This is a genomic window from Ruminococcus sp. D54t1_190329_F1 (assembly GCF_015551645.1).
Taxonomy (GTDB): domain Bacteria; phylum Bacillota; class Clostridia; order Lachnospirales; family Lachnospiraceae; genus Blautia_A; species Blautia_A faecis.
The window spans coordinates 1-57,671 of sequence record NZ_JADNDC010000003.1 but is presented as its reverse complement, the minus strand read 5'-3'; the positions used below and the strand labels follow the sequence as shown (position 1 = coordinate 57,671).

The window sequence follows — 57,671 nt, the reverse complement described above, 5'->3', positions numbered from 1 at the left end:
ACCGCTTGACATATTTGAGACGCAATGCTATCATACAACCATAAAGAAAACGTCCGAACAAGAACGTAAAAAACAGGAGGAAGCAAAAATGAAAAAACGTATTTCAATGGCAATTGCAGTTGCAACTGCAGCAGCAACAATGGCAAGTGTATCTGTACCGGTTATGGCAGACGATGTGAACATCACAATTTTTAACTCCAAGATGGAGGTTCAGAGCCAGTTCGAAGAATTAGCTGCTCAGTATGCAGAAGAGACCGGCGTTGGCGTAGAGGTTTATTACAATAGTGATACAGTATCTGCTCATCTGGCTACCAGATATTCTGCGAATGATCCATATACAATCGCTATGGTAGACCCGAAAGATATCTATTCACTTGCAGCAGACCATGCAATTGATTTAAGCGATCAGAGCTGGGTTAATGAGACTGATTACGCAATCGGAGTTGACGGACAGATCAATGGTTTCCCGACCTGCCTTGAAGCACGCGGTGTTATTTACAATGCAGATGCAATCGAAGCAATCACAGGCGAGACCTTCAATCCGGATGATTACAAGACACTTGATTCTTTTAAAGAGCTTCTTGAGAAACTGAAAGAAGGTGGAATGGAAACACCTACCGGTATCATGAAAGAGGACTGGTCCCTTGCAGCTCACTTCCTTGCTGAGGTTTACGAGCAGCAGCCAGATGTAGAAGCATTTGTTTCCTCTCTTTATGAAGGAACAGCAGACCTTGCAAACAATGAGAAATTCAATTCTCTTATGGACTTCTTCGATGTAATGATGGAGAATAACTACGCAAAAGATTCTGCAATCGCTGCAGAGCGTGAGACAACCGAGATGATGCTTGCTGAAGGACAGATCGCATTCATGTTCGGAGGAAACTGGGACTGGTCTGTAATCAATGCATATGATTATACAGAGAATATGGGAATGATGCCGGTACCGCAGAACACAGATGACGGATCCAATGAGAAGCTTGTTGGTGGAGGTTCCAAATTCATGATGATCGATTCCTCTGATGCAACAAGTGATGAGCAGCGTCAGGCAGCTAAGGACTTCCTTACATGGCTTGCTGATTCCGATGAAGGACAGAGCTTCATTGCTGAGACATGTGCACTTGTACCTGCATTCTCTAACAATGAAAAAGAAGTATCCGATCCACTTGGAAAATCTGTTAAGAAATATGCAGATGAAGGCTCTCTGATTGATAACTACAATTACCTTCCGGATGATCATCTTTCCATTTGTGGTGCAACCTTCCAGAAATATCTCGCAGGACAGATTGACAGAGCTGAGTTTGCAGCAGAGATTGAAGACTACTGGAAGAACACAACTCCTGTAGAGCACTAAGAATTATCCTTTGGTAACAACTTATTAATTTAACAAACATACTGTAGTTTTATAGAAATTTGCCACCCCTCAAGAGGCTGCACGCCTGTGCCATGCGGCGTGCGGCCTCTTTCCCTCACAAAAAGAAAAGTACTGGATTATAGATTTTCGGAGGCAGCGGGAAAAGGGTGGAGACAAAAAAGAAAAGGGAAAGGGGATCGTGATTATGGAACAAAACACCATGAAATATAAAGTAAAACAGTACTTGATGTTCGCTGGCGTTTCCACTGTCCTGTTTAGTGCAGTTGTAATCCTTCCATTTATCTACGGATTATATCTTACATTTACAAGCTGGGACGGTGTTTCAAAAGACAAACCATTTGTTGGACTGGCAAACTACATTGCTACATTCCAGGATGCAGCTTACTGGCAGGCACTTGGACGTACCTTGATTTATTCTGTTATCGCTGTAATTTTGGTAAACGTGGTAGCATTTTTCCTTGCATACCTTCTTACCAGCGGAATTAAAGGTCAGAACTTCTTCCGTGCAGGCTTCTTTGTTCCGAACCTGATCGGTGGTATCGTACTTGGTTATGTATGGAAATTCGTATTTAACCGTGCATTTGTATCACTTGGAAAATCTCTTTCTGTAGGTGCTCTTTCCACCTCCTGGCTGGCAACCACCAACGGTGCAATGGCATGTCTGATCATCGTATCTGTGTGGCAGTACGCAGGATATATGATGCTGATCTATGTAGCCGGATTTATGAGCGTATCCAAGAGCCTTATGGAAGCAGCCCAGATCGACGGCTGCACCAAGACACAGGCAACCATTAACGTAACGATCCCACTTATGAGATCTTCTTTTGTACAGTGTCTTTTCTTAACGATCACAAGATGCTTTATGGTATATGATGTAAACCTTTCCCTGACAAAAGGTGAGCCATTTAACTCTTCTGTAATGGCAGCTATGCACGTATACAATCAGGCATTTACTTACAAAAATTACGGTACCGGCCAGGCAGAGGCATTAATTCTGTTTGTTGTCTGCGCAATCGTAGGAGTTACTCAGGTTTACATTGGTAAGAAAGGGGAGGTGGCAGCATGATGGATGAAAACAAAAAAGCAGCTCAGAAGAAAAAAGTCAGCCATTTTATTACAATAGCAGTGCTGGTTATCCTGTTTCTGGCATTTATCTTCCCGTTTATCATGGTAATTTTCAATGCGTTTAAGACAAAAGGTGATATCACGGCAGATCCGCTGGCACTGGTTGGCTCTCACGGCTTTATTCTGACTAACTTTACAGATGCCATGAAAAAGATGAACTTTGCAACATCTTTTACAAACTCTCTTTTGATTACTACAGTTTCTACGATCCTTACAATTATGCTTTCTGCAATGACAGCGTTTGTAATTGTTCGTAATAAATGGAAAGCATGCGGTATTCTGTTTTCCCTGATGATTGCATCTATGGTTATTCCGTTCCAGGTACTTATGATCCCGCTGGTTTCTCTTTACGGTGGTATCTTTGGAGTACTGAACAGCCGTATTACTCTGATCCTTATGCATGTGGGATTTTCCCTTTCCATGGCAACATTCATGTTCCACGGTGCAATTCACACCAGCGTTCCGATGGAACTGGAAGAAGCAGCATTTATTGATGGATGTACCAGATGGCAGACATACTGGAAAATTGTATTTCCGCTTCTGAAACCAACCATCGCAACAGTTGCGATTATTGATGCAATGGCATTCTGGAATGATTACCTTCTTCCAAGCCTTGTTCTCGGACGTAAAGAACTGTATACTCTTCCGATTGCAACACAGGCATTCTATGGTACTTATTCAACAGACCTCGGACTGGTAATGGCCGCCCTCCTTCTGGCTATGCTCCCGATCCTGGTTCTGTATCTGTTCCTGCAGCGTTACATCGTTGAAGGTGTTACCTCCGGAGCAGTAAAAGGCTAAAACCAAAATGGGGTCCAAAGATAGTGATATTTTTGGGCTCCATAAGTGCTATCTTGAAATGTGTTTTGAATAATAAATAACAACAGGAGATATGATTATGATAAGTCAGACTTTAAGAGATGCCAGAAGATACGAAGATGCAATGGCTCAGAATATTACACCTTTGGAGAGACCGGAATTTCATTTATCTCCAAAAGTTGGATGGATGAATGACCCCAATGGTTTTTCTTATTACAAAGACAAATTTCATTTATTTTACCAGTATTATCCATATGATTCCCAGTGGGGACCAATGCACTGGGGACATGCGGTAAGTGATGACCTTCTTCACTGGGAATACCTTCCGGCAGCCATTGCCCCGGACATGCCATATGATTATGTGGGATGTTTTTCAGGAAGTGCCATTACGCTTCCAGATGGAAAACAGCTTTTCATGTACACCAGTGTGCGAAAAGAAGCACAGCCGGATGGAGGTGTCCGCGACATACAGACACAAAGCCTTGCAGTTGGTGATGGAATGGACTATGAAAAGGATGTACGCAATCCGATTCTTACGGCAGAAGACATGCCGGAAAACAGCAGTCCCTTTGATTTCCGTGATCCGAAAATGTGGAAATGCGAGGATGGCACTTACCGCTGCGTGATCGTAAATGACAGAGCGGACGGAACAGGCGGCCGTATTCTTCTGTATAGAAGTGAGGATGGGTTTAACTGGGAGTTTGAATCCGTAATGCTTTCTAATGATGGCAGATTCGGAAAAATGTGGGAGTGCCCGGATTTCTTTACCCTGGATGGAAAAGACGTAGTACTCGTAAGCCCTCAGGATATGCTTCCAAAAGACTTTGAGTACCACAATGGTGACGGAACTCTTTGCCTGATTGGTAAATTTGATGAGGAGACCAAAACCTTTATCCCGGAAAAAGACCAGGCAGTGGACTATGGTATTGACTATTATGCAATGCAGACAGTGGAAGCACCAGACGGAAGAAGAATTATGATCGGCTGGATGCAGAACTGGGACACATGCGCGAATAACAGAATTCCGAAGGGGAAATGGTTTGGACAGATGAGCCTTCCGAGAGAGCTTTCCATTAAAGACGGCCGCCTGATCCAGAAACCGATTTGGGAAATTGAGAATCTTCGCACAAATAAGACAGAATATAAGAATGTTGCTTTTGAGGATGTAATTCGTCTGGATGGCGTAGATGGAAGATGTGTGGATATGGAAATCACCCTTCGCCCGGCAGATGCGCAGAATATCTATAAGAAGTTTGCAGTGCGTTTTGCCCAGAATGATACGTACCATACAGCAGTAAGCTTCCGCCCTTATGAATCCGTATTGAAAATTGACCGTAAGTTCTCCGGTTCCAGACGCGCAATTATCCATCAGAGAAGAAGCCTTGTGAATAGTGAAAATGGAGAAATTAAGCTTCGGCTGATCCTGGATCGCTTTAGTGCTGAGATTTTTGTAAATGATGGAGAACATGTGATGACTGCAACGATTTATACAGATCTGGAGGCAGATGGAATTTCCTTCTTTGCAGATGGCAAAGTGGAGATGGATGTTACAAAGTACGAGCTGAAGTTTTGAGAATTGCCAGTAGATACGAGGAGGATATAAAGTGAAGCAAAGAGAGAAAACAGATAAGATCTTTCAGGATCGTATGGCAAAGAAAACAGATGAATTACGCTGGCTGTACATGGAGCTTTATGGAAATGATTCCATGTTTTTCGAGTTATGCGATCAGCTGCACCGCTTCTATGAAGAACGAAGCAGCACATTGAAGGCACTGGATCAAAAGCGTGAAGCAGATCCGGGCTGGTATAAGAAAAATGACATGCTTGGCATGATGTTTTACATAGACAATTTTGCAGGAAACATGAAAGGTGTGGAAAGCAAGCTTGACTATCTGGAAAAAAACAACGTAAATTACATTCATCTGATGCCGTTTCTGGATACGCCGAAAGGCCGTTCTGATGGCGGTTATGCAGTGGCTGATTTCCGTAAAGTACAGGAAAATCTGGGAACGATGGATGATCTGGAGGCACTTGCCGGTGCCTGCCACAAAAAAGGCATCAGCCTGTGTATGGATTTTGTTATGAACCATACTTCGGAAGACCATGAATGGGCAAAAAAAGCCCGCCAGGGCGACGGGGAATATATGAGCCGTTATTTCTTCTACGACAATTCGTATATTCCATCCCTCTATGAGAAAACAGTGCCTCAGGTATTTCCGACCACAGCTCCGGGTAACTTTACCTGGCTGCCGGAAATCGGGCATTATGTAATGACCACCTTTTACCCCTATCAGTGGGATCTGAACTATGGAAATCCTCGGGTTTTCAATGAGATGATGTATAATTTCCTTTTCCTTGCAAACAAGGGAATTGATGTAATCCGAATTGATGCAGTTCCCTATATCTGGAAAGAGCTGAACACACCATGCCGGAATCTTCCGCAGGTACACACCATTGTGCGTATGATGCGCCTGATCAGCGAGATTGTATGCCCGGGAGTGATTCTTCTTGGAGAAGTAGTTATGGAGCCTGAAAAGGTTGTGCCATACTTTGGAACTGTAGAAAAACCGGAATGCCATATGCTTTACAATGTAACTACAATGGCAACTACATGGCATACCGTTGCCACCAGGGACGTGCGTCTTCTGAAAAAACAGCTTGATATTGTAAATGGTCTGCCGAAGGATTACGTATTCCTGAATTATCTGCGCTGCCACGATGATATTGGCTGGGGACTGGACTATGCCACACTTCAGCAGGAAGGCATTGAAGAACGTTCTCATAAGAAATATCTCAATGACTATTTCCAGGGCTTTGCAGGGGAGAGCAACAGCCGCGGAGTGCTTTACAATGAGGATCCGGTAACTGGAGATGCAAGATTCTGCGGAACCACCGCTTCCATGTGCGGTATTGAGAAGGCGGGATTTGAGAAAAACAAAGCGGCAATGGAAAAAGCAATCCAGCTGGATGTTATGCTTCATGCCTATATGTTCATGCAGTCAGGAATTCCTGTGATCTACAGTGGAGATGAAATCGGACAGGTAAATGATTATTCATACAAAAATGATCCGGACAAAGCACCGGATTCCCGATACATTCACAGAGGGGCTATGAATTGGGATCGCGCAGCCATGAGCGGCAACGCCAGAACTGTGGAGGGTAAATTGAACAAACGTCTGCTCCAGCTGGAAAAAATCCGCAAAACAGAGAAGGCATTTATGACAAATGCGGATACCTGGACTGTGGATACATGGGATAACAGTATTCTCTGCATTGGCCGTTATTATGAAGGAGAGAAAATTTACGGCCTGTTTAACTTCAGTGAATATGATAAGACCGCATGGATTAATGAACGTGATGGAATTTATAAGGATCTGATCACTGGACAGGAGATGGAGGCTGCAGGTGTAAATGTGCCTGCATATGGCTTCTTCTGGCTGAAAAAAATTAACTGATGAAGAAACACCCGGGAACAGAGGATTGTCTCTGTACTCCCGGGTGTTTTTTGTGAACAAAGTTCACAGAAAACATGAGGATTAAGTTTGCGCAGCAAATGCTACTTCTTGTGCTTGTCACAAGAAGGTTCGTCTTTCTGTGCATCGCGAAGCGTGTTACTGGTCGGTGTGAACAGTAAATCATAAACAGTAACAATCTCCACTGGTATATGGTTGACATTGCTTCATAGGACTGTTAAATTATATTTACATATCTTAATATTTTTGAACGGCTTGCTGACAAGAAAGGATAACCATATGATAAAGCGAGACTTAAAAGACAATTTTCAGATATCCATCAGCGGCCAGGACACCTGGTATGACATGAATGTGCCCGGCTCCGCCATGGAGACTTTTTGCAAAGAAGGAATTCTTCCGGATCCATATTATGGAATGAATGAGTACAAATGGACAGAATTCTGGAAAAATGATTTTGACATCAGAAGCGCTTTTTCTGTAAGCGCAGAAGAGATTGCCAGTGAGGAGATTCTTCTTACCTTTTACGGAATTGATACTGTGGCAGATGTCTTTTTAAATGGAAAGAAGCTTGGACATACTGAGAATATGCACCGCACCTGGGTCTACCAGGTGAAAGAGCTGGTAAAAGAAGGCGAGAACCTTCTGGAACTTCATATCGCCTCCCCGGTAAAATTCATTGAGACTTACAAGCCGGAGAAAGGAAGAGAGATTCATTTTACCAACACCGGAACTACCTCTGGAAGCCAGTACATTCGTAAAGCACACTCCATGTTCGGCTGGGATTGGGGCCCAAAGCTTCCAGATGCGGGACTTTTCCGCGGTGTGGAGCTCTGCTGCTTTGATACTGCAAGACTGGGCGAATCCCTGATCCGCCAGGAGCATATGGATGGAGCCGTGACACTTCATATTGGAAGTGAAATTGAGAAAGCAGATGGACAGGTTGTAAAAGCTGGAAATACTGCTATGCAGTCAAATGGAAATTCTGCAGCACAGCCAGAATCTGGCGGCAGCGCACAGCCCGGAGTCAGCGGCTTACAGCTTTTCTACGAACTCCGTGATCCATCCAGTGCTCTCATCTACACTGGCACCGACTCTGATATAAACGTAACAAACCCTGCTTTGTGGTGGCCAAACGGCTACGGCAAACAGCCTTTATACACCCTGACGATCCAGCTGAAAGCCGGCGAGACCGTTCTTGATACCAGGGAGTACCGCATCGGTCTCCGCACCGTCACGGTATCCCGTGAGGATGACCAGTGGGGCCAGGAATTTGCTATCATGGTAAACGGCGTAAAGATTTTTGCCCGAGGTGCAGATTATATTCCGGATGACTGCTTCTACCCAAGAATTACCAGAGAAATCCTGGAGCGCGATGTAAATGCCTGCGTATTTGCAAACTTTAACTGTCTTCGCGTATGGGGCGGCGGATATTACCCGTCCGACGAATTCTACGATCTCTGCGATGAATACGGAATTCTCCTTTGGGAAGATCTGATGTACGCCTGCAACATTTACGACGTAACACCGGAGTTTGCAGAGAATATTGCAATTGAAGCAAAAGACAATATCCTCCGTTTCCGCAATCATGCCTGCCTTGGCCTGATCTGTGGAAACAATGAGCTGGAATGTGCATGGACAGACTGGAAGGATGTCCAGGGACATGCACCGTCTCTTAAGAGAGACTACCTGTATCAGTTCGAATTCCTCCTTGCAGATGTGGTAAAAGAAAATGCACCAGATGCATTCTACTGGCCGTCTTCCCCGTCATCAGGAGGAAGCTTTGATAATCCATGTGATGAGAACCGCGGCGATTGCCATTACTGGGATGTATGGCATGGTCAGAAACCATTCAGTGAGTACATGAAGCACTATTTCCGTTTCTGCTCCGAGTTCGGCTTCCAGTCTCTTCCATCTATCAAGACAGTAGAGACCTTTACCGGGGAGAAAGACCGCAACCTTTTCTCCAGAGTTATGGAGAGCCATCAGAAAAATCCGGCGGCAAACGGTAAGATTCTATATTATTTATCTGAGACCTTCCGTTATCCGAAAGACCTGGAAAGCCTGATCTTTCTAAGCCAGATTCTTCAGGGATACGCCATGAAGGAAGCAACGGAGCATTGGAGAAGAAACCGCGGCAGATGTATGGGAAGTATTTACTGGCAGTTCAATGATAACTGGCCGGTTGCGTCCTGGTCCAGTATGGACTATTACGGAAGATACAAGGCCCTCCATTATATGGCAAAAGGCTTCTGCGACAATGTGGCAGGAAGCATTGAGAAAAAAGAGACTCACATAGGCTTCTGGATTTCAAACGAGACACTTGACCCGGTAACGGTAAAAGCGAAAATCGCGGTGAAAACACTGGACTTCCAGGTGATCGAGGAGCAGGAAGTATCCAAAGAAGTACCTGCACTCAGTGCGGAATGCCTGTTTGAGAAAGAATACAAGGAATTGATCGCAGGTCGTGATGACAGCGTATTCTTTGTTGTCGAATATGAGTATGAACAGAACGGACAGAAGGTTTCCAAGAAAGAATTCGAGACATTTGTTCCAGTCAAATATCTGGAACTGAAAGATCCTGCATTTAAGGTAACTGAGAATGCAGACGGAAGCGTTTCCATTCAGACAGATACTTTTGTTCCGTATTGCATGCTGGAGGGAATCAGCGCGGATACCATCTGGAACGAGAATGTGGTTGCATTTACAGACAAGGAAGCAGTCACACTTGTGCCGGTAGAAAACCAGAAGATTTCCAGAGACGGCGTTCGGATTTACGATATTTATCATACATATCATTAATAAAATGATATGAGTGTCAAAAGGTCTTTTGACACTCATTTGATACCCGGATTGCTACGCAGCTACGCTGCTCCCGCAATCCTCCAAATATTCGAAATCCGCAACAAAACGTCAGATACGTAATTTTTGCTGGTAGACAGAGGTTTGTAGAATTAAGCAAAAGTAAAAATAGAGCGATCACATAAAATGTTACGATACATAGATCAACCAATCAGGAGAATCGAAACACGCATTTAAAAAATTCTCCCCTACATAATAGAGAAAGGAATTACACCATGGGATTTAAGAAAGATTTTATCTGGGGCGGTGCAACCGCTTCCTATCAGGTAGAAGGCGCAGCTTATGAGGACGGAAAAGGTCTGAACATCTGGGATATTTTCTGCAAAGACGGCGGACACATTTATGAGAACCAGACGGGTGATGCAGCCTGCGACCAGTATCACCGCTACAAAGAAGACGTTCAGATCATGAAAGAAATGGGCATGAAAGCATACCGCTTTTCTCTTTCCTGGGCGCGCATCATGCCGGAAGGCACAGGCACAGTCAATGAAAAAGGTCTGAAATACTACGACAACCTGATCAATGAACTTCTGGACAACGGAATTGAGCCATTTGTTACCTTATATCACTGGGATCTTCCATACGCACTTCATTTACAGGGCGGCTGGATGAATCCAAATTCTCCATCCTGGTTTTACGAGTATGCAAAAGTAGTGGCAGAGCATTTCTCAGACAGAGTAAAGAATTTCTTCACCATCAATGAGCCGCAGTGCATAGTTGGCCTTGGATATCAGACCGGTGAGCATGCACCAGGCCTGAAGGTTGGCCCATCCGATTATTTCCGTATCTGGCACAACGTACTGAAAGCCCATGGACGTGCAGTAGAAGCGCTTCGTGAGTTCAGCAAACAGCCTGTAAAGATCAGTATGGCACCATGTGGAGCCCTTTATGTTCCGGAAACAAACAAGCCGGAAGATATTGAAGCCGCAAGAAAAGCAAACTTCAGTCTCCCGGAGAACTCCATCGGAGCCTGCAGCTGGGACGTTGCTCTTTGCTGTGATCCGGTTTATCTGGGACAGTATCCAGAGGATATTCTGAAAGAATTTGGACAGTTTTTCCCGAAAGTAACAGATGCCGATATGAAGCTGATTTCACAGCCACTTGATTTTTTTGGACAGAACATTTACAATGCCGTAACTGTTCGTGCCGGTGAGGATGGAAAAGCAGTCCGCGCAGCACGTTACGATGGTTTTCCACAGACTGCAATTGGCTGGCCGGTAACTCCGGAGGTTCTGTACTGGGCGCCAAAATTTATGCAGGAGCGTTATAAGAAGCCGTTTATGATCACAGAGAATGGCATGGCTTCCCATGATTGGGTAGGTGTGGACGGAAAGGTTCACGACCAGGCCCGTGTAGATTTTATGGCTCGTTATCTTGGCGCTTACAAGCGCGCAGCTGAGGACGGTGTGGATCTGGCAGGATATTTCGCATGGTCCGTAATGGACAATTTCGAGTGGGTATACGGATATTCCCAGAGATTCGGACTTGTTTATACAGACTACAATACACAGAAGCGGACCTGGAAGGATTCCGCATATTTCTACAAAAATATTATCGAAACAAACGGAGAAAATCTGTAATTCAGGAGGTTGACCATGGCAAATCAGAGGGGCAGAAAGAAAAGTATAGCAGCAGTTTTTACTGGTTGAAAAAGCAGTAGAAAACGTATATAGAAACAACTAAAAACCTTAAGTGTTTGAGAGGATACACATATGTTTGAGAATAATCTGTGGAATATAGAACCAGTTGGCAGACCGGAGAACACCATCCAGGGTGATAAATACCGCTTTACCCTGCTGACTCCCTGTCTGATCCGAATGGAATACAGGGAAGACGGCAAATTCGAAGACCGTCCTACCCAGGTTGTGTGGAACCGTAAATTTGATCCGGTAGACTTCCGTGTGGAAAAGAAAGGGGAAGGCTTCGAGCTTTTTACCAGTAGAATGCATGTTACTTACGCTGGCGGACCTTTTACCAAAAACAGTCTGAACTTAAACGCAGTAGGCGGTCAGAACGCCTTTGGTGCAGTATGGTATTATGGGGAAAAAGGCGACAATCTTGGCGGAACCGCAAGAACCTTGGATGGGGTAGATGGGGAATGCCAGCTTCAGGAGGGAATTATGTCCAGAAGCGGCTGTTCTCAGATTGATGACAGCCATTCTCTGGTTCTGGATGAAAACGGCTGGACTCAGGTGCGCACAGGAGATGGGGTGGACATTTATGTTTTCGCTTATGGAAATGATTACAAAGAAGCTTTGAATGATTTTTACCGTCTCACCGGCAAAACTCCTATGCTCCCAAGATATGCCCTTGGAAACTGGTGGAGCCGTTATTACGCTTACACAGAAGACAGCTACAAGGCACTTGTAACCCGCTTTGAGAAAGAGAAGATCCCATTTTCTGTTGGTGTTCTGGACATGGACTGGCATCTGGTAGAGGAAGTGGATCCAAAATATGGCAGCGGCTGGACCGGATATACCTGGAACAAAAAGTACTATCCGGATCCGGAGCGTTTTATGAACTGGCTTCATGACCATGGAATGAAAATCTCTGTAAACCTTCATCCGGCTGGTGGAATCCGCGCCTTCGAGGAAGCATATCCGGCTATGGCGAAGGAGCTGGGAGATGTAGATACCGAACACGAAGCTCCCATCGATTTTGACATCACAAGCCGCAAATTCCTGGAAGCATATTTTAAATGTGTACTTCATCCAGAGGAAAACAAAGGCGTTGATTTCTGGTGGATTGACTGGCAGCAGGGCAATATCACGAAGGTCCCCGGTCTGGATCCTCTGTGGATGCTGAACCACTATCATTACCTGGACAATGCCCGCGATGGAAAACGTCCTCTTACTTTTTCCAGATATGCAGGACCTGGTTCACACAGATATCCAGTAGGCTTCTCCGGTGATAGTATCGTAACCTGGGAGTCCCTGAATTTCCAGCCTTATTTTACCAGCACAGCTTCCAATATTGGATATGGCTGGTGGAGTCACGATATCGGCGGACATATGTTTGGCTATCGTGACAATGAGTTGGCACTTCGCTGGGTACAGCTTGGCGTATTTTCCCCAATTAACCGTCTGCACAGCAGCAAGAATGAGTTTATGGGAAAAGAACCGTGGCAGTTCCCTATGGAGATCGGTGAGGTCATGAAGGAGTTCTTAAGACTCCGTCACCAGATGCTTCCGTATCTGTATACCATGAACCACAGAGCATATAAAGAGAACACGCCTCTGATCCTGCCAATGTACTACACATATCCGGCAGAGCAGGTGGCTTACACAGTGAAGAATGAATATGAGTATGGAACCGCATTTATTGTAGCACCTGTTACGGAGAAATCTGTCCAGGGCGTTGGAAGAGCCAGGACTCATGTATGGCTGCCAGAGGGTACTTACATTGATTTCTTCACAGGTCTGGTATATTCCGGCGACAGAGAGATGGATATGTACCGTGACCTTCATTCCATACCGGTTCTGGCAAAAGCAGGTGCCATTGTGCCGATGACTGAGGAAATATTTGGACAGGAAGCAGACAGAAATCCGGAAACTATGACCATCCGTGTATACGGCGGTGCAGACGGCAGCTTCCAGCTTTACGAAGACGACAACGAGTCCAACGCTTACCTGAAAGACGAGTGCGTTCTCACAGACATGGATCTGAAGTGGAGTACTGGCCGCTTCGTCATCCAAAAGGCAGCAGGCAGGCTGGAACTGATCCCGCAGAAGAGAACCTGGACTGTAGAGTTCTGGGGTGTGAAGGACACTGAGGTTACCGTCGAAGTGGAAGGTACAGTGGTAGAAGCTTCTAAAGAGTATGATGAAGCACTTGGCTGCCTGAAGGTAAGTGTTCCGGAAGCTTCTGTAACATCTGAAATCATCATTACTCTGGGAATTCCGGCGCTGCGTGAGAATGATGTGAAAGCTCAGGTATTTAACCTTCTCAACCAGGCTGAAATCCCATACATGGAGAAAGTAGCTATCATGGAAATCCTGGACAAGAAGATTTCCAATGCCGCCAAACTCACCCAGCTTACCGCAATGCATCCGGAAGAAGGAATTGTGGGAGCAGTGGGAGAGATTTTGACTGCGATAGAGTAATATATAGAACATTAAAGACAGTAAAAAGCCCGGGAGTATTTGCTCCCGGGTGTTTTAATAAGCTGTTATTTAAGGGGAAAACAGTCAGTATACAGCATTGAAGTATTTTTCAATCTGTTGAGCATTTAAAATCAGCAGTAAATTTCAGGCGGAATCTGTGCAAAGGGAATCACATCGGGCTGCCTGTCAGGGTGATCTGCGATGATCTTCTCCATCCAGACCATATTGTACCAACGCCCGAACTTGTAAGCACATTTGTGAAATTCCCCTACCATGGAATACCCCAGATGCTGATGAAACTGAATGCTGTTATGGTTCAGATATTCGTCATCCACTACAGGACTGGCGATGCAGGCATTCAGATTGGTCATATTCTGGGCGGCAAGCGCTTTTTCCAGAGAAGCGTAAAGCGCCTTGCCGATTCCGGATTTCCTTTCGGATTCTCTTACATAGATGGAAGTTTCCACAGACCAGGCATAGGCAGCCCGGGCGTGGAGCGGTCCTGCGTAGGCGTAGCCTGCGATTTCGGTACATGCACTGCAGTCCGCTTCATCCTTGATGCCTGGTGCGGAGCTGTTTATTCCCCGTTCGGCTACAAGATAAGGATAATGCTGTAGTGTGTGTGCAATTCGCTTCCGGAATTCTTCTACAGAGGGAACTTTATATTCGAAGGTAATTGCAGTGTGCTTTACATAAGGTGCATAAATGGAAAGGAGCGCCTCTGCATCCTCTGGGGCTGCCGGGCGGATAGTAACTGGTAATGACATGGCAGGATTCCTCCTTTGTAGTTGCAAACGAAAATTTTAGCTGTATTATAGCACATATGATGAAGTGCAGTCTTATTTTCGTAAATTTCGTTTTAGAGCATGTTTGAAAAAGGCTTTCTGCAAGATGTGCGTCACAATTTGTGGGAGATTGCGGGAATGATTTTTCAAACACGCTCTAGCAGATTTTCAGCATGTTTTCCAGAGCAAACAGTTTATCAGCAGCAAGTAAATCTTCAAACGCATTCAGGTTCAGATCCGAATGCTCCAGCTCTCTGGAGAAACGGTAACAAATATCTATCTGGTCTTCCAGACAGAACACCCGTCCGTTTTTCAGGTAAGCTCCCATATCCAGCTCATGGATCAGCAGGGTGCAGACCACAGCCATTTTTACCTTGGCGAAAACTTCGCCGTCGTAAACAGCACCGCAGAAATATGTGTAAATCCAATACACAAGCAGCTGCTCTTCCTGAATATTCCAGTCCGGGTAAGCCTTTTCAAAGTCGGCACGGTTCTGAGAGTAAACGGAGGTGGGGGAAACGCCGGAAGCTTCTGCGCTGCCATAAAGCGCCTGCAAATTTTTTTTCAGAAATTCCTGCCAGCCCGGTCTGAGAACCTCCATTCTGGGAACAACCGCCTTCCACATGGTCTTCAGAAGTTCATCTGGCGCAGCCTTTTTATTCATATGCTTCTGCACCTTGGAGGTAAAGGCTTCGCCATATCCGGAGGCTTTATGGCGCTCCCGGATCTCTTCCCATTTGAAAAGCTGGTTCCGGTCTACACAGCGCTGGAAATCACTGGCTGCAGCCAGTATCTTCCACATACGAAGCCGCATGGGAATCTGCCGGTTCTGCAGCACATCAAGAAAGTATTCCCTGGTATCTTCAAGGGCAGTGAAAAGCATATAGTCAAAATCATCATAAAATTCTTCTGGGGAGGGAACCACCGCTGTCTGGAAGGTTACCTTTTCCCTTTTGCCAAGCAAAATCCTGGCTGCCTCCGGACAGGAAAGAGACAGGGAATATTCCCGCAGACCTTCAAATTCTTCGATGTGCCGCGGATATTTCCGACAGGTATCGCAAAGCATTCGTTTTCCAACCTCGCTGTAGATGTCGCAAAGGCTGTCCTCATTTAAAAATGCACACCGCTTCTCATACTGACGGAAAACCTTCTCCTTCCAGTCAATATCATTATGAAGGCGATTCCGGAAAGTACCCTTCACACGCTTATATTTTTTCAGGCTTTTGTCGTCAATGACGATCTGCCAGCCGGCACAGCAGGTGTCGGGACAGGCACCTGCAATACAGGAAAACTCTTTATAATAATCAGGTCTTGTAATCTCCATAAAAAACCTCCTGGTAACAGTGATCAGTATATTTCAAATACAACTATTGTAACGGTATTTCAAAGCTGTGTAAATCCTCTGGACAAAAAAGTTATAGATGGTTGACATTAATGCGGCGGACTGTTAAACTCATATAGGTAAAGGTAGGATCAGAAAGAACTTAGGTAGCTATTGACCAGTCCGCGAACGATAGCTTTCTGATACCTGTACTGCGATAATTAAATCTTGACAGTTCTGTTGAAAATTCCAAAACAAATCAAGAATTTCAGACCGAAGAAAAATTCACATGAAACGACAGAAATATCAGGACATGATAGCACCCATATTATAAAAGCTGTCAGCTTAACAGTAAAACGGAAACTGGCGTGGGGGGGGGTACCTGCACCAGCAAGGGAAATTATAAAATGAGTGAAGTTATAATTAAACAAAAGATTCTTATAGCGGATGATTCAGAAATGAACCGCGAACTTTTAGCTGCAATTCTGGAAGAGGAATATGAGATCATACAGGTGAACGACGGTGTGCAGGCAGTTGACTGCCTTCAGAGGCATGCCGAGGAGATTTCCCTGCTTCTTCTGGATATTGTTATGCCCCACATGGATGGTTTCGAGGTTCTTTCTTATATGAATAAAGAACACTGGATTGATTCTATTCCGGTTGTGATTATTTCGTCAGAAAATTCACCTATTTACATAAAACGTGGGTATGATCTGGGCGCCACTGATTTTATCGGAAAGCCCTTTGATGCAAATATGGTATTACGCCGTTCGGCCAATGCCATACTTCTGGGAGCCAAGCAGCGCCGGATGACCAGTATTGTTTCCAATCAGATTTACGAGAGAGAAAAAAGCAGCAAGCTGATGATCAATATCCTCTCTCATATAGTGGAGTTCCGCAATGGGGAGAGCGGACTTCATGTGCTGCACATTCAGACAATCACAGAAATGCTGCTTCGCCAGTTGGTTCAGAAGGAAAATAACAGATATGCCCTGAGCAAGGAACAGATCCGGATGATTACCACAGCCTCAGCGCTTCATGACATTGGCAAGATCAGTATTCCGGATGAAATCCTGAATAAGCCAGGCAGACTTACAGCCGAAGAATTTGCAGTAATAAAGGGACATTCCATGGCAGGTGCCAATATGCTGTCAGAACTGCCTCTTGACCAGAAGGAGGAGCCTCTTGTCAAGACTGCATACGAGATCTGCCGCTGGCATCATGAACGCTACGATGGAGGCGGATATCCGGATGGATTAAAAGGGGAAGAAATCCCTGTTTCAGCACAGGTTGTGGCGTTAGCTGACGTGTATGACGCATTGACCAGTGAGAGATGCTATAAAGATGCTTATTCTCATGAAAAAGCCATCGAGATGATACTGGCGGGACAGTGTGGTGCATTTAATCCACTGATGCTGGAGTGCCTTCTGGATATTTCTTCTTCCCTGAAGAAAAAAATGGGCTATAAATCCAAGGAAAGGTATGAACAGACAGACCTTTCTGATATTGCCAGCAGATTTCACGATTTTGAGATGGATTCCTCGGAGAAAATTGTGCAGCAGCTGGAATTTGAGAGAATGCGCCATAATTTCCTGGCAGAGGGCAGCAGAAATATTATTTTTACTTATACCATTTCACCGCCGCTACTCACCTTTAACCAGGCTGGCTGCAAACGAAGCGGGATTACAGAACCTTCATTTTCCCCATTGCAGAGCGGTGTGCTGACGGATCTTGTGGAGGAGCAATCCCTGAAACGGCTTATCCGGAAGATTACCCAGGCTACCAGGGAAATGCCGGATGTGACAAGTAATATTTTTCTCAAAGATGGAAAAGGTCCCTGCCATTACAGATGTGAATGCAGGGTGATCTGGGCAGATGGTGACCAAAAAGGCTATACAGGCGTTGTTGGAAAGCTGACAGATATTACAGATGACTATATGGTTATGGAAACTGTCCGGGAGGAAGGCTTGAAAGTCCTGAAAAAAGACCGTAGTGCAGAATTTTCCAGTTTTTATGACCGGTTTAAGAAATGCGGCTTTTCTACAGATGGAACGGAAGCGTGGCTTCTGCTTCAGTATCTGCAGATTTCCTATGATCTGGTCCGGTATGTAGATCCTACAACGAATAAGGTTATCCATATAGAAAAAGATGGAAAAATGTGGGAGAGTGAAACTACCTGCTCAGACATATGGAATTGTCTGGAAAAATGCAGCAACTGTATTTCCAGGCTCAGCATGCAGACCAGGAAGCGTATGACAAAGCTTGAGGTTGCAGGGGATGATCCATATCAGGTGGTATCCATGTATGTGGAGATTGACGGGAAACCCTGCTGTCTGGAAATGGCTTCCAGGATAGATGGTGATTTTATGCCTGATGGGTATTCCAGGGAGGAGATCTTGTCATCTGTAAGGATTCATAAGGAGAAGATTTATATAGATCCGGTAACCGGAGTTTATAATAAACGCTATTATGTGGAGAAGCTGAGCAAGATGGACAATGTAGCAGCTCTTATGTTTGCAGATATTAAGAACTTTAAAAAAATTAACGAGAATTTCGGACATCAGGCTGGAGATGATGTGCTTCGCCAGGTGGCTGGTGTGCTTCGGGATGCTGCGGCTGGCAAAGGCGATGTGCTCAGATATTCCGGAGATGATTTTGTGACAGTATTTTTTAAGGTTACGGAAGAGGAGCTTTCCGAAATCCAGAAGGAAATGTGCAGAAGAGTAGAGGCTCTGAGGTTTCCGGAGCTGCCTGGAGTGCAGCTGAAGCTTGTTACTGCCGGTACCAGTATACCGGGCAGGGTAGAGGAAATGCTGGAGCAGGTAAGAATATAAAAAGAAAGTCCCGGCGGGCAAAACCGCTCGGGACTTTTGTTATTTCCTAAGTGCGTTTGATTTTCCAAACAGGCTCTGGAATGCAATATTTACAGAATATCTCTTCTCTTAATGTATCCAGGAAGTGCCGGATCTGAGACAACCTCCTTCACATGAAGGATTTTGACCATCTTGTCTACTACCTGGTTCTCTACATGTACGCCCTCACCAATTTCAGCACCGGAAAGAACTACACTGTTTTTGATCACGGCATTCTTGTGAATAATGCAGCCACGGCCGAGAATGGAATTCTCAATGGTTCCCTCCACCTGACAGCCGTTGGAAACGACAGAGTTGCGGATCTGGGCGGTTTCATAATAGTGAGTCGGACAGGAATCATTGGTACGGGTATAAATTGGCCATTCCGGATCGAAAAGTGTCTGTGCAGCCTTGATATCGATCAGATCCATATTGGCGTTGTAATAGCTCTGGAAATCTGTGATGGAAGCGAAGAAGCCGCGGTGGGAAACTCCTCTTACATCCAGCTCATTATGCAGCTCATTGATAATGTCTGCAAGAGTAAAGGCTGAAGAAATTGCCTTTGCCTTGCGGATCAGCTCGATAAACAGATCCTTCTTCATAATGTAAGTGTCCATGAAAATATTGCGGTTCTTGGCATTTCCGTGGTTTGGCTCAATGGAGAGCACACCCTTCTGCTTGTTCAGATTCAGGATATTACAGTTCAGATAAGCATCCTTCGCATTGTCTACTGCGTGATAAAGCAAGGTAATGTCAGCCTCAGACTGGATATGCTGCTCGATCAGCTTGGAAAAATCAGCAGTATAAACCATGTAATCTGGTGTGATTACCACATATGGATGATGCATTTCTTCGATGCATTCCATATTTTCGTAATAGGAAGCAATATCGGTGTTATAGATATTGTTTCTCTGGTCGCTGTCAGTGAAAAGAACCTGCAGCCGTCCGCTCTTTGAGTTAATGTTATAATGACGTCCGGTGCCGATATGAGAAACCAGAGTTCTTGGTTTCTCTTTCACGTAGACCTGAATGCGGTCAATGCCGCTGTTGCTCAGGTTGGAAATCGGGAAGTCGACCATACGGTATCTGCCCAGGAATGAGAAAGCTCCGATTGGACGGTAGTCCTCAAGTCCCTCTACACGGATGTTTCTGGATGATGAGTTTACAATTCCAAATGCTTTATACATATTATTCGGCCCCCTTTACTCGTTTCGCGATCAGCTCGATGTGCTCACTGTCAGCACTTCCTGCAAGAGCACCCTTGCCGATGTTTACGCCATTGGCAACAAGGGCACGTATTACGACAGCACCATCCTCTACAATAGCACCTGGCATAAGTACACTGTCAATTACCTTTGCACCTGGTCTCACCCTGGCTCCGGTAAAGACTACGGAATTGGTAACCTCGCCTTCAATTACACAGCCCTGGGTTATGTAAGCGTTCTGGATCCTGGCCTCTGTGCCAATATACTGCGGAAGTGCGGTTACATCTTCGGTGTAAATTTTCCAGGTAAGGTCGCTTAAATCCAGCTCATTATCCGGGCTGAGAAGATCCATATTTGCTTCCCAGAGAGAATCTATGGTTCCAACATCCTTCCAGTAGCCCTTGAAGCGGTAAGCGAAAAGACGTTTCTCATCGCCAAGAAGAGTAGGGATGATGTCCTTGCCAAAGTCATGGTTGGAATCCGGGTTCTTCATATCTGCAAGAAGCAGCTTGCGAAGAAGCTTCCAGTTAAAAATATAGATACCCATAGAGGCAAGATTGCTCTCAGGTACCGGCGGCTTCTCAACAAACTCGGTGATACGGTCTGTCTCGCCGTCCGTGTTCATAATACCGAAACGGCTGGCTTCCTTAAGAGGAACCTCGATAACGGCGATGGTAGCATCGGCCTGTCTCTCTTTATGGAAGGCAAGCATCTTGTCATAATTCATTTTATAAATGTGGTCACCGGAAAGTACCAGAAGGTATTCCGGATCATACTGATCTATAAAATCAATGTTCTGGGAAATCGCGTCGGCTGTTCCGCGATATACGTCGAGTCCGGTGTCTGCTTTCTCACGAGGCGGAAGTACATATACACCGCTGTCCTTGGAATCCAGTCCCCAACGTCCGCCGGCTGCAACATAACTGTTCAGCTCAACTGACTCATACTGTGTCAGTACGCCTACTACATCGATGCCACTGTTGGCACAGTTACTGAGGGGGAAATCAATGATACGGTATTTACCGCCGTAGGAAACTGCCGGTTTAGCCACTTTGTTGGTAAGATCGTGAAGACGGCTGCCACGGCCGCCAGCCAGAATCATTGCTAACATACTGTTCTGTTTCATGGTGAACCCTCACTTTCATTTCTTTAAGGCTGCTGTTCGCGGAACTGTATCTGCAAACAGGAATGCTTTAAGCCATATTATACAATATTTTCAATAAAAATACAATTTTTTTGTGCAAAAATATTGTAAAATCCAGATGAAATTTAGCTAAATATTTACTGGTAATTCTGTAGACTTTTCACAGCTTCGATGTCTTCCGGCTGTACTTTCAGGTTGGAAGTGAAAGTTCTGCCATCTGGTGTGGTGATCTGAACCTCGATCACGGTTCCTTCGGAAATGCCGGCCTGCTGTACGGCGGAAATAAATTGTGGGAATTTCGGGTGACGCCTTGTAAAAGCGCTCCACAGGTTCTTAAGTTCAAGTAATTTCATGGGGTTAATAGCCATTTTTTTATCCTTCCTATCAGGCGCCAGAGTGTGTTTGGAAAATTGTTCCTGCAAGCTGCATGCCGCACTTTGCAGAAAGTCTTCTTTAATACGCTCCGGGACGATTGAAACGGTTCCCTCTATAACCGATAAAGTCCAATTCTTTACTGCTTTAATTTGCAGATGTGCGCTTGATGTCTAAAGTATACCAGAAAAAAATCTGCACTGCAATGAAGGGCTCAAATATTCACATATTTAGCGAAAGTTCACAAAAGCGACTTTACATGCTATAGGGAACATTGTTATAATAGACGAAAGCCAAAAGCTGATTTTGGATAAAAAAGAACATAAGAACAGATGACGTGCGATATGAAGGAGAAAAAAATATCAAATTTTTGCAGCAAGAGGTGTGAAGATGGAAGAAAAAAAGAGGTATAATCTTGGAGTCCTCATCGGAGGAGTGCATACCTATTTTCCAAAAGAGCATATCAAGGGGATTTCTGAGGCGGCGGCAGAGCTGGATGTAAATGTCTGTTTTTTTCTGGGAACCCGGACTAAGGACTTTTTCGAAGATGTCCTGGGCAGCAAACAGAAAAATTCCTATGACTATCAATTTAATACCATACATGACTACAGCCTGATCGGCGGACTGGATGGTCTGATCATTAATTATGGAACACTGGGAATCCAGCTACGGGAGGATGATCCCAACAAATTTGCCCAGAAATATAATGGAATCACCACGGTTTTTCTTACAGAAGTCGTGGATGTGTCCAATTGTCACTCCCTGATCTGCGATAACAAAGATGGTATCGCGATGGTCATTTCCCATCTGGTGGAAGAGCATCATCTGTCCAGAATCCTGTTCGTGGCAGGACCGGAGCATAACACAGATGCCATTGAGCGTAAGGAAGCTTATCTGGAAACCATGAAGAAATATGGGCTTCCTGTAACCCCTGGAATGATTGCCCAGGGGGATTATTCCGAGTTTGTGGACAAACAGGTGGAACGTCTTCTGGATAGCAACCCGGATGCCCAGGCCATTGTGTTTGCCAATGATGAGATGGCTTTTGCCGGATATCGTGTCTGCGAGAAGCGTGGACTTGTGGTTGGCAAGGATATTATGATTACCGGATTTGATGACTGTGAGCGTGCATCCGGGATGGAACCGCCTCTTACCACAGTTCAGCAGGACGGAGAGCTTATGGGTAAAATGGCAGTCTACGATCTGGTGAACCGCCTGGATGGAAAAGATCCCGGAAAAGAAGCGGTATCCAGACGCGTGCCAGTTTCTTTTGTAAAAAGAGAATCCTGCGGCTGCGTGTCAGAGGATGCTTCGAGGAAAGAGACACCAGTGGGGCTTGGTGCCCAGGTGCACAGGCTGAATAAGACCATTGCCGGAATGAAGCTGGAACTGATCAGTTTTCAGAGGAAATCCTGGTTTATTCCGGTTCTTGCCCGGGATTTAAACGACTGCATGGATGACGAGCAGGCTTTTCTGAAAGAAATTATGGAGAAAATGCGGGAGCTTCATACAAGATGTACTCATCTTTTTCTCCTGGATGAACCGATTGTTTACGATGGCAAACGGAAGTGGACCTGCCCTTATAACCTTCATCTTGCTGCCAGCTATGAGAATGGCAGGATCGTTACCAAGGCGGCTTACGAGAGACCTCTGGTCATGAAGGAAAACGGAATCTGTGATCTGATGGAGGATGAAGAGCGCCACCAGTTTATGGTCTTTCTTCTCTTTTCCGGGGAGAAGCAGTATGGACTTCTGGCCTGTGACATTGACCAGGAGGATTTCCCGTTCTTCTATGTGATTAGCCTGCAGATTGGTCTGTCCCTGCATTATCTGGAGATAAGCAAGGCAGAGGCGGCCAGACGGCTGGAGATGTCCAGGGATATAGAAGAGATTAAGGAGAAAAACCGCGTTCTTGGTATTATTTCCGAGTATGATGAGCTGACCGGACTTCTGAATCTGCGCGGGTTTATGGAGCACACCAGGCGGGTTTGCCAGGCTGGGAATGGCCAGCGGGCATATATGATCTACGGTGATCTGGATCACTTAAAAGAGATTAACGACACCTGGGGGCATCCGGCAGGGAACTTTGCCCTTAGGAGTGTTGCCGAAATATTAAAGGGATGTCTGCGCAGCAATGATATTCTGGGCCGTGTGGGCGGTGATGAATATATTATCATGCTGGAATGCGAGGAAGCCGACTTCGGGGAGAAGTTCCGGGAGCGTGTGAAGATGGCATGTAAGCTGTTTAATGAAAAATCCGGCAAGCCGTTCCTGGTGGAGATTTCCCTTGGAATTGCCGAGTTCCGTCCAAATATTTCAACAGACATCCAGCAGGTGATCTCCTTGGCTGACCAGCAGCTTTATGAGGCGAAGAAACACAGGAAGAAGTCGGTGAGCAGGGCGAATAATCAAGGTTAGTGAGATACGAAATTTGTTTTAAAGTCCCGCGCGAAATATGAATTTCGCCGGGACTTTTCTCTAAAGGTATATTATTTTTATGAATGTTACTGTTCATCTTTTGAGGAAAGAATACTATTCACATCCTCCAGTGTTTTATCAGTTGCAGCAGCTATCTGCTCAGGGGTGAAACCATTTTTGTACATTTTAATAATAATCTGAGCCTGTCCCGCCCGAAAGCCACTTTCTTCCATTTCTTCCACTTCATCTCTAAACAGTTCTCTAAACACACTACTCACAGCAGATTCCCTCCTTAAATTCTCATATAATTCGAAGTTAGCTCGTGCACTTGCCTGCAGTACGGAGTCCACATTATTTCTGCCCCAGGGAGTTTTTATCCTCACTGACATTTCCAGAAAGCGTTCAACATCTTCTCTTTCTGCGTTGTTCGATAATATCCGTAAGCTGCTATGTGTCTCTTTCTTCAGTTCTTTTGTTACAATGACCTGCACTGGAAAAGGCAGATTGTTGGTTATGTAATAAATCCCTGGATATACCATCTCGATTTCATGGCCATGTCTTTTCAGGGCGAGAAACATTTCTCTGGGATATGCCTCCCGGAATAAAGAAACCGTCAGTTCATTTACTGGAATCTTATCCACATTCTCTCCATAGCCTTTATACAGACATGCATAACCAATTGTTTTATAAAAGTCATCGATGGTGAGTCCATCTTCTGGGCTTTTATACTCTATCACATTGTAGGTTCTCATAATGTGCCCAATTTCATTCTTAATTTTACCTAATTTCTTGCGATCCTTAACGATCAGCAGGTCAATCCGAATGGGCTCTTTGCTTAAGTTGTACTCCGGAGTTAATTCCAAAGCGTCTATATTTTCTTGTAATTCTAGTCCAGCAGCTGCACAAAATGCAGGATGCCACTGGATTTTATCTGGAGAATCGGTCATAAAATCACCTCCTCCGAGATTACAAATTTATTATATCGCAACTTTTTATATAATACAATTTCGAAATTGTGCGCCCAGACAAGGGCGAGTAGTCTAGCTGGTGGAATGCCTGTTTGGTAAGGCCTAACCAACCGCTAAAGAAACTAATGGGAATGCTTAATCTGAAATTGACAAGACATTATAGATACTATGGGATTAGTTTTAATGGCAGAATGACTTCAAACTACAAGCAACAAGTGAGAGAGCTTTTGTTTAAGGTGTTGAATAGACGTAGTGACAGAAAGAGTTATACAAGAGAAAGATGATGAAAATAATGGAGGGAACTGTTACGGAGGAGGCCTTTATCAGCATCCTTATGCTGGACGGAGCGGGAACCATCACCGCAGACAGTGAGAACATTTCCTACAAAAAAGGAAACAGCCTGCTTTGTTATTTAGTGTGTTGAAAGTTGTTCAAGGCGGACGCATTCGGACAATGGGTATTACTCACTCACCGGCGCAACGCTACGATGAACTAATCGCTAACTGCGACTAAGGAGTTCCGGAGAGCCGTCACTCCTAAGTCTTCGTAAGCGCTGGATTTCATCTACGCTAAGGGCGCGCCTGAAATGGTTCGCTGGAGTAATACCCATTGCCCGAACGCTGTGTACTGGCTGGGACTGTTTAACTTCCAGTTGTCAGTAACCAGCGATTTTGCAATGTATATTCGCAAGCCGCGCATTTTAGGAGCGGTTTTAGTGGAGGCGAGATCCATGACTTACGGAGACTTAGGCGCGAAGGCTCTCCTGAGCGTCTTAGTCGCAGTTAGTCATTAGCTTGCCGGAACGTTGCGACGCGCGGCGGTGAATATACATTGTGAAATCGCGTACGGGATAACGACCAACCAATTAAATAGCAATTCAAGGTTTAAAATGAGAGAGTATTTTTTTTAATAGACCTGGCCGGTTGGAGTGTGGGGAGGTCTCGGCGGGGACTTCCTGAATGCGGTGGCGGAAGTCGGCCAGGGTGGCGCACTGGGGCATGATTAGTTTGGCTTGTTTTTTGAATTGGGTAATATTGTTATAATTTTTTGTAAGGGTCTCAAATTCCGGAAGAAAAGTGAGATAATCGTAGTACCACTTGAAAGAAGGCGGGAATGCTTCAAGAGGCGCAATGTCAAGCTTCTGGGCAAACGCCTGGGTCTGCGAAGTAATCTCTTCCGAAATCTCCGGGATTTTTTTGTATTTGCGATACCAGATAAAAATGTCAATCAGCTCACGCTCCATTACGATGGCCAGCTCGCGGCCCTGAATATTGTATTTGGTACATTGGTTCATGATCAATTGCCAGGAATCAAATTCACAATGGAAGTTTCTGGCACGGTTTCCTACAAGGGATGCGCTGTTATTCACACGGTAACGGACAATCTGCTCGTGAGTGAGCCAGATCCTGTTGGCAGTGAATACGGCTTCGCTGTAGAAGGAGCGGTCGTTGACACAGATCAGATTGTTAAAGCGAAGCCCCTTTTCCAAAATGAATTTCCGTTTGTAAATGGCATTCCATGGAACTACACTGATGTGGCTGAAAATTTCGGGAGCCTGGTGGAAATTCAGAACCTTATCGAAGCACTCAGCGGGCACATCAGACAGTGCAAAAAGCGGGGTATCGGAAAGCTCGCCGGTCTCATTGTCAAAGCAGACGGCGCAGCCCTTTACCATGTCGGCACCCGCCTGTTCAGCAATGGACAGGTATTTCTGGTAGGCACCTTTTTCTACAAGGTCATCTGCATCAAGAAAGTGAAGATAATCACCATGGGCTTCTTCGATTCCCTTATTTCGACAGGCTCCTGCAAACCGGGTCTTTTCGTTGAGGAAAAGGCGGATGCGGGAGTCTTTTTGCTGGTAATCTTTTATGAGGGCAACAGAAGCGTCGGTGGATGCGTCATCCACACAGATCACCTCCAGCTCCTCTGGATTTCCCAGATCCTGCTGCAATACACTGTCCAAAGTGGCTGTGATGTATTTCTCAGCATTGTGAACCGGGATGATAGTGGTTAATTTCATAGGTAAATCCTTTCGTAAGGAATGGGTTATAAAAAAGCATTCCCACAAATTGTGACGTACATCTTGCAGAAAGCCTTTTTCAAACACGCTCTAGAGCATTCCCTTATCTTTATTTTTGCCAGAGCTTTGCGTCAGCTTCAATCCGGTAAGCTCGGCAGGCAATTCCAGACTTCCTGTATCCTTTAACATTCTGCAAAGAAATGCAATCTGGTGCCTGTAAGGTCTTGAGGTACTGTAGCGCTCTGGGTTAAAGGTGTCAAAAGTATAGGACGCTTTTGGCGCAGCAGCCAGAAGCGTAGCAACCGTTTTTATACTATCTGTGGAAGTGATTACGACTTCATCGAATCTTGTCTCTCCCATGCACTTCTTATATTCTTCCTTCCCCAAGTCCAAAATATGGGATAAGGGATAAAATGAGAAAAGTCCCATCCGGCTGGTGAGCACACTTGCCAGCTTCCAGCGGTTACCTTTCTCGGGATCCGGCTTCAATGGCAGGCTGGAACAGTCAGGTGATAACTGTGCCAGATATTTGGCAGAGTCTGTATTGCGGAAATCATTGTATGCAAGCCAGAATTCTTTTTCCGGTGCCTGTGCTGCCAGGGCATTAAAATCCCGAACCAGATTCTGGGAAAGCTTCCGCCCTGTAAAGAACAGGACGCGTGTGCGCAGTGCCGGTGCATCATCAGAAGAAGCTGGAGCATAATAGGGCAGCGGTCGTCCGTTTAAGAGAGAATCTGCAATATCTGTGAGAAGATATTGTGGGGATTCTTCGAAAGTAGTGGCTTCTCCGGAGGAATTCTTTGTGGCCTGTAAATCATGATTATTTTCCATTTGCAGAGAGCTTTTTTCCGAAGAATTCCAATTGTGCTCCTGGGAATCGAACACACGGTCTGTATCAGAAGTAAACTGGTCAAAAGGTGCTGAATGTAAAGCTTCATTTGTGGCCATCTTCTCAGACATCAGTTCTAACTGTCCGATATATCGTACTAACTCCGGTACATTATCAAATGCAGGATATTCCGGGTGAAATATATCGCAAAGTGTGGAGTGCAGATTGCAGGAATGATTTTTCAAACAGGCTCCAGAGCTCTCGGGCAGACAGGAAGTGGTTTCCAGCAGGACAGGAGCAGCTGGTACAGTCTGATGGTCACTGGTTGCATTTTCGTGTCGAAGAAATGTACCGCACAGAAATCGCAGAATCTGTGTGCCTGTGGTGAATCTGGCAGAAAGTGCATTGTGATAATCCGATATAAAAATATCACACGCCGCAGCGAAATCCGGTACATCGAAATCTTTTGGCATTTCTTTTATATGTCTAAATTCAGAAAAATCAATTTCCCTTTCATGATCCAGATGCAGATACAAAACCTGATAATCGGAAAGTTCACAGTCAAATATGTAGAGGGCTGCCATGAAATTCCGGAATGTCTGCTCGGTGTCCGCAATATAGGACCCTGGAAGCAGCGGCGCATACAAAATAGTCTGCATGGAATCCATCTGCAAGCTGCGGCGGAGCTTTTCCCTGTGTGATTCATTGGGAATCACCGGAATGTGGGTGGAAGAACCGATAATGTAAGGCGTTTTGCAGATATTAGCTGTCATACATTCCTGCAGGTAAATATCCCGGTTCTGTACATTGTTAAAATACAGGCAGTCTGCCATAAACATAGTATGCTGCCAAAGCCCTGTATCAGCGGTGGAATCCGGTGTGTTCAGAACGGTTTCCGGATACAGATTGTGTCCGCAGTAAAGCAACACAAACTGCCCCTCTTCCTTCCGGAAATAGTAGGGTAAAGGTCCGTCTGTGATCACGTAGCCGGAGAGTGCAAGTGCCTTGCCGTATTCTTCGCTGTCCGGGCACACCAGAGTAATATTCTCAGACAGTGCAGTGCTGTCAGAAAGATAGCGGTTCAGAAGAGCCTGAAACAAGGCATGCTTTTCCTGAGTCAGGGAGACAATGATCTGGTGCTCTCCAAAATTCCTCAGAAGATGCACAAGTAATTTCAATATCCAGGTAGGAATTTCTTTTCCACGGCTGGCTTCCAGAAGAATCTGCTCCGGATCAGGAGCAAGGCTTCCGGTATAGGCAAAGCCATAAAACTGGGAGGAAGTTTTTTCCCGGTGGATCATCTCAGCAGGCTGATAGCTGGGAGATGTTTTGTGAGAAAGCTTGTAATCCTTTATCCAGGCTTTCTGCTGCTGTACGGTCATTCCGTTGCAGGCCTCTATGAAAGAAATCATTTCCTGTCTGGAACCATAAAGACAGAGCAACCGCCCAATATGTGGCGGAAGTGAATATCGGACATAATGATTGTTCTCCCAGTCCGGAATATTGGACTCCATATAATCGAAAAGCTCATTGATCAATTGCAGCTTCAGTTCTTTCTGGTCAGTCTCATAGTTGGTGAGAAGCTTCCAGAAACGGTAGAAAAAATGACGCACAGCAATGAAATCCAGCTCTGTCTGATATTGTTCAAACAGCCCCAGCTTCTCCATTTCTTCCTTCATAAAAATAATGGCATTCCGGATGTGAAGGGTGGAAGGCGTGAGACGGCTGAGGAATCCTACATTTTTTCTGTAATTATAGAAGCACTGATCCACGTATCCGATGGAACGGGCTTTCACAGCCAGAAGATAGGCCACCGGAAGATCTTCAAACCGGATTCCTTCCGGGAAACAAAGTCCGTTAAACAGATCTCTGTGAATGAACTTGATCCATGGGTATGGAGAAATCGCAGGTAATTCATAAGGCTTGTCTGCAACGCGGAAGTTCTGATTATGGCAGGATGCAATGTATTCCTTACGGACTCCGGTCTCAGAGTCTACATTATAGTAACGGAAAAGAACCAGGTCGTTTCCGTCAGCGGTAGCTTTTTCATAAAGAAGTCTGCAGGCGTCAGGCTCTACGAAGTCATCGCTGTCTACAAACCAGACATATTCTCCATGGGAATGGGCAAAACCATAATTTCGTGCCCTGCTGACGCCGTGGTTCTCTGTGGAAAATATAAAAAGCTTCTCCGGATTTAACGACTGATAAGCCTGCAGAATCTGCAGGCTTCCATCTGTACTGCCATCATTGACAGCTACGATCTCTATTTCCTCAAGTGTCTGTGCCAATAAGCTGTCCAGGCACGTACTCAGGTATTTTTCCACGTTATACACCGGTAAAATGATGCTGACTTTAAAAGACTTCATCAAAAACTCTCTACCCCATTCCTAATTCCGATATTTCAAGTCAAAATTGCAGTTGTTTCGTCAATCTTTTACCTATAATAGTACCAGTTCGACAGGGGGATTTCAAGGGGAAAAGGAAGGGAGAAACTTGTTTATTTTCTGTTTATCTCTTTCTCACCAAATGAACACATTTATATAGTACCATGGAAAACGAGAAGGAGGGTTTTTACTTATGACTGACAAGGAGTATTATGAGCTTATTCAGCCGTATGAGGATGCGATGAAGCTATTGCTGACACGTCTGGAAGTGCTGAACCACTCTATTTATAAAACAAAGACGGGGAAACCCGTTCATAACATACAGTACCGGATCAAAAAGAAGGACAGCATTGAGGAAAAACTGGTGCGTCATGGTTTCGAGCCAACCTTGGAAAATGCCAAGGATCAGTTGCAGGATATTGCGGGGGTGCGTATTATCTGCTATTTTGTTGGGGATGTAAATAATCTGATAAACATGTTAAAGAAGCAGCCCGACCTTATTTTCATCCGTGAGAGAAACTATATTGAGAGCCCCAAGCCCAACGGTTATCGCAGCCATCATGTCATTCTCGGTGTAAATGTCTGCTGTCTGGATGCAAACGAATACTATCCGGTAGAAATCCAGCTGCGCACCATCTTCATGGACTTCTGGGCCGCCATGGAACACCGCGTCTCCTACAAGAAACAATACGACAACAAAGAACAACGTGTAGCCGAACTCCTCCAATACTCCAATATTCTGGAAAAGATGGAAAAGGAGTTTGAGAAATATAATGATCATCCGGTTGAAATGTGAGCAGCAATCTGATAAAATAAAGAAAACATTTGTTCGAAGGAGGCTATAAACATGGTGTTTGTAAATGAAGCATGGAACGGAACTGGTGAAATTGTAGTTTACAGTAACTATCATAAATATTGGCTGGACAGAGAACGAAAGATAAAGAATCCATTGTTTGATGTGTTTAGCGGGAAAATATTGGATTTGAAGGATAAGAAACCATCGGCGATTAAATATTTTTACAATTTACTGGATTGTGAGATATGCCCCGGAGTAACTATTTGTGTGGTACCTTCCAGTAATGCGGAAAAAAGAGAATCCGGAATTGGAAAACTAGGAGAAATGCTTGCTGCCAATGGAAGGGATAATAAAGTATATTTTTTAAGAAGAAGCCATTCAATCAACAAGCTTGCAACAGGAGGAAGCAGGAATCTGTCAGTTCATATGCAGTCTATTGATACGGTAGAGGATATAGACATAAGCGGAGACATTGTATTATTGATGGATGACGTAACTACAACTGGAAACTCTCTGTATGTCTGCAAAGAAATTTTATTAAATCGTGGAGCCGCTAATGTAGAAATGTTTGCATTGGGTAAGGCAATATAAAATGGAAAAGCTTATGGAAGAAAAGAAAACAACACTATGGCAGGAAATAAAAATCTGTCGAGTTGATGAAACAAATTATCCACATGATTTGAAAAAAATAAAAGACCGGCCAGAGGTTTTGTACTATAGAGGAAATATTGATATTTTGAATGAGCATAAAAGTATTGCGGTTGTAGGATCACGTAAGATATCGGCTGTAGGTGCTAAGTTGGCTTATAATGCGGGCAGTATTATAGGCAAAAATGGTTTTAATCTTGTAAATGGTCTTGCACTTGGCTGTGATGCAGAAGCTCTAAAGGGGGCTCTGGCAGCAGGGGGGAAATGCGCAGTGGTTCTTCCTTGCGGAATAAATGAAATATATCCGAAATCTAATCAATGGATTGCAGAAGAAGTTTTAAAGCAGGGCGGATGTCTTATTAGCGAATATCCCGAAGGAACAAGACCTGAGAAATATCGTTTCGTGCAGCGCGACCGACTTCAAAGTGGCATGTCTCAGGGGGTTCTGGTAGTAGAAGCTATGGAAAAAAGTGGTACTATGCATACTGCAGAGTATGCAAAAAAACAGAATCGCCGCCTGGCTTGTTATTATCACGGTTTGTTGAAATATTCTACAGGAAATAATGTTTTGGAGAATTTATATCAGGCAGCAGTGATTAAAACCAATGAGGATTTAGAGAACTATTTATGTGAAATTGCAGATATAGAAGAATATACGCAATTGAGTTTTGATTTTGTATAACTATTTCCCCACGAGAAACAGAAAAGCAGCATTGTTTCTCGTGGGGATTTTTATGTTCTGTTTTAGTACAAATTTTATTGAAAAATATTCTACATCATTTCTACTTTTTTATCTTATTTTTCGTACGGAATAAATGGCAAAAATGCCGTAGTTCGCATACTCTTTTCATATTCTAACAGTTGCGAAAGACCCTGACTTTTGCAGCTAAATGGATATAAAACACCCGTCAAACCCAGTAAATACAGGGCTTGGCGGGCTTTCTGCTTTGTCAGATTTTCATGGTGTTTTTTCTATTTTTGGGTCTTTGCTAAAACTTTTTTTATTTCCCCTAGCGTACGGATACGTTTTCCAAAATCAATATCTGTAACTCTTTCGATATCTTTTAAAACTTCATCGTAATAATCAAACAGATAATAGTTTTGCTGGATTAGGCTGCATTTGGCTTTTGACAGAGATTCCAAAATAGTTCCGATGCTGTATTTTCGCTCCAGTTTATTTTCCAGTATTCTAGCGATTGTCAAAGCTACAAAACAGGTAAGGAAATGTGCTTTGATATGTTCTTTTGTTCAGACATACACGGGTCTGGCTTCCAGTTCACTTTTGGTTACTTTAAAAGATTCCTCAATTCTCCATAAACCTCGGTACATATCGATAATCTCGTCGTCAGATGTCTCCATTTCGCTGGTTAAGAGCATGTAGTAACCATCCAGTGATTCTTCCTCCCGGATTTTGTCCTCATCAATGTCCAGCCCAGAAGAGGCGGTAAGGATTTCTCCGGTTTCTTTGTCATAGTCTATTTTTTGACATATTTTGCAGCACCATAAGACGTGGCTCTTGTATAATTCTCTGGATTTTTTGCCAGGTCTCTTGCTTTTGTCAGTGCAGCTTCACGCTCTGCTTTTGCTCGTTTGGCATATTTTTCACTCCAGAAGACAACCTGTTTCTCATTTACCTGCTTTTTTATTTTTTTGCCCGAAACAGAGGATACTTGGATTGTTCTTGGAGATTTGCGGGATTTCCGCTTATATTCTGTACCAAGCCATTCATAACCTTCCTGTTCCAGAACATAGTCCTTGATGCTTTTTTCTGCGCCCCGGATGGACATACTGAAAACATATCCGTCATGAGTGGGCGTGTTGATCGTGTACCAGATGTTATCACCTGTTGTCATTCCTTTGTCAGCAACGGAAATGACTCTGCCAAGATCAAACTGCTTTTTGATGCGTCCAAAGTTAGGTCTGTAGGTCAGACAGTTATTGGTATTTCCGGGAAAAAGCTCATAAGTAATAGGAATTCCCTGATTATCCATGAAAAGTCCCATCTGCACAATTGGATTTGGACGATGTTCTTTTGAAACTCCTTTACGGAGAAAATCGGTTTGCTCATCTGTCTCAAAATAGTAGTTTGTAACATCATAATAGATGAGGCTGGTATCCCTGCCATAATTCTCTTTGATATGGTCATTTAGCCAGATCTGCAAGTTTTCTTTATGTTTGTCAAGGAAAGACAGACAGCGGTAAACATCGTCTAAAGAGTAGTCTGTTTTCTCAAAGAAATGTTCCCGATCATCATAGGAAGATTTCTTTGAAGCAGGGAAAAGAAGTCTGGAATAGACCAGCATCTTCATGATGGTATTGGCATCATACTGTTCTTTTGAGCGGCGCTGCCGGTTCGTTAGAAAAGTATGGAGACCGAGCTCATGGTAGATCTGGCTCAGTGCAGCATAGCCAAAGTTTTTTCTCAGCTTGTCACCTAAACAAAGGCGATCAGAATCGTAAAAAGTAAAGTGGATGGGAGCCTGTCTGGCTGCTTTTTCAGCTTTTAGCTGCTCGACTCTTTTTTGAAAGTGAGCAATAGGGTCATCATATTTTTTTTCTAATTCGTCTAGCCAGCCAATAGATTCTACTGTTTTCTGGCGGGAGCATTTCTTAGCTTTATCGTAATAGGTGTCAACAATGGAAAGGCGAATCCGACCATTCAGGTTTGGTGTTTTTTGAGGTACATAGCAAGCACTCCGTTTCGTATAATATTTATTGCACCACAAAACGATACAAAACGCTAGTAAAATATGACGAAATTTAAAAATAAAAAAAGCCTGAAAGCAAGGAAACAAAAGGCTTTCAAGCGATAAGTGAGCATATGTTACTGCAAAACTGTGGTGCATGGCGAATCTCGTTGGGCTGCGGTTTCGGTCGTTCGCATCCTTCAAAATGAAAAGTACAAGGGAGATCTGCTTATGCAGAAGTATTATATCCGGGATTTTCTTACGAAAGAGCTGGAAAAGAACGATGGAAAACTGACACAGTATTATGTGGAAAATGATCATGAAGCAATCATAGAGCGGGAAATATGGGACGCGGCACAGCTGGAAATCAACAGAATCAAAGAGTTTAAACGGAATCATCAGATCCGGGAATTGGGAAGCAGCAGTCTGGAACCTTTTTATGGAAAAATTTTTTGTGGGTGCTGTGGCGGAAGGATGGTGAAGAAGAGCAGAAAAAGTGTGTGGCGTTGCATAAATTCCGGCAAAGAAAAGGGTGGATTTTGTAAAGCCAAGCCTGTTGAGGGGCATAAGATGGAAGAATATGTAAGCGCTGCCTGGGCACAGCTGGTATCCCAGAGAGAAAATCTTCTGTCAGGTTGGGAGAAAGATATTGCCCAGGGAAATGCCCTGGAGCGCTTACGCGCAGCACAGATGAAAGAGCTGACCGAAAAGTATCCTGACTGGTTCCAGGTGGCGAAGAATACGAGAATGGTGATTGGGGAAATTATAATTGGGGGTGATAAGGGGTGTGAGATTTTGTTTATGGATGGCGTAAGGCTGGTGACGGATTAGAGCGTGTTTGAAAAATCATTCCCGTTACCAGGGGAATAGGCTGTGAAGAAAGAAAGCAAAAGAATTTAGCAGACTTTCGAAAAATACTTGTAAATCAAGAACTTCAATGTTATTATGATAAAAAGCATATTTCTCATATAGTTCAAGGCATATCCGCCATCTGATTTATCTAATCACACATCAGAAATCCATGCTTTTTACCCATTAACGAAGAAGAGCAGGAGTTCTGAATGAAAGGTATGTATGCTTAGCTTGTCTTTTCTGACTCCTGCAAAGAAAAGGAGGACCAGCCTATGGTAAACAGAAACTACAAGGTCACGATATTCCGGATGCTATGAAGGCAGTAACAGGGAATTGATGGAACAGTGCCAGATACTAAGGGAATATGCAATATATGTAGCGCGGGTTCGTAAATATGCAAAATATATGCAACTGGAAACAGCTGTTCAAAAAGCTGTAGATGAATGTATTCAGGAGGAAATTCTGGAAGAATTTCTTCGGAAAAATAGAGCGGAGGTTATCGCAGTGAGTATATTTGAATATGACAAAGAAGAGGAAGAACGTAAATTGAGAAAAGCTGAGTTTGAGGCTGGGGAGCAAAGTGGAATACAAAAAGGAATACAAGAGGGAATACAGGAAGGAAAGGAATTGAAAACAAAAGAAATTGTCAATTCGTTACTTCAGGATGGAATGGGCATTGAAAAGATTGCGGCTTTACTGAAAATTAGCAAAGAACATGTTTTGGAATTAGCAGGAAGGAGCAAAAATTTATGAAAAAGAATCACCACCTTCATCGGCTGGTTCGTCTTTGCCTCATCATTTCCCTGCTTCTGCTGTGCAGTACAAGCCAGGTATTTGCCGCTGCAAAGGTAAATCTGAAAAACACCAAGATTAAACTATCAGCCACCAAACTCACCTACAATCAAAAAGTCCAGCGCCCGAAGGTAAGCGTCACCTATAAGGGCAAAGTCCTGAAAGAGAAGAAAAACTATGTTCTGAAATATTCCAAGGGCTGCAAAAAGGTAGGCACCTATACGGTTCAGATTATTGGAAAAGGTGCTTATGCCGGAAACGTGAAAAAGCAGTTTACCATTTTGCCTCCAAAGACCCAGGTAATGGGTGGTTATGTTGGAAAAAAGACTGTCAGTGTGATAATAAAAAGGCAAACCGCTCAGACCAGCGGTTACCAGCTGCGCTATGCCACAAATTCCAAATTAAAAAATGCGAAAACCATAACAGTCAAAGGAAACAAAAACAACACCGTTTCCCTCAATGGACTGAAAGCCGGAACTACATATTATATGCAGGCCCGTACCTACATGGCCATTAAAGGAAAGAAATATTATTCCAAATGGTCTTCCACGGAACATTGTAAAACAAGCGGAAAGTCAAAAGGAAATACTTCAAATACAACGCCTACCCCTAAGCCGGTTCCGAAATTAACGCTCGAAGAGGGAAAAGCAAATATAACCCTGGAAAGCGGAAGATATTATGAGATTGAAACGTCAAATGGAATCAAAGACATTAATATTTCTGATCCGGCTGTTGTATATTCTACAGATGAAGCTGAAGGCGGAAATAGCCGCTTATTTGCGACACTTGAGCCTGGGAAATGCGTGATTACCATCACGGATATTTATGGACAAAAAATTACTTCCACGGTTTCAGTTACCCAGAAGCTATACAGTCCGCATACTGAGACTTCTTATGTAGTGACATCTGAAACCGTTGACAGCACACTTCCTGTTCCCACCATCAAGTCAATAGATTATGGTGACGGATGGGTGGATGTGAACTGCCCGGGAACTTTTTCCCAGTCAGATCCCTATGTTGGTTACGAAGGTTATCTTTCTTACAATGATAAGTTTGCATATAGTGTTCAGGATACGCGAACAATCGGTGATGATAATGGGATAGGAAGTGTGAGTTTCTATTATTTAGACTCAGGCCGCAGTTACTATACAAAAGTACGTTCTTACACCATCCGCAATAATGTAAAAGTCGTTGGACTGTGGAGTGAAATCCGTAAAGTGGATTTGCCAATATATGATACGAAAGGCACAACACCTGCTAAATATACCTATGAAATTTATGGTCTGGACAAGCAGAAAGCAGATATTTACACACAGTGTATCAAACCTCTTTTTATAAAAACAGACAATCAGGATCTAAATTCTTTTAGACTGATCTGTGATGGAGAAAGCCCTTTGATAAATGTGTATTCAGGTGGATCAACGCACATATATGATGATATTCCTTATGAAAACGGCGATTCCGAGACCACTTCCCTGAAAAAAGTAAAAGGCGGTTATATCGGATATGTATATTTTGAAAAAGCAGGAACTTACGATATCGAATTCCGGGAATACTCCATGTCTGGTTATACGGTTGCAAAAACAGTGGCATTAAATGTTATGGATTATGACCAGGCTGAGAAAGCATGGATGACTGACATTATCAATAAAGTTACAACTTCCGGTATGACTCCATTTGAAAAAATGGATGCTGTAAGTGATTACCTCACAGAGCCAGGTCGCTTCAAATATGTAACGGTACATGGAAATTATCTGGTATCTCTGGCAGCAGAACCTAATACTCCATTTTTTGTATCTTATCGTTGGGATTCCTGCACATCACCGGCAGCCCTTTGTGAATTTGCAAAGTTAATCGGTGGTTTTGATGATATTCATAATTGTTATGGTGATTATCAGAGAGGCACTGAGGAATGGTCTCGCTGGCATTATGTGGCTAAACTTACGATAGGAAGCGAAACACGAAATTACGCCGTATGCCCGATGAGCCCAACCGGTGAAGTCGGCGAAACACAGATGATCGACCTGACAGACCTTAGTAATATGAGGAAATTTGGGTGATTTCAATTTAAATAATTCTTTTTACCGGGCAGGCCAGAAGTTATTTCTGGTCTGCTTTTCTGCACAATTCTTATGAAAATCATATACATAATCCTCAATTTTTTTGATTGACATTGCCCTTCGTTAAGTCGTATACTTAATTTACTTTTACAAAAGAAAAATCTAAATCTGACCATTCGGTCAGGTAATTCCATTTCGTTATGAATATTTTGCGTGGGGATGAAATAGTTGTTGTAAAGTTGTACTTTTGTATACTAATACTTGAAAAATACAAAATATATGTATATACTAATGATAGTACAAAATGTTCGTTCTTGTATTGTACACATGACTTTATATAACTTTTTCATACCAAGAAAGGAGTGTGCATGCGGGAAAAGAACGCCACATCAATTGAGTACTTTAAGGATCCACGACGGATAGTGGATCTTCTGAATGGAATGGTTTTTCATGGCAGGCAGGTTATTACAGAAGATAATCTGTTGGAGAAAAATCCAGTGCTGCATAATGTCTATCGGGAAAAGAATAAAGTTGTCGCTATAGAAAATACACCAGATCTGTCTGTTGCAGTGACGTGGAAGAGTCTGAAATTTCAGTTTATGATTCAGATACAAACACTGGAGCATTATGCAATGCCGGTCAGACTTTTGCACGAGAAAGGAATTGACTATTATAATCAGTGGAAAAAACTGCAAAAGGATCATAAGAACTGTAATGATTTAAAAGATAATGCCGAGCGGCTTTCGGGAATGAAAAAGACCGATCATTTTTACCCTGTGCTTCAAATTGTAATCTATTTTGGACAAGAGCACTGGCGTGCAGCCTTCAAAATGGATGATCTGACCGGAGCAAATGATTTTCCAGAAGAACTGCAGAAATTATTTTTCGAGACACCAATGCTGCTTTTTGAAGTGTATTATTTCAAAAATATACACTGGTTCCAGACCGATTTACAACAGGTTTGTGGATTTTTGCAAAGAACGAATGACAAAACGGCTTTACGGGAGTATGTAAAGGCAAATGAAGAGGTTTTCTCCAAACTAGAAGAAGACACATTTGACCTACTTACTGTAATGTCGGGAATTAGGGCCATGAAACTTATAAAGAGAGATGTTGAAACGGTGGGAGGTGAATTTGATATGTGCAAGGCGTTTGATGATATGATGAGAGACAGCAAACAGGAAGGTATTCGTGAGGGCAGACGTGAGGGCGAACGTAAGACAGAAGAACGAATGAATGAATTAATTCAAAAGTTAGTCTCTGCTGGGCGTATTAATGATTTATTGCAGGCAAGTAATAATAAAAAGTATCGAAAAAAACTGATGGCGGAGTTGGGAATTGCATAAGGGTAAAATTGGGTGGCAGCCTTTGATAGCAGCCACCCAATTTAATTCCAGAAGAATTACAATTCTTTGGGTAAATATAGTTCAACCTCAGTATTTTCATTTATTACATTGTACTTCACGAGCTTATATGTTACTCTATTCTAAGAATCGCAATTGTATTTGACTAATTCAGGCATATACAGTACTGTCGCCGATAGGAGACATGTTCGTTTATGGAGCAAAGGAACTATGAAGAAAAAAAGAAAAGGTTTTACACTGGCAGAGCTTCTCATTGTTGTTGCCATAATAGCAGTATTGGTGGCAATAGGTATTCCCATATTTACCAGCCTGCTTGAAAAAAGCCGAGAAGCAGCCGATGCTGCAAATATAAGGGCACAGTATGCACAGGTTATGGATGAAGCAATTACAGTCGATGGAAATGTGAATATTGATGGAAAAGATTTTGAAAAAATCAATCTTAGGCAAAAACAGCCAGACTGGCAAACGGAGACAATCCCCAATAGTCTGGGAAATTTTTCTGTTATTGAAGGAATTCCCGGGACACAGGCGTGGGTAGAATATCATGCTGATACAGAAACGGTTTACATTAAGTTTGAGGGAGAAAGCCAAAATGGTGATAGCGGTTCAAATGGGGAAAATAATATCCTGATAGATAGCAGTTTCTGGGATAGCACAGCCGGATGGGAGGTAATAAATGCGAAATTTGAGAATGGAAAGGCAATTCTAACTCCTTCTCATAAGGATAGCGTGCTAAAACGGGGTGGCGATGAAACGATTATGTTACAGGCGAATAAAAAATACAAACTTGTTGTCAATATAGAAGAGTGCGGCGCGAATCTAAAGGTCAGACTGTCTAATAGAAATGGCAATAATATGTACCTTGAACAAAATGTTCAAACATTGGGGAAATATGAATTTGATTATACGCATGAAGAAGGGCACGATGATGATGTGAGAATTTCTTTTGAAGTTCCGAGAAGTCAAGTGGGAAAAGGTCCGGTATGCATTACGTCAGTCTCTTTTATACAGGTAAATAACTGAAAATACAGTTTGTGCAGATGTTTAAAATTGTGAACATAATCGGAAAGAGGCGCTCCGGTATAGGGAGGAATGTGATGTTGGAAAAATTGCTGGAGCTGAAATGGAGCGCAAAAATACGGAAAAGGAAGTAACAGAGCTGATCCTGTCAAGTTCATTGCATTTTAATATTGCAATGGACTTGAACAGGGCATAACTTTCTCTCTAAGAGAATTTTAAAACCTTAAATTATAATTAGTATTTTCATCTTAATCACAGTTTTTATCTTGGTTTATTAGTTATAATTTGTAGAACCATTTAGATTAATTTTTATCCAATTACCACTACCATTTGCAACGGTATCAATATTGTCACTTCTGGGGGGAAAATAATAACTGCAATCTGTTCTGCAAATATAATAATCCTCTCCTTCTTTATATATATCTCCAGCTTTTAACTTTTCCAATCGTAATTCTTTATTATTCCAAATATCTTTTAAATTATCTTTAGTTAGTATTGTTCCTGTTGGTTTGACAAAATAAGCTTGTCCTATGTTGTTATCAGGAGCCGCATAATCATGATAGTTAGTATAACTTGCATTAGTTATAGCAATGTAAAGGAGTCCATTTTTCTTATATGCCAATCCCATATTTATGCTAAATGGTTCCGTAACGCCCTCTTTATTAGGCGGCTGATTAGGATACTGAATTGCACCTATATTTAAATCTTTAATAATGGTATTGGCTGAGCTATCTTCTGTGTCTGAATTATTGGAATCTCCTTTATCTGTATTATTTTCATTCTTATTACTAGCATTATTTCCACTTTCCCAGTAAAATGAAACATACTCCATAGCATCACTAGTAGGTGCATGATATGTGATTTCGCAATACCCATTTGGTCCAGGAATTCCCTTCCAATACGTTTCGCCTGCATTCGATGATACTCCTCCAATAGTAATTGGCAATGGAGTTTGCCAATCGTTTTTCTGCTGTTTTAACGGCGTTACTTTAATGTAATAATCGCCATTATCTTGATATATTTTCTGATCTGTTTTTGTATACGTAGCACTGGTATCCCCAGTAATCGCCGCCATCATCACTTCCGCATACGCTGACCTGACATCCGAAAGATCCACCGCTTCACGGCTTCTCTCAAGCTGACTTGTAAAGATGGGAATGGCGATGGCAACCAATACACCAATTATTGCCACAACGATTAAAAGTTCTGCCAGCGTAAAACCTCTGTCAGACTTCAATTTTCTTTTCATAAACATCCCTTTTTCTTATGTATTTGTTGATAAAATGTATATTTTTCTTTTTAATGATAGCATATAGCTTTTTAGAAATCCATTTGCATTTTCGACAAAATAAGCTGTAATTTTCGTAACATTTGCGAATCAAACAAAAAGACAATAATTATCCAAAACAAGATATCAACTAATGTAAAATTATTAGTACAAGCTGTGCCTGAAAGCCAGTAATTCATATTTTCTGATGCTTTTGAGTGAAACAAAATAGAACACTTGCAAACTCTAGATTGCAATGCTATTATAATGAAAAACATATTTTTAATATATACAATGGTATATCTCCCATCTGATTTATCTAATAATATTTCAGAAATTTATGCTTTTAAATCCGTTAAAAAGGAAAAAAGCAGGAGTTCTGAATGTAATTGTTGGTTGTTGAATGTTAAATGAGGTTTGTACTCTCTGACGTTTTCCAAAAGAAGGAGCACCCGTCAACTCATATGCCGAATATACCGCTGCGAGCTCTCTTTTTTATATCGGCTGAGGCTGATCAAACAGGAAGTACAATCCAAAGGAGGTGGATTTGACATGTGTAAAGCGATTAAAGAGATGCTATGAGTTAGCAGACAAGAAGGAGAACAGGAAGGACGCTTGGAAGGACGGCAGGAAGGTCAAGATGAAATGGCGACCTTGAGCGAGAAACTTATTTTGGCAGACCGTATCAGCGAACTGTTAAAAGCAAGCACCAATCGGGAGTATCGAAATAAGCTACTGGTGGAGTTTGGGTTGGCGTGAGAATGGCGCTAAATCATGTGATTACATGATTTCTGTGCGTCGCGAAGCAGCTGCTGGTCTCGGAGTGAACAGATAAACTGAACTAAAATAATTTAAAATGTGGGACAGTGATTCATCTTGTGTTCTGTGATTTGTCATGCTACTATAAATCTGTAAGTATCTTTTGATACAAGTTATAGTGGAAGCATATCAAACATAAAAACACATGGAGAGAAGAAAAATGCAAAAGAAAAAGAAGAGAATATTCGCAGTCCTTTTGTCTGCAATTCTGGTAGTTGCGCTCACCGGCTGCAGTAAGCTGGGTTCCATTATTAATGAAATTCATGGCTCATTGATCGGAAACAATTATACCGTATATACCTATGATAATTATGGGAATCAGACCTTGAAAACTTCTGGAAAGAAAATCAGCATTACCGGAAATAAAATCGAAACTGTCAGCTATGACAGCGATGGAAGAGCAGTAACCGGCTATGATCTGTCTTCAGTAATCACGATTACCATTGATGGAAAAGAAATCGAAAGCTGCGGAGACACCTGTGTATTTGTTCAGAAGGGGCTGGAACCGGAGGTGGATTTCTCATTGGACGAGGTCAACAGTAACGGTGGGAACGGAATCACGGATAATGCAGCTCTGGCAAGGGTTTTGAACCGGTACAAAAATGATTTCGGCAAATCCAGGGTTGTGGTCATCAAATCCCAGCTTGGACAGCCTATCGCCGCATTTTCCGGGGATAATGTCTATTGGGAAATTCCGGACGATCTGCCGAAAATGACAAAGCTTATGGTCGATGGGAAGGCACTGTACATACACCGGGCGAACTACCAGATTATTGATAAAGACCTTCTTTAAAGATAAGTGCGTATTTAAGAAATCGGATGTTTTATAATGATAGAAAGTGAAAGATAAGAGGAGTTACAAATGGAACTTACAGAACCAGGGCTACGAGTGAAAAATGCAGAAAAAATGCAGCAATCCAAGAGGGCATCAGGGGAAGAAATACGACCAGCGGTATCTGTGATCATGCCCGTATATAATGGTGAGAAATACATCGCCCAGGCAGTGCAGTCTGTTTATGCGCAGAATATTCCACTGGAACTGATTGTCATTGATGACGGCTCTGTTGATGGAACCCGGGAAGTTCTCATTCCATGGGAAAACAGACCGGATTTTGTTTATATAAAAAATGAGCGAAATCTCGGTGCTGCCGGCTCCCGTAACCGTGGTGTGTCTGTTGCGAAAGGCAGATATGTGGCATTTCTGGATGCAGATGACTGGTGGGAAGAAGGAAAGCTGGCGGTACAGCTGGCCGCTCTTGAAATGACCGGTGATGTAATCTGCTCCACAGGACGTGATCTCATGAATCCGGACGGAACCTTTACAGGCAAGTATATTCCGGTTAAATCCAGGCTGGATTATCATGAGCTTCTGAAACATAACAGCATTAACTGTTCTTCCGTTCTGATTCTCCGTGGGGTGGCACTGGAATTTCCGATGGAGCATGATGACAGCCATGAGGATTATATCACCTGGCTGAAAGTCGTGCGAAAATACGGACATGCTACAGGAATCAATAAGCCCTATCTGAAATATCGCCTGTCTCAGGGCGGAAAGTCAAGAAACAAAGCCAAATCTGCCATCATGACCTATCAGGTGTACCGTTACGTTGGCTATGGGCCACTGAGAAGTGCCTGTTTCTTTTTGTCCTATGCACTTCACGGAATCTGGAAATATCGTTAAAGTATTAGAGCCTTTTTCAGACACGCTCTAGTGGGGCTCTCCCATTTTCCTGCGCCATTGTAGGGGAGAGCATCCTGCCTGTTTCCTGAAATATCTGCTGAAATGGGAAAAATCTGAAAATCCGCACATCTGCGCAATCTGCTGGACAGTCAGTGCTTCATTTGTCAGCAGGTTCTTTGCCTTATCCATACGGATCTGAAGCAAATCTGCATGAGGGGTACTCTGGAAAAATTTCTGATAGCAGGAATAGAACTGGCTTTTTTCCAGGCTGACCGTTTTACAAAGCTTTGTGGTGTCCCATGGCTTAGCGTAGTTCGTGAGCATTTCCAGCCGAAGCTTTCGAAATGCAGAATAAAGATTGTCTCCTTCTGTTCCACTTCCATGTATCTGATGGCTTTTAAGTCCCCTTGCAATCGTAATCATAAGCTGCTGAAAGAGAGTATACTCGTATTCATCGGAAAATAAATCATTTGCTATATGTTCTTTGTGAAGGAGCCGGATGCAGGCATCGATCTCTTCACAGTTTCCCGGATAAAAAACAGTGTTAAGTGGGATTCTATACTGTTTTTTCAGATCTGCCTTACAGGAAAAATGAAGGTAGCTGTTCCGGAACCTGTGAACAGCCTTATAATACTGCTCATATCCGGGGGCATAGAGAATACAGGCATTTTCCTTGGAAATACTGAGTTTTTTATCCAGATAAACCTTCATGGGTGTCTTAAAAAGCAAAAACAGATAGTCTCCGCTTCCGTTGGGACGGTAGATCTGATCATAATCAGGGTTTGAATAGTTGTATTCGCAGAACTGAATGGAAAAATCTCTGTCTGCAGATTCGTGAAAATTCATGCTCTGGACTCCTTTCACCATTTTTTTTACTGTAATCATTATCGGAAAAAAAGTCAACTATATCGGAATAAAAAAACTGGTAAAAAAATCGTATGCCATTAAAATAATAGATACATAAAGAGCAGAAAAATGCCATACAATTGGCACCATATAAGGAGGACACCATGAAAAAAGCACAGATCATCATCGATAAATATTTCCTCACCGGCAAGGTGGATAAGCGGATTTTCGGTTCTTTTATTGAACAGCTGGGACGTGCTGTTTATGAAGGAATCTATCAGGAGGGCAGCCCGCTGTCTGACGAGCAGGGCTTTCGTAAAGATACTCTGGAACTGGTAAGGGAGCTTCAGGTTCCGATTGTCCGTTATCCGGGAGGCAACTTTGTTTCCGGCTTTAAATGGGAAGACAGTGTTGGACCGAAGAATCTAAGACCTGCCAGACCGGAACTTGCCTGGGGTGTGATCGAGAACAATCACTTTGGCCTGGACGAGTTCGTGGACTGGGCGAAGAAAGCAGACACAGATATCATGATGGCAGTGAATCTTGGAACAAGAGGACCGGAGGAAGCCAGAAATCTTCTGGAATACTGTAATTTTAAGGGCGGTACCTATTACAGCGACATGCGCAAGACCAACGGTCATGCAGAGCCGCACAACATTAAAACCTGGTGTTTGGGAAATGAAATGGATGGTCCATGGCAGATGGGACATAAGACAGCGTATGAATATGGAAGAACAGCAGCAGAGACTTCCCGTATTATGAAAATGCTGGATCCGGAAATCGAGACTGTTGCCTGTGGAAGCTCTAATCTGATGATGCCGACATTTGGAGATTGGGAGTACACGGTTCTGGACGAGTGCTATGATCTGGTGGATTATATGTCCCTTCACCAGTATTACGGCAATGCTGCTGATGACACCCCTGATTTTCTTGCAAATTCCAAAGGGATGGATGACTTTATTTCCGGCGTAGTCAGCATCTGCGACGCTGTCCGTGCGAAAAAGCATGGCAAAAAGCGCATTAACCTTTCCTTTGATGAGTGGAATGTGTGGTATCACAGCAATGCAGCCGACGAGAAACTGAAAAAATGGGGACAGGCTCCACATCAGCTTGAGGATATTTATAATTTCGAAGATGCCCTTCTGGTTGGGAGCATGCTGATCACTTTACTTCGCCATGCAGACCGTGTGAAAATGGCATGCCTGGCACAGCTGGTAAATGTAATCGCGCCGATCATGACCTCCGATACAGGTGCATGGCGCCAGACTATCTTTTATCCATATATGTACACAAGCATTTTCGGAAGAGGAACTGTGTTGAATACACAGGTACTGGCTCCGGTATATGACAGCAGGAATTACTGTGATGTTTCGTATCTGGATTCTGTGTGCGTATGGAATGAGGAGAAAGATACTCTTACAATTTTTGCAGTGAATAAAAGTCTTGAGGAAGATCTGGAGGTAAGCTGCGATTTGCGCCAGTTTGAAGGCTATCAGGTGAAAGAACACATTGTACTTACTAATGACGATATGAAAGCTGTAAATACAGAAGCGGATCCCGAAAAGGTTGTGCCTGTGGAATCCGCTGCAAGCCGGATTGACGGCGGTAAATTAAGTACTGTGCTTGGAAAACACAGCTGGAATATGATCCGTCTTGCTAAGTAGTCCGGGATAAATATTTGCAGATGCTGTGTTAGAGCGCGTTTGAAAAATCATTCCTGCAATCTGCACCCCGCACATCCTGCAAATCGTTTTTGGGAAGCGTGCACATTGTTGTCATGAAATAAAAAAGTCAGAGATTTCATAACCTGCATGAATCATACTAAATCTCTGACTATATAATTACCAATGCTTCCTACTTCTGCAGATCCGCCTTAATCTGCGTAGTAGAAATCTCCGGTGTCCTCGGAAGGTACACCACGTCGCAGTAAGGCTTCAGAAAGTCAAACTTCCCTTCCCAATCGTCACCCATAACAAAGGTATCTACGTGGTATTCTTTAATATCACTTACCTTCTGCTCCCAGTTCTCCTCCGGAATTACCAGATCTACGTAGCGGATGGCTTCCAGCAGGGATTTTCTTTTTTCATAAGAGAAATAGCATTTTTTATGCTTCTCGTTCCAGTTAAATTCATCTGTAGATAAAGCTACGATCAGGTAGTCACCATAAGCTTTCGCCCTGCGCAGCAGATTAATGTGCCCATAGTGAAGTAAATCAAAGGTACCGTAAGTAATCACTCGTTTCATGAATTGTGTGCCTTTCATAAAGAAATCTGAAAATAGTCTTGCCGGAATGGTTCCAGGCGATTTACATAGAACTATTTTACCACAGTCCAGGTAGAAAGGAAACATAAGATTATTTATCGGGAGTATTGTGCATTGCGAAGCGCGTTACTGTGAATGGAGTGAACAGTAAACAAGAAGTAAACAGTTACCCTTTATCCATGTTGTAAAAGGTATGTTTTAATGTTAAGATGGAACAATAACAGTGCAGATGTGAGCGGTAACGTGAAAACATCTGCAGGCTGCCGGAAACGAAAAAAGGCAGCGGATGAATAAAAGGAAGAGGAAAATAAGTATGAATGTATTTGACATTCTGGGGCCGGTTATGATCGGACCGTCCAGCTCACATACTGCGGGAGCAGCCCGGATCGGTCTGATGACAAGGGCTCTTCTTGGAAAAACTCCGGTGAAAGCGCACATATTTTTGCATGGTTCCTTTGCGAAAACTTATAAGGGACACGGCACGGATAAGGCTCTTGTAGCGGGAATACTGGGAATGCAGACAGATGATGAGCGTATCCGCTTTTCACTTGATGTGGCGAAAAAGGAGGGACTGGAAATTCAGATTGAGACTGGTGAACTGGAGAATACGCACCCGAATACTGCGGAGATCACTTTGACTGCAGCAGACGGGGAAAAGGTGTCTCTTCGGGGCAGCAGTATTGGCGGGGGGAATATCCTGATCACCCGAGTGAATGGAATGGAGGTTGCTCTTACTGGGCAGAATCCTGCTTTGATCGTGCTTCACAAGGATGCACCAGGGACGATTGCTGCGGTTACAGAGCTGATGGCAGAGTATGGGGTGAATATCTGCAATTTTCACTTGGCGCGCGAGACCAAGGGTGGTCTGGCGGTAATGACTATCGAGAGCGACAGCCACTTTGTTCCGGAACTCAATGAGAAGATTAACCGGCTGGAGAATATATATTCCAGCACGATGTTAGAGCGTGTTTGAAGTTCCAGTCGACATACACATTGTCAAATGCGTCCCTTTTTGAAAAACTTCTCACCCCACTAAAAATACGGTAAAGGAGAATTCACTGTGGATCTAAACTACCACTCAATAGAATCCCTGCTGAAAGCAGCGAAGGAGAACAACTGTCGTCTGTCCGCTTTGGTTCTGGAGCAGCAGGCGGAGCAGATGGAACTGCCGAAGCAGGAAATATATAAAAAAATGAGGGAAAACTATCGGGTTATGGCATCCTGTATCCAGCCTGGCAGCGCCCCGGATCTGAAAAGCACAAGCGGCCTCACTGGTGGAGATGCCTATCGCATGCGCACTGCTGTAGAGCAAGGGAAAAATCTTACAGGTCCCCTTCTTGGAGGCGCCCTCTATCGTGCCCTTGCAGTATCAGAACTGAACGCTTCCATGGGAAGAATCGTAGCAGCGCCTACAGCAGGAAGCTGCGGCATTGTACCGGCAGCTGTACTCACCATGCAGGAGCAGTACCAGCTTACAGAAGAGGAATGCGTCATGTCCCTTTTCACAGCATCTGCAGTGGGAATGGTAATTGCCAATAATGCGTCACTTGCAGGAGCGCAGGGAGGTTGTCAGGCTGAGTGCGGTTCTGCATCTGCCATGGCAGCGGCGGCAATTGTGGAACTTGCCGGCGGCACACCTGATATGATCCAGTCGGCAGTAGCCACTGCCCTAAAAAATATTCTGGGTCTTGTATGTGACCCTGTTGCAGGGCTGGTTGAAATTCCATGCATTAAGAGAAATGCATCAGGCGTAGCTGGGGCATTTGTGGCAGCAGAACTGGCTCTGGCCGGAATCCGAAGTGCAATTCCGGCTGACGAGGTGATCTGGACTATGAAAAAGGTAGGAGATGTGATGCCCACTGCCCTTAAAGAAACAGCAGAGGGTGGCCTGGCGGCAACACCTACAGGGCGCAAACTGCACCAGCAGGTTTTTGGAGAAATGAAATAATACATTATTGCGGTTCATCAGTAACACAAAACCACAGGAAAATATTTCAAAACACGTTAAAATATTAAAAAGTTATTCCAAAAACCACAAAAATATGTTATCCTTTATTCATAAAACTGACATGTCTGAAAATAATTATGTCAAAGTATAAAGGTGGCTAAAATGAGCAAGAATACGAAGGAACAGGAAATTCCATATTCCTACCTTGTGGATAATATAAAAATATTTTTGATTTTTCTGGTGGTTTTTAATCATATCATTGCATTCCAGCTGGTTAAAGCAGATCAGGTTGTGCGTTTTGTGTGGTATGGAATTACCATATTTCATATGCCGGCGTTCATATTTATTTCCGGTTATCTGTCCAAGAAGCCTCAGGATGTGATGAAGAATGTTAAGAATTTATTGATTCCATATATTCTGGGTTATACACTTACCTGGGCAGCGCAGATCTGGCTGGGAAATAAAATGGATTATGAACTGCTCCGTCCTTCCGGAACCGTTATGTGGTATGTGCTTGCGTTGTTTGCATACCGTCTGACCATAGAAGCATTTGGAAAAATAAGGTTTATTGTACCTCTCAGCATTATTTTTGCGCTGTGGGCAGGAACCAGAATGGAATTCAGTACATTTTTATCAGCTTCAAGAATTGTGGTATTTTTCCCGTTTTTTGTGGCAGGATATTTATGGAAGAGTGAATACACCAAGGTGATCCGCAAATTTAAAGGCAAGATCGTGGTTGCACTTTTCGTGATCATTCTTCTGTTTGTGGCGACCAATTATATGATCGGAAATAATATTCCGGTAGACCTTTTCCGAGGCAATCATTCCTATCTTGCAAGTGGAATGGACAATGTGCAGGGAATGGTAGTCAGAGGAATGATGTATCTGATTTCCTTTACGGTTATTTTTGCATTGCTGGTGCTGATGCCAGATAAACGCCATCCATTTATTTTCCTGGGAAGAAACACAATGGGAATTTACTTTTTCCATTATCCCATCATGATTCTGATGAACGGACTTATGATCCTGAATATTCCGCAGCTGATGAATGTATGGGCGTTGTTTGGAGTGTCAGTTCTGTTTGTACTGATACTTGGAAGTCTTCCGGTGGACTGGGTCTATACCAATGTTATGGGACTGATCACCTTCATTCTTTTCAAACGTGAGAAGAAGGTTGAGGATGAAGGTCTGGAAGACGAATATGATAGTGAAGAGGAAGACCGGTTTGCAGTACTGGCTCAGCGAAGAATGGCTATCGAAGAGCTGGCTGCCACATGGGATACCTCCTTTGATGCAGAAGAGAAAGAAGATCATGAAGAAGGGCAGTCCTGACGGATTGTCTTTCTTTTCTTATTAAGAAAGAGACAGCAGTTCAGTAGTTTCACAGTAAAAAAAGAGTTATATTTTTGTTAAACCCGGGAATATTTTTTGTAAAGCAGATATTCTTTCATAATGACTTACTATGCAAACTGTGTTATACTAAATGTATTTATTAGTCCCGGACGGCAGCTGGTTCTGATTTGTTGCTGCTCAAGCTATGAACAGTAACCGGGGGAATGAAAGGGAGTATTTTACTGCAGAGTGAAGCTGACAGCAGGGGTTTTAAGGGGAAATACGATGAAAAAAGTAATCACTTACGGAACTTTTGACCTGTTCCACGAGGGACATTATAATATTTTAAAAAGAGCGAAAGCATTGGGCGATTATCTGATCGTGGGCGTGACCAGCGAGAGCTACGATATTGAGCGTGGTAAGCTGAACGTGCGGGACAGCCTTCTGAAAAGGATTGAGAATGTACGCCGTACCGGTTTTGCAGATGAGATCATCATCGAGGAGTACCAGGGGCAGAAGCTCAGCGATATCATCAAGTATAAGGTAGACCTTCTGGTACTTGGTTCTGACTGGCGCGGCAAATTTGACTACCTTAAGAATTACTGTGATGTGGTGTACCTGGAGCGTACCAAGAATATTTCCAGCACCAAGCTGCGCGGTGAGGGAACCACTTACACCGTGGGTGTAGTTACAGATAATGATCAGGACAATGGGATCGTGTGGGAGACAAAATATGTCAGCGGTCTTCATGTAGAGTGCGTTTTTTCTGAGAATGCAGAGGCAGCGGAGTCGTTTTGTGACAAATATGAATTGGATTCCTACTACAGTGTGGAGGCAGATAATGGGGAATGGCAGCAGGGATTTGACTGCTTTTTGTCCCAGGTAGACATAGTTTATATCAAGACCGAGCAGCCTAAGAGGGAGAAATACATCCGCAGATCCCTGGAGCTTGGAAAATATGTGATAAGTGACGCTCCTATGACGAATAATAAGGAGAAGCTGAAGGACCTGTTTGCACTTGCAGCAGCCCGTCATGTACTTCTTGTGGAGAAAATAAATCTGGTGTATCTGCGGGCCTTTAACCAGCTTGTCTGGCAGACACACAGCGCCTTGGTGGGCGATATTGTGTGTGTGAAATGCTCTATTTCCCAGGACCATTTCGAAGGAGGAAGAAGTTTTTCCGAAACTGCAGTTCTGCCTTTGTGTGCTATTATCAAGATACTGGGCAGAAATTACCAGGAAGTGAATTCCAATGTGGTGAAGGACAGATCTGGAAACTGCATTTACGACATGATCACCATGAAATATCAGGATGCTCTTGCCACAATCGAGATTGGCACCACAGTAGATGTGGAGGATGAGTTTGTTGTGATCGGTACGAAAGGCCGTGTGACCATCCCGGGAGACTGGTGGAATACAGGATATTTTGAGGCAAAGATAGACGACAGCAAGGGACTGAAGCGGTACTGCTTTAACTTCGAAGGCAATGGCCTCCGTTACCTTTTGCAGGAGCTGCTTATTATGATCAGTGATGAGAGAACGGAATGTACCAGACTTTTTAATGAGGAATCAGAGACTCTGGCAGACATTCTGGAAATCATAAACCAGAGAGGATAACCAATGACAGAGAAACAGGAACATCTGCTGCAGCTTTTCCGTGAGCTGGATGAGATCTGTAAAAAGAATAATCTGAGATATGTGATGGCGGGAGGAACAGCCATCGGTGTTGTGCGAAACGAGGGATTTATTCCCTGGGATGATGATGTGGACATCTATATGCCCAGAGATGACTGGAATAAACTGGTGGAAATTTCCGGATCCGTGCTTCCGGAGCACCGCGCCCTTCAGTGTGTGGACGTAGACCGCAGCTATACCAATACTTTTCCAAGGTATGTTGCTACGGACAGCTGCGCCCTTCACAAGCATCAGATTATCGGCAGGGACAGTGCCGGTGAGATCATCGATGTGCTTACCCTGGATCCCATTCCCGCAGATGATAAGGAATATGAGAAATACAGAACTCATATGATGATCTACTCTGAGCTGGTAAATATGGTAGTTGTATATGGTGCCCGCTGGGAAATTCCGGTGACTGCCTATCTGCGCTGGCTTTTTTCCTATACATTTCTGGGGAAAGACCGCACATTGAAGAAACTGGAGAAGATCATGTATTCCTATAAGGAAGAGGATTGTCCGCGCTATGCAATGCGCTGGGGCGGCTGTCCGTTCCTTTTTGATAAGGACATGATGTTTCCTGTGAAATATATGAGCTTTGAAAATACAAAGGTAATGGTGCCGCACAGAATGAGTGACTATCTGATCTGGCATTACGGAGATGAATGGTCCTATATTCCACCCCATGGGGAAAGAGAATCCCACGATGCGGTTACGGTAGAGGGAATTACCTATAAAGAGCTTCGGGATGATTATCTGCCGGGAATCCGCAAGGGCAGGCTTCGCAGAGATTCCATCTGGCGCAAGATATATTCTCTTGCAGGCGCGAAGCGGAACCACCGCCTTCAGTATAAGCGCAATCTTCTGCTGGCAAAAAGTACGGTGATGGATCTGGAGGCGCGCATTTCAGAAAGCAGACACAGCCTGAAGGAATTGGTAGAAAAGCGTGACTTTTCCCAATTAAATGAAATCTTTACAAAATATTACCAGGTCCAGCTGAGCTCTGCGTTTATCGGCAGGGAGGATTTTGGCGGAATCTATGCTTTTTATCATCCTGTTTTGCTGGAAGTCAGCGATGTGACTTTTTATGCAGCAATGCTGACGCTGGTTTATACAGAACGGATCGGGAAAGCATGGAGAATGCTGGTGGTGAAAGAGCAGACCGGTACATTCCCTTCTGAACTGGCCCAGTTGAAATCTGATATTGAACTGTTTCGAAGAGCAGTCTGCGATTATGAATTTAAGCGTTATCAGGAAGCAGAGGATACGATGGTGCCGCTGATGGAGCGGTATCCGGAAGTGCCGGGATTTGTGAAATTTAAGAGCCGTTTTCTTATGGAACGCGCTTGCAATGGAATTGATATGGTGGAAGCGGAGCTTTATATTGATGAGGCACTGCGGCTTTTCCCGGAGGACGGGTATTTCCTGAAGTACCAGGGAGAACTGCTCTGGATGAAGGGCAAATGTGCGGATGCTCTGGAAGTTTTTGCAGATGCCCGTGAGAAAACAAATAATGGAATTACCCAACTGGAGTTGGATAAGTTTTTGAATCCTTATGGCAGGGAGACGGTGAAGACTTGTCAGCAGCTTCTGGATGTTGGACAGAAGGATGGGGCGATGAAGCTTATGGCTTTGTGGTACAGACTTCTGCCGGAGAATCCTTCTGTGCGGGAATATTATTATCTGGCCCGCGCAAGTGTTGCGAAAAAGCGTTCTGAGGTGGAAGAACTGATCGGGGAAATTCTAAAGCGCATTGATGCAGAGCGTGCAGAGAGCCCGGGTGAGAACAATGACATCCAGATCTATAAGCGTGCACTGACAAAAGCATGGGAGCGCCTGGGCTATCCAGGTGAGCTGGCAAGGGTTCGCACAGATCTGGTTTACACCAGTGAGGCGGATGATCTGGAATGGCTGGCAGAACGTGCCAAGGACGGACAGATCCGCAAGGAAAAACGAGCCCAGGTGTACAAGGTAATTGGAGATGTGAGAAGAAAACAGGGACAGACGGAGGCTGCGTTCCAGAACTATCTGGAGGCACTGCGGCAGAATGGAAGCGGTTTTGTGCGAACGGAGCTTTCCAGAATATTTCTCACAGATCTGTATGAAGGAAGCAAGAGAGCAGCTGTATATGCAAAAGCCGGAGATGCTTCTGAGTTTTTGAATCAGTGGCTTGGAAAGTATGGAAGTATAGAAGAGATACAGCAGCTTGTGAAAGAATGCTTGTGACACACATCTCGCAGAAAGCCTTTTTCAAACAGGCGCTGGTAACAGTGTGATCACTATGAACAGACAGATGGGAGCAGACGTAGCTTGAACAGAGAAATAAAAGAAGTTGTAAAGCTTCTGGCCGAAATAGATAAAATATGTAAAAGAGAAGGAATTCCTTATTATCTGGGACCACAGCTTACTTTGTGCTGTGTTACCGGGCAGGAGATCACCAGCCCTCATGCAGGCGTGGTCTATATGCGTACTGCGGATATGGAGCGCTTTCGTCTGGCTGTGGAGAAGGAGACTCCGGATAGCAGAATTGTGGAATCCATGAATAACAATAAGCGTTTTTATGGATTTTTCCTTCGCTATACAGATCTGGATACGTTGTGCTTCCGTCTGAATGAAGGCAGGAACTACAAATATCCGGGTATGGGAGTGGATATTCTGCCCCTGCGTGGAAAACAGCGTTCCAGACTCGCTCATTTGTGGACAAGAGCCCAGGAAGTGGGATGGAATGAGCTGGCTGATTATTATGGAGACCGAAAAGGCAGGAAAAAGGCAATCTGCCGTTTTGTCATGAGGCTTCGCCTGGTCACAGGACGTGCCCGTCTGGGAAAAAGCCTTTACCGCATGCTCTGTAAAAGGATGAATGTGGAGGATACCCAGGAATATGTAGTTCGCCTGAAGAAAAAGGCAGTGTATTTTCCAAGGGAAATTTTTGATGAGACAGAAACTGTGGTGATCGATGGCAGGAAGTTTCCGGTGCCGGGAGATACTTATACGTATCTTCAGAAGTATTATGGGGAAGACTACCAGGAGAAGGTTCTGGATAATTATACAGTGAAGCTGTCGGAAATGGTCAGTGCCAGGATCCGATTCGAGGATTATTTTCAGGAAGTGGGAAGTCAGAAGAGCCTGATCCGGAAGCGAAGCCATGCCCGACGAAAGCAGGGACATGCCAACCAGAAAAAGGAATATCTGAACTGGAGCTGGAATTATGTGAAATTCTGTGCATCCAAGATTGAATTGGAGAAATATTATCTGGATAACAAAGAGTATATTATAAATCTTTATAAGAATAAAGATTATCCGGCTTTGGAAAAAGTTTTTGTCCCATATACAAAGGCTATGGTGAAGAGCCTTAAGAATGACGAGGTGTTTATTCCGGATGAGGAGCTTCAGCATATTTATCTGGATATGTTGGGGGTAGCAGGAAGGACAAATCTGAAAAAAAAGGTGGAGAAATTCTGGAAATGAAAGTAACGGATTATATTGTTGAGTTTTTACAGAGAAAAGGGATTCATGATTTCTTTGGATACCAGGGAACCATGATCGCCCATCTGGTTGATTCTATAGAGAAAAATCCTCATACCAGAAGCCATTCCAGCTATCATGAGCAGGGAGCGGCTTTTGCAGCATGTGGATATGCCCAGGCGGGGGAACGGTGTGCATGTGCTTATGCGACCAGCGGCCCGGGTGCTGCGAATCTGATTTCAGGAATCGCAGATGCTTATTTTGATTCTCTTCCGGTTGTTTTTCTTACTGGTCAGCTGAATACTTATGAGTATTCCGGCATCCCGGGACTTCGGCAGCAGGGCTTTCAGGAGATTGATATTGTTGCCATGGCGAAGCCTGTGACCAAGTATGCAGTACAGATCCGGGAGGACGAGGATATTGTAAAAGAACTGAATAAAGCTTATCATATTGCGAATTCTGGCCGGAAGGGGCCGGTATTGATTGATCTTCCTATGAATATACAGCGGGGGGATGTAAAAAATCCGGTTTATGACATAAGTCTGGATGAGATGGGATTTGGTGCAGCTTGCGAGAGTAGCATGGAAGCAACTGCAAACAGCTGCGGAGCAGCAGGCGTGGACATGGCAATGAAGCCGGACGACAGTGGAGTATTAGAGTCTGCAAAAATGGCAGACTGTGAAATATCAGCTTGTGCTGTTTCTGCAGCAGATGCAATCCGTGAAGCACTGGATAAAGCACAGCGTCCCGTAATCATGTTAGGACATGGAGTCAGCGACAAAGCAGTTCGCGACCAGTTATTTACTCTGGCACGTCAGTGGAAAATCCCGATAATCACAAGCGTATTGGAAATGTCAGCACTACCGTGGGACGACCCGCTGAATTTTGGATGCATCGGAGGCGCTTACGGACATCGCTATGCCAATATGATCGCCAATGCGAAAAGTGACTTGCTGATTTGTCTTGGCATTTCCCTTTGCACCCGTCAGATTGGTACGAAAGTTCATGAGTTCGCGAAAAACGCGAAAATCATCCGAGTAGATATTGATAACTATAATTTGCAGCGAAATATTCACGAAAATGGAATTGATGAAATGAAATTCTGTGCAGATGCTGCCGAGGTGATTCGGGCAATGGCAGAAAATGCGGAAAGTGCAGAATCTGATGGTTCGACGATTTATGATTTCAGTGAATGGCTGGCTGTGTGCGCCGATATAAAGAAATCTTTGCGCGCAGTAGATGATTCCATCCCAGAACGCTATCCGAATCGTATGATCGCAGATTTAAGCGACGCTCTTGCAGACACTTCCGCAGTAGCAGTTGACGTAGGACAGCATATGGTATGGAGCTACCAGTCCTTCCATAACCAGAAAGACCAGAAGCTTCTTTTCTCCGGCGGACACGGAGCAATGGGCTATGCTCTTCCAGCAGCAATCGGAGCTTATTACGCCACCGGAAAGCCAGTAGCCTGCATTTGCGGTGACGGCGCATTCCAGATGAACATTCAGGAACTGGAGTGGGTCAAGCGTGAGAATCTTCCTATTACCATGATGGTAATGAACAACCACGCCCTGGGAATGATCCGCCACCTCCAGCGCGACTACTTTGAGCAGGTCTATGCTGATACCTCAGAAGGCAGCGGCTTCTCGTCCTGCAACTTCGCAGAGGTAGCCAAAGCTTATGGAATCAGCAGTGCCTGTATGGAAGCCAATGAGGTTGTTGAAAAAGCGGCAGACTTTTTACATGGCACCGAAGCGCCGAAACTCCTTGAAATCCGCCTGGAGCCCGGCACCTTCGCTTATCCCAAGACCTGCCTGGGCGAACCCATCCACAACCAGCAGCCGTATATCCCGAAGGACGTCTACGACAGACTGATGGATTTATAAAAAATAAATTTATAAGAACCGGGCTATTTTCAATAACACATTGAAAGTATGACCTGGTTCTTGTTATCATAGAGAATAACGAAATTGTTATTTAGTTGATTAAAAGTTCTTTAATGCGGACGCATTTGGACAATGTGTATTACTCACTCGCCGGCGCAACGCTCCAGCGAACTAATCGCTAACTGCGACTAATGCGTTCGGGAGAGCCCTCACGCATAAGTCT

At 43.8% G+C, this 57,671-nt stretch carries 42 protein-coding genes; 29 read left to right on the top strand and 13 right to left on the bottom strand.

Features of this window, described 5'->3' with window-relative positions; all coding sequences use genetic code 11:
* Positions 1 to 88 precede the first annotated feature (88 nt).
* The 8 genes from I2D69_RS01900 to I2D69_RS01865 all read left to right on the top strand — a co-directional run bounded on the left by I2D69_RS01900 (position 89) and on the right by I2D69_RS01865 (position 13,751).
* Entirely contained in the window at positions 89 to 1,351 is a 1,263-nt protein-coding gene (locus I2D69_RS01900; RefSeq protein WP_173716089.1) for an ABC transporter substrate-binding protein, read from the top strand.
* A 205-nt stretch (positions 1,352 to 1,556) separates the two neighbouring features.
* Entirely contained in the window at positions 1,557 to 2,438 is an 882-nt protein-coding gene (locus I2D69_RS01895) for a sugar ABC transporter permease (protein WP_118581952.1), read from the top strand.
* Positions 2,435 to 3,298 carry a carbohydrate ABC transporter permease gene (locus I2D69_RS01890; RefSeq protein WP_330382723.1) on the top strand — a complete coding sequence of 288 codons (864 nt, stop codon included), beginning with the start codon at positions 2,435 to 2,437 and terminating at the stop codon, positions 3,296 to 3,298. The genes I2D69_RS01895 and I2D69_RS01890 overlap by 4 nt, the downstream gene beginning before the upstream one ends.
* A 97-nt stretch (positions 3,299 to 3,395) precedes the next feature.
* Positions 3,396 to 4,889, top strand: coding sequence for a glycoside hydrolase family 32 protein (locus I2D69_RS01885; RefSeq protein ID WP_173716090.1), 1,494 nt, complete (start codon positions 3,396 to 3,398; stop codon positions 4,887 to 4,889).
* A 73-nt stretch (positions 4,890 to 4,962) separates the two neighbouring features.
* On the top strand, positions 4,963 to 6,771 hold the full coding sequence (locus I2D69_RS01880; protein WP_173716134.1) for an amylosucrase: 1,809 nt from the start codon (positions 4,963 to 4,965) through the stop codon (positions 6,769 to 6,771).
* Between the two features lie 297 nt (positions 6,772 to 7,068).
* Positions 7,069 to 9,588 carry a glycoside hydrolase family 2 protein gene (locus I2D69_RS01875; RefSeq protein WP_195379307.1) on the top strand — a complete coding sequence of 840 codons (2,520 nt, stop codon included), beginning with the start codon at positions 7,069 to 7,071 and terminating at the stop codon, positions 9,586 to 9,588.
* A 275-nt stretch (positions 9,589 to 9,863) separates the two neighbouring features.
* Entirely contained in the window at positions 9,864 to 11,228 is a 1,365-nt protein-coding gene (locus tag I2D69_RS01870; RefSeq protein WP_195379306.1) for a GH1 family beta-glucosidase, read from the top strand.
* 132 nt (positions 11,229 to 11,360) lie between these two features.
* Entirely contained in the window at positions 11,361 to 13,751 is a 2,391-nt protein-coding gene (locus tag I2D69_RS01865; RefSeq protein ID WP_195379305.1) for a glycoside hydrolase family 31 protein, read from the top strand.
* Positions 13,752 to 13,882: 131 nt separating this feature from the next.
* Here the strand turns inward: I2D69_RS01865 and I2D69_RS01860 are convergent, their stop codons facing one another.
* Both I2D69_RS01860 and fliB read right to left on the bottom strand, forming a co-directional pair.
* On the bottom strand, positions 13,883 to 14,518 hold the full coding sequence (locus I2D69_RS01860) for a GNAT family N-acetyltransferase (protein ID WP_148463176.1): 636 nt from the start codon (positions 14,516 to 14,518) through the stop codon (positions 13,883 to 13,885).
* Between the two features lie 175 nt (positions 14,519 to 14,693).
* On the bottom strand, positions 14,694 to 15,860 hold the full coding sequence (gene fliB, locus I2D69_RS01855) for a flagellin lysine-N-methylase (RefSeq protein WP_148463175.1): 1,167 nt from the start codon (positions 15,858 to 15,860) through the stop codon (positions 14,694 to 14,696).
* A gap of 404 nt (positions 15,861 to 16,264) precedes the next feature.
* Here fliB and I2D69_RS01850 point away from each other — a divergent pair, with 404 nt between their 5' ends.
* Complete coding sequence (locus I2D69_RS01850; protein WP_195379304.1) at positions 16,265 to 18,691, top strand: diguanylate cyclase; 2,427 nt, start codon at positions 16,265 to 16,267, stop codon at positions 18,689 to 18,691.
* An 89-nt stretch (positions 18,692 to 18,780) separates the two neighbouring features.
* Here the strand turns inward: I2D69_RS01850 and glgD are convergent, their stop codons facing one another.
* From glgD to I2D69_RS01835, 3 genes are all read right to left on the bottom strand, one after another.
* Positions 18,781 to 19,896, bottom strand: a complete 1,116-nt coding sequence (gene glgD / locus I2D69_RS01845; RefSeq protein ID WP_118581927.1) for a glucose-1-phosphate adenylyltransferase subunit GlgD — start codon at positions 19,894 to 19,896, stop codon at positions 18,781 to 18,783.
* 1 nt (position 19,897) lies between these two features.
* Positions 19,898 to 21,040 carry a glucose-1-phosphate adenylyltransferase gene (locus tag I2D69_RS01840; RefSeq protein WP_118581924.1) on the bottom strand — a complete coding sequence of 381 codons (1,143 nt, stop codon included), beginning with the start codon at positions 21,038 to 21,040 and terminating at the stop codon, positions 19,898 to 19,900.
* Positions 21,041 to 21,195: 155 nt separating this feature from the next.
* A complete protein-coding gene (locus I2D69_RS01835; protein ID WP_202031468.1) occupies positions 21,196 to 21,426 on the bottom strand; it encodes a hypothetical protein in 231 nt (76 codons plus the stop codon).
* Between the two features lie 394 nt (positions 21,427 to 21,820).
* Between I2D69_RS01835 and I2D69_RS01830 the strand changes: the two genes are divergently transcribed.
* Positions 21,821 to 23,848 carry a GGDEF domain-containing protein gene (locus I2D69_RS01830; RefSeq protein ID WP_195379303.1) on the top strand — a complete coding sequence of 676 codons (2,028 nt, stop codon included), beginning with the start codon at positions 21,821 to 21,823 and terminating at the stop codon, positions 23,846 to 23,848.
* Positions 23,849 to 23,934: 86 nt separating this feature from the next.
* Here the strand turns inward: I2D69_RS01830 and I2D69_RS01825 are convergent, their stop codons facing one another.
* Positions 23,935 to 24,795 carry a hypothetical protein gene (locus tag I2D69_RS01825; RefSeq protein ID WP_195379302.1) on the bottom strand — a complete coding sequence of 287 codons (861 nt, stop codon included), beginning with the start codon at positions 24,793 to 24,795 and terminating at the stop codon, positions 23,935 to 23,937.
* 301 nt (positions 24,796 to 25,096) lie between these two features.
* Between I2D69_RS01825 and I2D69_RS01820 the strand changes: the two genes are divergently transcribed.
* Entirely contained in the window at positions 25,097 to 25,240 is a 144-nt protein-coding gene (locus tag I2D69_RS01820; protein WP_195379301.1) for a hypothetical protein, read from the top strand.
* A 453-nt stretch (positions 25,241 to 25,693) separates the two neighbouring features.
* Here the strand turns inward: I2D69_RS01820 and I2D69_RS01815 are convergent, their stop codons facing one another.
* Positions 25,694 to 26,836, bottom strand: coding sequence for a glycosyltransferase (locus I2D69_RS01815; RefSeq protein WP_195379300.1), 1,143 nt, complete (start codon positions 26,834 to 26,836; stop codon positions 25,694 to 25,696).
* A gap of 90 nt (positions 26,837 to 26,926) precedes the next feature.
* Positions 26,927 to 30,031: a glycosyltransferase family 2 protein gene (locus I2D69_RS01810; protein WP_195379299.1), complete on the bottom strand. Its 3,105-nt coding sequence runs from the start codon at positions 30,029 to 30,031 to the stop codon at positions 26,927 to 26,929.
* A 211-nt stretch (positions 30,032 to 30,242) separates the two neighbouring features.
* Here I2D69_RS01810 and I2D69_RS01805 point away from each other — a divergent pair, with 211 nt between their 5' ends.
* The 3 genes from I2D69_RS01805 to dprA are packed head-to-tail and all read left to right on the top strand — an operon-like array spanning position 30,243 to position 32,175.
* Entirely contained in the window at positions 30,243 to 30,845 is a 603-nt protein-coding gene (locus tag I2D69_RS01805; RefSeq protein WP_195379298.1) for a (p)ppGpp synthetase, read from the top strand.
* A 51-nt stretch (positions 30,846 to 30,896) separates the two neighbouring features.
* Complete coding sequence (locus I2D69_RS01800; RefSeq protein WP_173772530.1) at positions 30,897 to 31,436, top strand: phosphoribosyltransferase; 540 nt, start codon at positions 30,897 to 30,899, stop codon at positions 31,434 to 31,436.
* A gap of 13 nt (positions 31,437 to 31,449) precedes the next feature.
* Positions 31,450 to 32,175: a DNA-processing protein DprA gene (gene dprA, locus I2D69_RS01795; protein ID WP_173735417.1), complete on the top strand. Its 726-nt coding sequence runs from the start codon at positions 31,450 to 31,452 to the stop codon at positions 32,173 to 32,175.
* Between the two features lie 566 nt (positions 32,176 to 32,741).
* On the opposite strand, the gene I2D69_RS20650 is transcribed toward dprA, so the two are convergent.
* Positions 32,742 to 32,870, bottom strand: a complete 129-nt coding sequence (locus I2D69_RS20650; protein WP_330386326.1) for a hypothetical protein — start codon at positions 32,868 to 32,870, stop codon at positions 32,742 to 32,744.
* Positions 32,871 to 32,968: 98 nt separating this feature from the next.
* Positions 32,969 to 34,219, bottom strand: a complete 1,251-nt coding sequence (locus I2D69_RS01790) for a hypothetical protein (protein WP_207741788.1) — start codon at positions 34,217 to 34,219, stop codon at positions 32,969 to 32,971.
* 87 nt (positions 34,220 to 34,306) lie between these two features.
* Between I2D69_RS01790 and I2D69_RS20645 the strand changes: the two genes are divergently transcribed.
* The 5 genes from I2D69_RS20645 (at position 34,307) to I2D69_RS01765 (ending at position 40,271) form a co-directional block, all read left to right on the top strand.
* Positions 34,307 to 35,011, top strand: coding sequence for a recombinase family protein (locus I2D69_RS20645; protein ID WP_148463594.1), 705 nt, complete (start codon positions 34,307 to 34,309; stop codon positions 35,009 to 35,011).
* Between the two features lie 525 nt (positions 35,012 to 35,536).
* Complete coding sequence (locus I2D69_RS19910; RefSeq protein WP_226854216.1) at positions 35,537 to 35,785, top strand: hypothetical protein; 249 nt, start codon at positions 35,537 to 35,539, stop codon at positions 35,783 to 35,785.
* Entirely contained in the window at positions 35,782 to 37,884 is a 2,103-nt protein-coding gene (locus I2D69_RS01775) for a hypothetical protein (protein WP_195379297.1), read from the top strand. The genes I2D69_RS19910 and I2D69_RS01775 overlap by 4 nt, the downstream gene beginning before the upstream one ends.
* 368 nt (positions 37,885 to 38,252) lie before the next feature.
* The gene (locus I2D69_RS01770) at positions 38,253 to 39,230 is read left to right on the top strand and encodes a hypothetical protein (RefSeq protein WP_173772520.1); all 978 of its coding nucleotides are present in this window, start codon (positions 38,253 to 38,255) and stop codon (positions 39,228 to 39,230) included.
* A gap of 228 nt (positions 39,231 to 39,458) precedes the next feature.
* Positions 39,459 to 40,271: a prepilin-type N-terminal cleavage/methylation domain-containing protein gene (locus I2D69_RS01765; RefSeq protein WP_195379296.1), complete on the top strand. Its 813-nt coding sequence runs from the start codon at positions 39,459 to 39,461 to the stop codon at positions 40,269 to 40,271.
* Between the two features lie 271 nt (positions 40,272 to 40,542).
* Here the strand turns inward: I2D69_RS01765 and I2D69_RS20400 are convergent, their stop codons facing one another.
* A complete protein-coding gene (locus tag I2D69_RS20400) occupies positions 40,543 to 41,517 on the bottom strand; it encodes a type II secretion system protein (protein ID WP_279311172.1) in 975 nt (324 codons plus the stop codon).
* Between the two features lie 997 nt (positions 41,518 to 42,514).
* On the opposite strand from I2D69_RS20400, the gene I2D69_RS01755 reads away from it, so the two are divergent.
* Complete coding sequence (locus tag I2D69_RS01755) at positions 42,515 to 43,147, top strand: DUF5052 family protein (protein ID WP_173772516.1); 633 nt, start codon at positions 42,515 to 42,517, stop codon at positions 43,145 to 43,147.
* 69 nt (positions 43,148 to 43,216) lie between these two features.
* On the top strand, positions 43,217 to 44,035 hold the full coding sequence (locus I2D69_RS01750; RefSeq protein WP_320055007.1) for a glycosyltransferase family 2 protein: 819 nt from the start codon (positions 43,217 to 43,219) through the stop codon (positions 44,033 to 44,035).
* Between the two features lie 27 nt (positions 44,036 to 44,062).
* Here I2D69_RS01750 and I2D69_RS01745 read toward each other — a convergent pair whose 3' ends face one another.
* Complete coding sequence (locus tag I2D69_RS01745; RefSeq protein WP_173719296.1) at positions 44,063 to 44,881, bottom strand: AraC family transcriptional regulator; 819 nt, start codon at positions 44,879 to 44,881, stop codon at positions 44,063 to 44,065.
* Positions 44,882 to 45,045: 164 nt separating this feature from the next.
* Between I2D69_RS01745 and I2D69_RS01740 the strand changes: the two genes are divergently transcribed.
* Entirely contained in the window at positions 45,046 to 46,545 is a 1,500-nt protein-coding gene (locus tag I2D69_RS01740) for an alpha-N-arabinofuranosidase (protein WP_173772514.1), read from the top strand.
* 190 nt (positions 46,546 to 46,735) lie between these two features.
* Here the strand turns inward: I2D69_RS01740 and tagD are convergent, their stop codons facing one another.
* Positions 46,736 to 47,125, bottom strand: coding sequence for a glycerol-3-phosphate cytidylyltransferase (tagD, locus tag I2D69_RS01735; protein ID WP_118584161.1), 390 nt, complete (start codon positions 47,123 to 47,125; stop codon positions 46,736 to 46,738).
* 331 nt (positions 47,126 to 47,456) lie between these two features.
* Between tagD and sdaAB the strand changes: the two genes are divergently transcribed.
* From sdaAB to I2D69_RS01700, 7 genes are all read left to right on the top strand, one after another.
* Complete coding sequence (gene sdaAB / locus I2D69_RS01730) at positions 47,457 to 48,116, top strand: L-serine ammonia-lyase, iron-sulfur-dependent subunit beta (RefSeq protein WP_118584162.1); 660 nt, start codon at positions 47,457 to 47,459, stop codon at positions 48,114 to 48,116.
* Between the two features lie 87 nt (positions 48,117 to 48,203).
* A complete protein-coding gene (sdaAA, locus tag I2D69_RS01725; RefSeq protein ID WP_173719294.1) occupies positions 48,204 to 49,091 on the top strand; it encodes an L-serine ammonia-lyase, iron-sulfur-dependent, subunit alpha in 888 nt (295 codons plus the stop codon).
* Positions 49,092 to 49,253: 162 nt separating this feature from the next.
* On the top strand, positions 49,254 to 50,423 hold the full coding sequence (locus I2D69_RS01720) for an acyltransferase family protein (protein ID WP_148463606.1): 1,170 nt from the start codon (positions 49,254 to 49,256) through the stop codon (positions 50,421 to 50,423).
* A gap of 285 nt (positions 50,424 to 50,708) precedes the next feature.
* Positions 50,709 to 52,040, top strand: coding sequence for an adenylyltransferase/cytidyltransferase family protein (locus I2D69_RS01715; RefSeq protein WP_148463607.1), 1,332 nt, complete (start codon positions 50,709 to 50,711; stop codon positions 52,038 to 52,040).
* 3 nt (positions 52,041 to 52,043) lie between these two features.
* The gene (locus I2D69_RS01710; protein ID WP_148463608.1) at positions 52,044 to 54,323 is read left to right on the top strand and encodes a LicD family protein; all 2,280 of its coding nucleotides are present in this window, start codon (positions 52,044 to 52,046) and stop codon (positions 54,321 to 54,323) included.
* 84 nt (positions 54,324 to 54,407) lie between these two features.
* A complete protein-coding gene (locus tag I2D69_RS01705; RefSeq protein WP_148463609.1) occupies positions 54,408 to 55,565 on the top strand; it encodes a LicD family protein in 1,158 nt (385 codons plus the stop codon).
* Positions 55,562 to 57,448, top strand: coding sequence for a thiamine pyrophosphate-binding protein (locus I2D69_RS01700; RefSeq protein ID WP_148463610.1), 1,887 nt, complete (start codon positions 55,562 to 55,564; stop codon positions 57,446 to 57,448). The genes I2D69_RS01705 and I2D69_RS01700 overlap by 4 nt, the downstream gene beginning before the upstream one ends.
* The last annotated feature ends 223 nt before the right edge of the window (positions 57,449 to 57,671 follow it).

Coding starts and splice junctions, on each gene's coding strand:
- I2D69_RS01830 (WP_195379303.1), top strand. CDS start 21,821: ATGGAAGAAAAAAAGAGGTATAATCTTGGAGTCCTCATCGGAGGAGTG.
- fliB (WP_148463175.1), bottom strand. CDS start 15,860: ATGGAGATTACAAGACCTGATTATTATAAAGAGTTTTCCTGTATTGCA.
- I2D69_RS01880 (WP_173716134.1), top strand. CDS start 4,963: ATGGCAAAGAAAACAGATGAATTACGCTGGCTGTACATGGAGCTTTAT.
- tagD (WP_118584161.1), bottom strand. CDS start 47,125: ATGAAACGAGTGATTACTTACGGTACCTTTGATTTACTTCACTATGGG.
- I2D69_RS01775 (WP_195379297.1), top strand. CDS start 35,782: ATGAAAAAGAATCACCACCTTCATCGGCTGGTTCGTCTTTGCCTCATC.
- I2D69_RS01820 (WP_195379301.1), top strand. CDS start 25,097: ATGATGAAAATAATGGAGGGAACTGTTACGGAGGAGGCCTTTATCAGC.
- I2D69_RS01860 (WP_148463176.1), bottom strand. CDS start 14,518: ATGTCATTACCAGTTACTATCCGCCCGGCAGCCCCAGAGGATGCAGAG.
- I2D69_RS01800 (WP_173772530.1), top strand. CDS start 30,897: ATGGTGTTTGTAAATGAAGCATGGAACGGAACTGGTGAAATTGTAGTT.
- I2D69_RS01755 (WP_173772516.1), top strand. CDS start 42,515: ATGCAAAAGAAAAAGAAGAGAATATTCGCAGTCCTTTTGTCTGCAATT.
- dprA (WP_173735417.1), top strand. CDS start 31,450: ATGGAAGAAAAGAAAACAACACTATGGCAGGAAATAAAAATCTGTCGA.
- I2D69_RS01810 (WP_195379299.1), bottom strand. CDS start 30,031: ATGAAGTCTTTTAAAGTCAGCATCATTTTACCGGTGTATAACGTGGAA.
- I2D69_RS01805 (WP_195379298.1), top strand. CDS start 30,243: ATGACTGACAAGGAGTATTATGAGCTTATTCAGCCGTATGAGGATGCG.
- I2D69_RS01770 (WP_173772520.1), top strand. CDS start 38,253: ATGCGGGAAAAGAACGCCACATCAATTGAGTACTTTAAGGATCCACGA.
- glgD (WP_118581927.1), bottom strand. CDS start 19,896: ATGTATAAAGCATTTGGAATTGTAAACTCATCATCCAGAAACATCCGT.
- I2D69_RS01750 (WP_320055007.1), top strand. CDS start 43,217: ATGGAACTTACAGAACCAGGGCTACGAGTGAAAAATGCAGAAAAAATG.
- I2D69_RS01835 (WP_202031468.1), bottom strand. CDS start 21,426: ATGGCTATTAACCCCATGAAATTACTTGAACTTAAGAACCTGTGGAGC.
- I2D69_RS01825 (WP_195379302.1), bottom strand. CDS start 24,795: ATGACCGATTCTCCAGATAAAATCCAGTGGCATCCTGCATTTTGTGCA.
- sdaAB (WP_118584162.1), top strand. CDS start 47,457: ATGAATGTATTTGACATTCTGGGGCCGGTTATGATCGGACCGTCCAGC.
- I2D69_RS01765 (WP_195379296.1), top strand. CDS start 39,459: ATGAAGAAAAAAAGAAAAGGTTTTACACTGGCAGAGCTTCTCATTGTT.
- I2D69_RS01875 (WP_195379307.1), top strand. CDS start 7,069: ATGATAAAGCGAGACTTAAAAGACAATTTTCAGATATCCATCAGCGGC.
- I2D69_RS01870 (WP_195379306.1), top strand. CDS start 9,864: ATGGGATTTAAGAAAGATTTTATCTGGGGCGGTGCAACCGCTTCCTAT.
- I2D69_RS01740 (WP_173772514.1), top strand. CDS start 45,046: ATGAAAAAAGCACAGATCATCATCGATAAATATTTCCTCACCGGCAAG.
- I2D69_RS01890 (WP_330382723.1), top strand. CDS start 2,435: ATGATGGATGAAAACAAAAAAGCAGCTCAGAAGAAAAAAGTCAGCCAT.
- I2D69_RS20650 (WP_330386326.1), bottom strand. CDS start 32,870: ATGCTCTTAACCAGCGAAATGGAGACATCTGACGACGAGATTATCGAT.
- I2D69_RS20400 (WP_279311172.1), bottom strand. CDS start 41,517: ATGAAAAGAAAATTGAAGTCTGACAGAGGTTTTACGCTGGCAGAACTT.
- I2D69_RS01850 (WP_195379304.1), top strand. CDS start 16,265: ATGAGTGAAGTTATAATTAAACAAAAGATTCTTATAGCGGATGATTCA.
- I2D69_RS01815 (WP_195379300.1), bottom strand. CDS start 26,836: ATGAAATTAACCACTATCATCCCGGTTCACAATGCTGAGAAATACATC.
- I2D69_RS01700 (WP_148463610.1), top strand. CDS start 55,562: ATGAAAGTAACGGATTATATTGTTGAGTTTTTACAGAGAAAAGGGATT.
- I2D69_RS01710 (WP_148463608.1), top strand. CDS start 52,044: ATGACAGAGAAACAGGAACATCTGCTGCAGCTTTTCCGTGAGCTGGAT.
- I2D69_RS01720 (WP_148463606.1), top strand. CDS start 49,254: ATGAGCAAGAATACGAAGGAACAGGAAATTCCATATTCCTACCTTGTG.
- I2D69_RS01885 (WP_173716090.1), top strand. CDS start 3,396: ATGATAAGTCAGACTTTAAGAGATGCCAGAAGATACGAAGATGCAATG.
- I2D69_RS01840 (WP_118581924.1), bottom strand. CDS start 21,040: ATGAAACAGAACAGTATGTTAGCAATGATTCTGGCTGGCGGCCGTGGC.
- I2D69_RS01715 (WP_148463607.1), top strand. CDS start 50,709: ATGAAAAAAGTAATCACTTACGGAACTTTTGACCTGTTCCACGAGGGA.
- I2D69_RS01745 (WP_173719296.1), bottom strand. CDS start 44,881: ATGAATTTTCACGAATCTGCAGACAGAGATTTTTCCATTCAGTTCTGC.
- I2D69_RS01865 (WP_195379305.1), top strand. CDS start 11,361: ATGTTTGAGAATAATCTGTGGAATATAGAACCAGTTGGCAGACCGGAG.
- I2D69_RS01900 (WP_173716089.1), top strand. CDS start 89: ATGAAAAAACGTATTTCAATGGCAATTGCAGTTGCAACTGCAGCAGCA.
- I2D69_RS01895 (WP_118581952.1), top strand. CDS start 1,557: ATGGAACAAAACACCATGAAATATAAAGTAAAACAGTACTTGATGTTC.